Source organism: Streptomyces sp. NPDC006516, from assembly GCF_040611875.1.
In the GTDB taxonomy this organism is placed as follows: Bacteria; Actinomycetota; Actinomycetes; order Streptomycetales; family Streptomycetaceae; genus Streptomyces.
Map to the genome: position 1 here is coordinate 1 of NZ_JBEXPD010000001.1, position 57,671 is coordinate 57,671.

At 71.6% G+C, this 57,671-nt stretch carries 37 protein-coding genes and 2 rRNA genes (1 of these 39 running past the window's edge); 22 read left to right on the top strand and 17 right to left on the bottom strand.

Annotation, left to right across the window (positions count from 1 at the left end; all coding sequences use genetic code 11):
• Nucleotides 1-73 (top strand): 23S ribosomal RNA (locus ABZY45_RS00005); the annotation flags it as partial.
• A 79-nt stretch (nt 74-152) separates the two neighbouring features.
• A 5S ribosomal RNA gene (gene rrf / locus ABZY45_RS00010) occupies nt 153-269 on the top strand.
• A gap of 228 nt (nt 270-497) precedes the next feature.
• Here the strand turns inward: rrf and ABZY45_RS00015 are convergent.
• Genes ABZY45_RS00015 through ABZY45_RS00035 form a run of 5 tightly spaced genes read right to left on the bottom strand, consistent with a single transcriptional unit; the run spans nt 498 to nt 5,981 of the window.
• A complete protein-coding gene (locus ABZY45_RS00015; protein WP_356734424.1) occupies nt 498-1,811 on the bottom strand; it encodes a DUF58 domain-containing protein in 1,314 nt (437 codons plus the stop codon).
• Between the two features lie 10 nt (nt 1,812-1,821).
• Complete coding sequence (locus ABZY45_RS00020) at nt 1,822-2,841, bottom strand: MoxR family ATPase (RefSeq protein ID WP_356734426.1); 1,020 nt, start codon at nt 2,839-2,841, stop codon at nt 1,822-1,824.
• Nucleotides 2,838-4,070 (bottom strand): DUF4350 domain-containing protein, encoded by a 1,233-nt coding sequence (locus tag ABZY45_RS00025; protein WP_356734428.1) that lies wholly within the window; start codon nt 4,068-4,070, stop codon nt 2,838-2,840. Before ABZY45_RS00025 ends, ABZY45_RS00020 begins: the two co-directional genes overlap by 4 nt.
• The gene (locus ABZY45_RS00030) at nt 4,067-4,759 is read right to left on the bottom strand and encodes a DUF4129 domain-containing protein (RefSeq protein WP_356734430.1); all 693 of its coding nucleotides are present in this window, start codon (nt 4,757-4,759) and stop codon (nt 4,067-4,069) included. Before ABZY45_RS00030 ends, ABZY45_RS00025 begins: the two co-directional genes overlap by 4 nt.
• A gap of 4 nt (nt 4,760-4,763) precedes the next feature.
• Entirely contained in the window at nt 4,764-5,981 is a 1,218-nt protein-coding gene (locus ABZY45_RS00035; RefSeq protein WP_356734432.1) for a glycerophosphoryl diester phosphodiesterase membrane domain-containing protein, read from the bottom strand.
• Nucleotides 5,982-6,121: 140 nt separating this feature from the next.
• Here ABZY45_RS00035 and mtnA point away from each other — a divergent pair, with 140 nt between their 5' ends.
• The 7 genes from mtnA (at nt 6,122) to ABZY45_RS00070 (ending at nt 14,732) form a co-directional block, all read left to right on the top strand.
• Nucleotides 6,122-7,267 carry an S-methyl-5-thioribose-1-phosphate isomerase gene (gene mtnA / locus ABZY45_RS00040; RefSeq protein WP_356734434.1) on the top strand — a complete coding sequence of 382 codons (1,146 nt, stop codon included), beginning with the start codon at nt 6,122-6,124 and terminating at the stop codon, nt 7,265-7,267.
• A 4-nt stretch (nt 7,268-7,271) separates the two neighbouring features.
• The gene (gene mtrA / locus ABZY45_RS00045; RefSeq protein ID WP_187281934.1) at nt 7,272-7,961 is read left to right on the top strand and encodes a two-component system response regulator MtrA; all 690 of its coding nucleotides are present in this window, start codon (nt 7,272-7,274) and stop codon (nt 7,959-7,961) included.
• Between the two features lies 1 nt (nt 7,962).
• Nucleotides 7,963-9,990: an MtrAB system histidine kinase MtrB gene (mtrB, locus tag ABZY45_RS00050; RefSeq protein WP_356734437.1), complete on the top strand. Its 2,028-nt coding sequence runs from the start codon at nt 7,963-7,965 to the stop codon at nt 9,988-9,990.
• Complete coding sequence (locus ABZY45_RS00055) at nt 9,980-11,845, top strand: LpqB family beta-propeller domain-containing protein (protein WP_356734439.1); 1,866 nt, start codon at nt 9,980-9,982, stop codon at nt 11,843-11,845. The genes mtrB and ABZY45_RS00055 overlap by 11 nt, the downstream gene beginning before the upstream one ends.
• A gap of 180 nt (nt 11,846-12,025) precedes the next feature.
• On the top strand, nt 12,026-12,766 hold the full coding sequence (locus tag ABZY45_RS00060) for a ComF family protein (RefSeq protein WP_356734441.1): 741 nt from the start codon (nt 12,026-12,028) through the stop codon (nt 12,764-12,766).
• 328 nt (nt 12,767-13,094) lie between these two features.
• Nucleotides 13,095-13,784 carry a ribosome-associated translation inhibitor RaiA gene (gene raiA, locus ABZY45_RS00065; RefSeq protein ID WP_356734443.1) on the top strand — a complete coding sequence of 230 codons (690 nt, stop codon included), beginning with the start codon at nt 13,095-13,097 and terminating at the stop codon, nt 13,782-13,784.
• 195 nt (nt 13,785-13,979) lie between these two features.
• Nucleotides 13,980-14,732 carry a response regulator transcription factor gene (locus tag ABZY45_RS00070; RefSeq protein ID WP_356734445.1) on the top strand — a complete coding sequence of 251 codons (753 nt, stop codon included), beginning with the start codon at nt 13,980-13,982 and terminating at the stop codon, nt 14,730-14,732.
• Between the two features lie 34 nt (nt 14,733-14,766).
• Here ABZY45_RS00070 and ABZY45_RS00075 read toward each other — a convergent pair whose 3' ends face one another.
• On the bottom strand, nt 14,767-15,942 hold the full coding sequence (locus tag ABZY45_RS00075; RefSeq protein ID WP_356734447.1) for a crosslink repair DNA glycosylase YcaQ family protein: 1,176 nt from the start codon (nt 15,940-15,942) through the stop codon (nt 14,767-14,769).
• Nucleotides 15,943-15,952: 10 nt separating this feature from the next.
• The gene (locus tag ABZY45_RS00080) at nt 15,953-16,543 is read right to left on the bottom strand and encodes a GNAT family N-acetyltransferase (protein WP_356734449.1); all 591 of its coding nucleotides are present in this window, start codon (nt 16,541-16,543) and stop codon (nt 15,953-15,955) included.
• 240 nt (nt 16,544-16,783) lie between these two features.
• Between ABZY45_RS00080 and secA the strand changes: the two genes are divergently transcribed.
• Nucleotides 16,784-19,603, top strand: coding sequence for a preprotein translocase subunit SecA (gene secA / locus ABZY45_RS00085; RefSeq protein ID WP_356734451.1), 2,820 nt, complete (start codon nt 16,784-16,786; stop codon nt 19,601-19,603).
• A 299-nt stretch (nt 19,604-19,902) separates the two neighbouring features.
• On the opposite strand, the gene ABZY45_RS00090 is transcribed toward secA, so the two are convergent.
• Nucleotides 19,903-20,319, bottom strand: coding sequence for an Rv3235 family protein (locus ABZY45_RS00090; RefSeq protein WP_356734453.1), 417 nt, complete (start codon nt 20,317-20,319; stop codon nt 19,903-19,905).
• Between the two features lie 278 nt (nt 20,320-20,597).
• On the opposite strand from ABZY45_RS00090, the gene ABZY45_RS00095 reads away from it, so the two are divergent.
• From ABZY45_RS00095 to ABZY45_RS00105, 3 genes are all read left to right on the top strand, one after another.
• Nucleotides 20,598-21,104 carry a hypothetical protein gene (locus ABZY45_RS00095; protein ID WP_356734455.1) on the top strand — a complete coding sequence of 169 codons (507 nt, stop codon included), beginning with the start codon at nt 20,598-20,600 and terminating at the stop codon, nt 21,102-21,104.
• 71 nt (nt 21,105-21,175) lie between these two features.
• Nucleotides 21,176-21,847: an HAD family hydrolase gene (locus ABZY45_RS00100; RefSeq protein WP_356734457.1), complete on the top strand. Its 672-nt coding sequence runs from the start codon at nt 21,176-21,178 to the stop codon at nt 21,845-21,847.
• A 501-nt stretch (nt 21,848-22,348) separates the two neighbouring features.
• On the top strand, nt 22,349-27,400 hold the full coding sequence (locus ABZY45_RS00105; RefSeq protein WP_356734459.1) for an NAD-glutamate dehydrogenase: 5,052 nt from the start codon (nt 22,349-22,351) through the stop codon (nt 27,398-27,400).
• 113 nt (nt 27,401-27,513) lie between these two features.
• Here the strand turns inward: ABZY45_RS00105 and ABZY45_RS00110 are convergent, their stop codons facing one another.
• Nucleotides 27,514-28,314, bottom strand: a complete 801-nt coding sequence (locus ABZY45_RS00110; protein WP_356734461.1) for an ABC transporter ATP-binding protein — start codon at nt 28,312-28,314, stop codon at nt 27,514-27,516.
• Nucleotides 28,307-29,248: an ABC transporter permease gene (locus ABZY45_RS00115; RefSeq protein WP_356734463.1), complete on the bottom strand. Its 942-nt coding sequence runs from the start codon at nt 29,246-29,248 to the stop codon at nt 28,307-28,309. Before ABZY45_RS00115 ends, ABZY45_RS00110 begins: the two co-directional genes overlap by 8 nt.
• A 141-nt stretch (nt 29,249-29,389) precedes the next feature.
• On the opposite strand from ABZY45_RS00115, the gene ABZY45_RS00120 reads away from it, so the two are divergent.
• Nucleotides 29,390-29,995 carry a TetR/AcrR family transcriptional regulator gene (locus ABZY45_RS00120; RefSeq protein WP_356734465.1) on the top strand — a complete coding sequence of 202 codons (606 nt, stop codon included), beginning with the start codon at nt 29,390-29,392 and terminating at the stop codon, nt 29,993-29,995.
• A gap of 92 nt (nt 29,996-30,087) precedes the next feature.
• Here the strand turns inward: ABZY45_RS00120 and ABZY45_RS00125 are convergent, their stop codons facing one another.
• A complete protein-coding gene (locus ABZY45_RS00125) occupies nt 30,088-30,474 on the bottom strand; it encodes a VOC family protein (RefSeq protein WP_356734467.1) in 387 nt (128 codons plus the stop codon).
• Nucleotides 30,475-30,612: 138 nt separating this feature from the next.
• Nucleotides 30,613-34,101 (bottom strand): CDP-glycerol glycerophosphotransferase family protein, encoded by a 3,489-nt coding sequence (locus ABZY45_RS00130; protein WP_356734469.1) that lies wholly within the window; start codon nt 34,099-34,101, stop codon nt 30,613-30,615.
• Between the two features lie 100 nt (nt 34,102-34,201).
• On the opposite strand from ABZY45_RS00130, the gene ABZY45_RS00135 reads away from it, so the two are divergent.
• From ABZY45_RS00135 to ABZY45_RS00160, 6 genes are all read left to right on the top strand, one after another.
• Entirely contained in the window at nt 34,202-36,235 is a 2,034-nt protein-coding gene (locus tag ABZY45_RS00135) for a CDP-glycerol glycerophosphotransferase family protein (protein WP_356734471.1), read from the top strand.
• A 92-nt stretch (nt 36,236-36,327) separates the two neighbouring features.
• Complete coding sequence (locus ABZY45_RS00140) at nt 36,328-37,038, top strand: methyltransferase domain-containing protein (protein ID WP_356734473.1); 711 nt, start codon at nt 36,328-36,330, stop codon at nt 37,036-37,038.
• 11 nt (nt 37,039-37,049) lie between these two features.
• A complete protein-coding gene (locus ABZY45_RS00145) occupies nt 37,050-37,913 on the top strand; it encodes a TylF/MycF/NovP-related O-methyltransferase (RefSeq protein ID WP_356734475.1) in 864 nt (287 codons plus the stop codon).
• A gap of 101 nt (nt 37,914-38,014) precedes the next feature.
• The gene (locus ABZY45_RS00150; protein ID WP_356734477.1) at nt 38,015-41,467 is read left to right on the top strand and encodes a CDP-glycerol glycerophosphotransferase family protein; all 3,453 of its coding nucleotides are present in this window, start codon (nt 38,015-38,017) and stop codon (nt 41,465-41,467) included.
• Complete coding sequence (locus tag ABZY45_RS00155; protein WP_356734479.1) at nt 41,464-44,310, top strand: CDP-glycerol glycerophosphotransferase family protein; 2,847 nt, start codon at nt 41,464-41,466, stop codon at nt 44,308-44,310. The genes ABZY45_RS00150 and ABZY45_RS00155 overlap by 4 nt, the downstream gene beginning before the upstream one ends.
• On the top strand, nt 44,307-45,455 hold the full coding sequence (locus ABZY45_RS00160; protein WP_356734481.1) for a glycosyltransferase: 1,149 nt from the start codon (nt 44,307-44,309) through the stop codon (nt 45,453-45,455). Before ABZY45_RS00155 ends, ABZY45_RS00160 begins: the two co-directional genes overlap by 4 nt.
• Before the next feature lie 73 nt (nt 45,456-45,528).
• Here the strand turns inward: ABZY45_RS00160 and ABZY45_RS00165 are convergent, their stop codons facing one another.
• The 5 genes from ABZY45_RS00165 to ABZY45_RS00185 all read right to left on the bottom strand — a co-directional run bounded on the left by ABZY45_RS00165 (nt 45,529) and on the right by ABZY45_RS00185 (nt 55,087).
• Complete coding sequence (locus ABZY45_RS00165; RefSeq protein WP_356734483.1) at nt 45,529-47,763, bottom strand: CDP-glycerol glycerophosphotransferase family protein; 2,235 nt, start codon at nt 47,761-47,763, stop codon at nt 45,529-45,531.
• A gap of 168 nt (nt 47,764-47,931) precedes the next feature.
• Nucleotides 47,932-48,813 (bottom strand): carbohydrate ABC transporter permease, encoded by an 882-nt coding sequence (locus ABZY45_RS00170; RefSeq protein WP_356734485.1) that lies wholly within the window; start codon nt 48,811-48,813, stop codon nt 47,932-47,934.
• Nucleotides 48,810-50,183 carry a sugar ABC transporter permease gene (locus tag ABZY45_RS00175; protein ID WP_356734487.1) on the bottom strand — a complete coding sequence of 458 codons (1,374 nt, stop codon included), beginning with the start codon at nt 50,181-50,183 and terminating at the stop codon, nt 48,810-48,812. The genes ABZY45_RS00170 and ABZY45_RS00175 overlap by 4 nt, the downstream gene beginning before the upstream one ends.
• A 4-nt stretch (nt 50,184-50,187) precedes the next feature.
• Nucleotides 50,188-51,555, bottom strand: a complete 1,368-nt coding sequence (locus ABZY45_RS00180; protein WP_356734489.1) for an extracellular solute-binding protein — start codon at nt 51,553-51,555, stop codon at nt 50,188-50,190.
• Between the two features lie 220 nt (nt 51,556-51,775).
• Complete coding sequence (locus tag ABZY45_RS00185; protein WP_356734491.1) at nt 51,776-55,087, bottom strand: FHA domain-containing protein; 3,312 nt, start codon at nt 55,085-55,087, stop codon at nt 51,776-51,778.
• Nucleotides 55,088-55,517: 430 nt separating this feature from the next.
• Between ABZY45_RS00185 and ABZY45_RS00190 the strand changes: the two genes are divergently transcribed.
• Together ABZY45_RS00190 and ABZY45_RS00195 are read left to right on the top strand one after the other, a co-directional pair.
• Nucleotides 55,518-57,161, top strand: coding sequence for a serine/threonine-protein kinase (locus tag ABZY45_RS00190; RefSeq protein WP_356734493.1), 1,644 nt, complete (start codon nt 55,518-55,520; stop codon nt 57,159-57,161).
• A gap of 146 nt (nt 57,162-57,307) precedes the next feature.
• Nucleotides 57,308-57,671: the 5' portion of a serine/threonine-protein kinase gene (locus tag ABZY45_RS00195; protein WP_356734495.1), read on the top strand. 875 nt of this gene lie beyond the right edge of the window; only the first 364 of its 1,239 coding nucleotides appear in the window; its start codon is at nt 57,308-57,310; the stop codon falls past the right edge of the window.

Genomic DNA, 57,671 nt, shown 5'->3' on the forward strand with positions numbered 1-57,671 from the left:
GTTGATAGGCCAGATGTGGAAGCCCGGTAACGGGTGGAGCTGACTGGTACTAATAGGCCGAGGGCTTGTCCTCAGTTGCTCGCGTCCACTGTGTTAGTTCTGAAATAACGAACGGCCGTGTTTTGTTCCGGTGTTGGTTAATTTCATAGTGTTTCGGTGGTCATTGCGTTAGGGAAACGCCCGGTTACATTCCGAACCCGGAAGCTAAGCCTTTCAGCGCCGATGGTACTGCAGGGGGGACCCTGTGGGAGAGTAGGACGCCGCCGAACAATTATTCCGGGAAAGCCCCGTGCCCTTGTGGCACGGGGCTTTTCTGCGTTCCAGAGGCAATCGCAGCCAGAACCACTATCCCGTGGGGGCAGGCAGCGTCACCCGTCAGCAGGCCCCATGGGTGCGGCAGGTGCGGTACACCTGCCGCATTCAGGTGGAGCGCGGCTTGTACGGATTCGATGCGCTGGGCGTGCCGGACGGAACAGTTTCTGTCGGCGCAGAGATCTTTACAGTCGGCCGGCGGCTTTCAGCGCGAGGTACGCGTCAGCCAAAGCGGGTGCGAGGGCATCCGGGCCGGCATCGACGACCGTGACTCCGTGCCGCCGGAGCTGGTCCGCCGTCCGGCGTCGCTGAGCCTGTGTCTGTTCTCCTGCCGCGGCCTCGTAGGCGGCCTCCACCGTCCCCCGTCCTTCCGTCATCGCTTCTACATGCGGATCGGCGACTGCGGCCACCAGGACCGTGTGGCGCTGGGTGAGCTGAGGGAGCACCGGGAGGAGGCCCTCCTCGATGGGTGCGGCGTCCAAGCTCGTGAGCAGGACGATGAGAGACCGCCGGGGGGCACTTGCCAGGGCGGCCGTACTGAGGCCACGGGCGTCGGTCTCGACGAGTTCCGGTTCGAGGGTGGCCAGGGCGCCGACCACACTCGACAGGACGTCCCCGCCCGCGGCTTTGCCCTGGACCCGAGCTCGGACACGCCGGTCGTAGGCGAGCAGGTTCACACGATCGCCGGCACGCGCGGCGAGAGCGGTCAGGAGCAGTGTCGCGTCCATGGCGGCGTCGAGCCGAGGCACGTCGCCCACCCGGCCTGCCGAGGTCCGTCCGGTGTCGAGAACGATGAGGATGTGCCGGTCACGCTCGGGGCGCCAGGTGCGGACGGCGACCGCGGAGTGCCGGGCAGTCGCTCGCCAGTCGATGGAACGGGTGTCGTCTCCCGGCACGTAGGCCCGCAGGCTGTCGAATTCGGTGCCCTCCCCGCGGGTGAGCACGCTGGTCCGGCCGTCCAGTTCACGGAGGCGGGCGAGCCGGGAGGGCAGGTGCTTGCGGCTGGTGAACGGAGGGAGCACCCGGACCGTCCAGGGCACCCGGTGGTATCCCTGACGGGCCGCGAGCCCGAGGGGCCCGAACGACCGGACGGTGACGCGGTCGGCCTCGCGGTCTCCACGCCGCGAGGGGCGGAGCACCGTGGTGAGACGCCGCCGCTCGCCGGCGGGAACAGCGAATCGGTGCCGTGACGATGCCTGCTCCGCCTCCGAGGCCCAGCTGCTGGGTGGCCAGGCGTCCCGGAGGTGGGCGCGCAGTTTTCGGCGGGATGGGTTGGTCACGGTGAGTTGCAGGGTCGCGGTTTCACCGAGTCGAACGGATGTGTCACCGTTTCGGGTGAACTGCAGCCTTCGCACTGGCGCGGCCATGGCGTAGTCGCACAGAATTGCCAGTGACAGCGGGGCGTTGACCGCGAGCAGGCCCGTCCAGCTCGGGGCCGCGATGCCTACGGGGAGTGACCCCAAGGCCGCCAGCAGTGCCGCTCTTCCGGTGAGGGCCATGGTCACCGCCTCACCGGGGGACGGCGACGTGGGCGAGGAGAGCGGTGATGACGGAATCGGCGGTGACGCCCTCCATCTCAGCTTCCGGCCTCAGCTGTACGCGGTGGCGAAGTGTGGGCAGAGCGAGCGCTTTCACGTCGTCCGGGATGACGTAGTCCCGGCCGGTGAGCCAGGCCCATGCACGCGCGGTGGAGAGAAGAGCGGTGGCTCCTCGGGGGGAGGCGCCGAGGATGAGTGAGGGGGATTCACGCGTGGCACGGCAGATATCCACCACATAGGCAGCGATTTCCGGGGAGACCGAGGTCTTGGCGACGGCGGCGCGTGCTGCTTCGAGGTCGGCGGGGCCTGCGACGGCCCGTATGCCGGCTGCCTTGAGATCGCGCGGGTTGAACCCGTCCGCGTGGCGGGTGAGCACGTTGATCTCGTCCTCGCGTGAGGGAAGAGGCACGGTCAGCTTGAGCAGGAACCGGTCCAGTTGGGCTTCGGGCAGAGGGTATGTGCCCTCGTACTCGACCGGGTTCTGGGTGGCAGCGACCAGGAAGGGGTCAGGCAGCGGACGAGGGGTCCCGTCGATGGTGACCTGTCGTTCCTCCATGGCCTCCAAGAGGGAGGACTGCGTCTTCGGCGGGGTGCGGTTGATCTCGTCCGCGAGCAGGAGATTGGTGAAGACCGGGCCGGGCTGGAAGGAGAACTCGGAGGTTCGGGCGTCATAGACGAGGGAGCCCGTGACGTCGCTGGGCATCAGATCGGGGGTGAACTGGACGCGCTTGGTGTCCAGTTCGAGGGAGGCGGCCAGAGCGCGGACCAGAAGGGTCTTCGCGACTCCGGGTACGCCTTCGAGGAGGACATGTCCCCGGCACAGGAGTGCGACGACCATTCCTGTGACGGCGGGGTCCTGGCCGACCACGGCCTTCGCGATCTCGGAACGCAGAGCTTCCAGGGATGCGCGGGCACTGTCGGATTCCACAGGTGCCGCGAAGGTCCCTGTGCTTGCCGCAGGCTCGGCGGTCTCCGGGGTCGGGGCGCTCATGAAGTGCGTACCTCTCTTTCGAGGGCGTCGAGTTGGTCGGTCAGGAGGAGCAGGGCGGCGTCGTCGGCAGGAGCCGGGCCGAAGAGGAGGGAGCGGAGACCGACGTCCGGTGCTCGCAGGCGTGCGGCGACGGCAGGCACGAGGGCGTCGGGGGAATCGGCGTCGCGGGGGGAGACCCCGACGAGGGGGGAGATGCGGGAGCGGGCGGCGGAGCGCAGGACTGCCGCGGCGCGGTCGCGGGCGCCGGCCTTGCGGTAGAGGCGGGCGCGCCCCTCGGTGGATTCGGATGCCCGGACGGCCACCGGTAGCCGTTCGGTGACCAGAGGGCCGAGGCGCCGTGCGCGCCAGACGGCGGCCAGGAGGGCTGCGACCCCGAGTTGGAGGGTGCCCCAGAGCCAGCCGGAAGGGATCAGGCCGAGGAAGTCGCCTTCGCCTGAGGCTTCGTTGTCGTCGTTCTCGCCGTCCATGCCGGTGCCGCCTTGGGCGGCGGAAGGATCATCGAGCGAAGGGAGGTACCAGACGAGATGAGGGCGGGACCCGAGGAGTTGCAGTGCCAGGGACGCGTTGCCCTGCTGATCGAGGCGGCTGTTGTAGAGGACATCGGGGGATCCGAGCAGTACGGTGTCGCCGGTTTCCGCCTGGCCTCGCATGACAAGGAGGGTGGCGAGTCCGTCGTCCGGGTAGCAGGCGATGGCGTCCGGGGCATCCGTCGTGTAGCGGATGCCGCCCATGTCCGTGCTTCCCGCAGCGCGGGCGGCGGGGAGGTCGCAGCGCGGGAGACGTGCGGTCACCGGGCCGGACGCTTCCGCGTGTGCGCCTGGGGCGAGCCGAGGGACGGAGGCCCCGCCCGGGGCGACGAGGACGGTACGGCCCGTGGTGCCCCCGGTCGCCGCGTGGAGGCGGTGCTGCTGGTACGGGGTGAGCACGTTGGGCCCGGTCACGAGCAGGGTGGTGTCGGGGCCGGCGGCGCGGGCAGCCTCGTCGAGCGTGGTGACTACGTCGACGGATATGCCCTGGTCGTCGAGGAGTTCGGCGAGGGCCCGGCTGCCGTAGGGGTCCGGGGAGCGAGGATCGAGCCGGCCGTGCTGCCCACCGGAGCGGAGCACGGCGACGGTCAGGCCCGCGACGACGAGGATGAGTACGGCGAGCAGCAGTCCCCGTGTGCGTTGCCAGATCTGGTGCGGCGTGCGCGACGCCGACGTGGCGGGGGCGGGCGTGGCAGCGGTCATACGGCGGCCTCCCGCGACGTGCCCACGGCCGTCAGTGGCTTGGCGGCCTCGAGGTCCAGATCGAGTGTGCGCAGGGTCAGGTACGCGCTCTCGTCGGCGGCACGGCCGCCGTACGTGACGTCGTCGAAGACCCGGGCCGCCTTGATGAGCCGGCCGGCGTGTACGGGCAGCACCCTGCCCGCGTCGGCGGCCGCCTCGTCCGCGGTCCGGCCGGGGCGTGGGTCGAGTACGGCCCTGTCCTCCAGCGAACGCACGAGGGCCCGCATCCGCTCCTGGACTGCTTCGTTCCAGCGGTGGGCCTCGGCGTGTGCGGCGGCCGCCGTGCGGTGCGCCGCGGCGCTGCGGGCAGTGCCGCCGAAGAGGGTTTCCGGCGTACGGACTGTTCGCTGCGGTGTACCGAGCCGCCACCACAGGGCGGCGCCCAGGCCTATGACGACCAGGGCGATGACGACGAGACCGAGCGGGCCGCCGGGGGCGGCTCCTGCGGCGCCGTCCAGGAGTGCGCCGACCCAGTCCCAGAAGCGGTCGAGGGCGCGTTCGAGAAGGTTCGGATCGTGCTCGTGGTACATCGGGTCGGACAGTTCGTCCTCGGCTGCTTCACGCGCGGGTACGCGTGGGATGTCCACGGGTATGTCCTCGCTCGCCCCGTCGAGCCGTGCTGCCAAGATGCTGCCCCCCGCCCCCTTCACCGCATCAACTCCTGGGGGTGTCGTCGTAGCCGGGCACTCCGGCGGCACGGGCGAGGTCCAGGTCGAGTGCCTCGCGGCGGATGCGCTGGTCGACGTAGAGCAGGGCCATCACTCCCGCGGTGAAGGGATAGGCAAGCGTCGAGATGATCACCTCGCCGATGCCCGTGACGATGAGGAAGGGCCAGCCGAAGTCGGTCGCGCTGCTGTTGAGGAATTCGCTCAGGCCTTCGCTGTCGACGGTCACAGCGATGATGCCGAAGGGAATGGTGATGATCAAGGTGACGATGATGACCAGCACATAGGTGAGCGCGAGGATGCCGAAGGTCCGCCACCAGCTGCCCTTGACCAGCTTCGCGGACCGGCGCAGTGCGGTGAGGACGGGCTGCCGTTCCAGCATCAGCGCGGGCGCCGCCAGGGTGAACCGGACCATGAGCCAGAGGACGACGGCGCAGGCGGCGACGAAGCCGAGGAAGGTCAGCGCGAGCCCGCCGGCGCCGCTGCCCAGGAGCAGGCCTGGAACGAGGCCCGCCGCCATGATTCCGGCGCTCATGAGGCTCAGCAGGAGCGTCAGTCCGAGCAGGGGGAGGAGCCGGGGACGGGCTTCGGCCCAGGCTTCGCGGAAGGTGACGCCACGGCCGATCACGGAGCGGCTGATCACCACGGTGAGGACCGAGGTGGTGATGAGCGTGGCGATCATCGCGATGAGGGTGCCGGGGGCGCTGGTGATCAGCTGCGACTGCGCGGAGTCGGTGGCCTGACGCAGGGCTTCGGCACCGACGGCGTTGGGGTCGACGGACTTCGGCGCGGGCAGAAGGTAGCGCTGCACGAGAATGACCACGATCTCGGCGATCACGGAGACCGTGAGGCTGACGCCGAGCACCGTGCGCCAGTGGGTGCGCATCGTGGACACCGCGCCGTCGAGGATCTCGCCGACCCCCAGCGGGCGGAGCGGGATCACGCCTGGCTTCGCGGCCGGGGGCGGACCGCCCCACCCAGGTCCCCCCTGCTGCGGCATTCCGCCCCAGCCCGGTGCGGGCGGGGGTGCGCCAGGGCCCTGCCCGGGGGCGCTGGGTGGCGACCACTGCCCCGGAGGGGGCTGTGCGGGAGACCACTGCCCGGCGGGGTCCGTTCCGTCTACGGGCGAGGAGGGGCGGGGGATGCCCGTCTCCTGGCCGTCGGAGGGGGCGGATCCGGGCGAAGCCCAGCCCGGAGAGTCGTTCATCGTCGCTCCTTCACGATCCTGTCCGCTCATCGGGGCGGCAGGTTGGCTGCCATCGTGCCACGCGCCGGTCCGGTGCGGGTGGGGCCCTGTATCTCCTTCTTGCCGTCGTGTGCGGGCGGTTCAGCGGGCAGACTGGGCAGATGGCTGATCAGGACACACGAACACCCGTGGGCATCGAGCCCCCGGCCCTCTCCGTACTCCGCTGGGTCGAGCCTCCGGAAGGCCCCGCGGTGTTGCTCCTCGACCAGACGCGACTGCCCTCGGAAGAGGTCGAGGTCATATGCGCCGACGTGCCCGCGCTGGTACGGGCCATCCGGACGCTGGCCGTGCGGGGAGCGCCGCTGCTGGGTATCGCCGGGGGTTACGGAGTGGCACTGGCGGCTGCCCGGGGCGAGGACGCGGCAGGGGCCGCGGAGCTTCTGGAGCAGGCGCGGCCCACCGCGGTGAACCTCGGGTACGGGGCGCGGCGGGTGGAGCGCGCGCACCGGGAGGCCGTCGAGAGCGGGGCCGCTCCCGAGGCGGCTGCCGCGGCGGCGCTGGCCGAGGCTCGGGCGCTGCACCAGCAGGACGCGGCGGCCAGCGGGCGGATGGCGCAGTACGGACTGGATCTGCTGGCGGAGCTTCTGCCGGATGGCGGGCACCGTCTGCTGACCCACTGCAACACCGGCGCGCTCGTGTCCGGAGGTGGGGGGACGGCCTTCGCCGTGGCGCTGGAGACGCATCGGGCGGGCAAGCTGCACCATCTGTGGGTGGACGAGACCCGCCCTCTCCTCCAGGGCGCACGGCTGACGGCGTACGAGGCCGCGCGGAACGGCATGCCGTACAGCTTGCTCACGGACAGTGCGGCGGGTTCGCTGTTCGCGGCGGGGGAGGTGGATGCCGTACTCATCGGGGCCGACCGCATCGCTGCGGACGGCTCGGTGGCCAACAAGGTGGGGAGCTATCCGCTGGCGGTACTCGCGCGGTATCACCATGTGCCGTTCATCGTCGTCGCTCCGACGACCACCGTCGATGCAAAAACGGTGGATGGTACATCGATCGTCATCGAGCAGCGCTCCGCTTCCGAAGTGACGGAGGTCACATTCAGGCCAGGTGTGACGTCCGGTGGCGAGGGAAGCGCGACGGCCGTTGCGCCCCCCGGAGCCCAGGCGTACAACCCCGCATTCGACATCACGCCGCCCGAACTGGTCACGGCGATCGTCACGGAGGAGGGCGTCATTTCCCCGGTCACGGGGGTCGGACTGGCAGAGCTGTGTGCCAGGTCATCGCAGATAACGATTAGCTAATGGGATGATGTCGTTTATGAAGGGACGCGTCCTTGTCGTCGACGACGACACCGCACTGGCCGAGATGCTCGGGATTGTGCTGCGTGGAGAAGGTTTCGAGCCGTCGTTCGTAGCGGACGGCGACAAGGCACTGGCTGCATTTCGTGAGGCCAAGCCGGACCTGGTGCTGCTGGACCTGATGCTGCCCGGACGGGACGGCATCGAGGTCTGCAGGCTGATCAGGGCCGAGTCCGGTGTGCCGATCGTCATGCTCACTGCCAAGAGCGACACGGTGGATGTGGTGGTGGGCCTGGAATCAGGGGCCGACGACTACATCGTCAAGCCGTTCAAACCGAAGGAGTTGGTCGCCCGGATCAGGGCACGTCTGCGGAGGTCGGAGGAGCCCGCGCCCGAACAGCTGGCGATCGGGGACCTGGTCATCGACGTGGCCGGTCACTCGGTGAAGCGGGAGGGCCAGTCCATCGCCCTCACCCCGCTGGAGTTCGATCTGCTGGTCGCGCTCGCCCGTAAGCCGTGGCAGGTCTTCACCCGTGAGGTGCTGCTGGAGCAGGTGTGGGGTTACCGTCACGCCGCCGACACCCGTCTGGTGAACGTGCACGTCCAGAGGCTCCGCTCGAAGGTCGAGAAGGACCCCGAGCGCCCGGAGATCGTCGTCACCGTGCGCGGCGTCGGTTACAAGGCCGGACCGAGCTGACATGACCCTGGGCAGCGCTGCTCCGCCACCCGGGGGTTCCGGGGCCCGTACGGAGCGGGCTGCCGGTCCGGTACGGAGTTCTCCTCGATTCGGCAGGGTCCTGCGGGGCGGCCGGTTGCTTCGCGACCGGACGCCCGGCGGCCCCGTGCCCCGTCTGCTGATGCGGTGGATCCGCGGGCCTCTCCTGCCCGCGGTCCGGCTGTGGCGGCGCAATCTGCAGCTCCGCGTCGTCGCGGGCACGCTGTTGATGTCGATCGGCGTGGTGCTGCTGCTGGGCTTCGTCGTGATCGGGCAGGTCCGTAACGGCCTGCTCGAAGCGAAGGGCAAGGCTGCCCAGACGCAGGCTGCCGGTGGCTTCGCCGCTGCCCAGGCGAACGCCAACGCGCCTCTGGTCCCCGGGGACCAGAGCGAGGAGGGCGCCGACGGCATGACGGCCAACACCTCCTGGCGTACCGAGCTGGTCGACCAGCTCGCCAGCGGCGGCACGAATGCCTTCAACGTGGTGGCTCTCAGCGCCGACTCCGCCGACCGCGGCGTCACCAGCCGCGCCCCTCGCGGTTCCGGCAGCGTCGAGGCGTCCAGCGTTCCGCAGAGGCTGCGTGACGACGTCGGCAAGGGGCAGGGGGCGTACCAGACGTACTCGCTGATCCGGTACTCGTACGGGAAGGATCCGGAGCCCGGCCTCGTCGTGGGCAAGCGGCTCTACGACGTCGACCACAATCCGTACGAGCTGTACTACCTCTTCCCGCTCACGCAGGAGGAGAAGTCCCTCACGCTGGTCACGACGACGCTGGCCACGGCCGGCCTGTTCGTGGTCGTGCTCCTCGGCGCCATCGCCTGGTTCGTGGTGCGGCAGGTCGTCACACCCGTGCGGATGGCGGCGGGGATCGCCGAGCGGCTCTCCGCGGGCCGTCTCCAGGAGCGGATGAAGGTCACCGGCGAGGACGACATCGCCCGCCTCGGTGAGGCCTTCAACAAGATGGCGCAGAATCTGCAGCTGAAGATCCAGCAGCTGGAGGAGCTCTCCCGCATGCAGCGGCGTTTCGTCTCCGACGTCAGCCATGAGCTGCGGACCCCGTTGACGACGGTGCGGATGGCCGCCGACGTCATCCACGAGGCCCGCGTCGACTTCGACCCCGTGACCGCCCGGTCCGCGGAACTCCTGGGCGATCAGCTCGACCGGTTCGAGTCCCTCCTGTCCGACCTTCTGGAGATCAGCAGGTTCGACGCGGGAGCCGCGGCTCTGGAGGCCGAGCCGATAGACCTGCGCACGGTCGTCCATCGTGTGATCGGCGGTGCCGAGCCGCTGGCGGAGCGCAAGGGCTCCCGGATCCTGGTGGTCGGTGACGAACAGCCCGTCGTCGCGGAGGCCGATACGCGCCGCGTCGAGCGTGTCCTGCGCAACCTGGTCGTCAACGCCGTCGAGCACGGGGAGGGCCGGGACGTCGTCGTGCGGATGGGCGTCGCCCAGGGCGCCGTGGCCGTGGCCGTCAGGGACTACGGGGTGGGTCTCAAGCCTGGCGAGGCGACCCGCGTCTTCAACCGCTTCTGGCGGGCGGACCCGGCACGTGCCCGCACGACCGGTGGGACCGGCCTCGGCCTGTCGATCGCCGTCGAGGACGCCCGGCTGCACGGCGGCTGGCTGCAGGCATGGGGCGAGCCCGGTGGCGGTTCGCAGTTCCGGCTGACTCTGCCGCGCACGGCCGACGAGCCGCTGCGCGGGTCGCCGATACCGCTGGAGCCCGAGGACTCCCGGCGTAACCGGGAGGACCGGGAGCGCGCGGAGGCCGCGCCGGCGGCGGCCGATCACCGGCTGATGACCGTACCGACCCAGGCCGGTTCCACGGCACGGTCGCAGCTGCCCGCACACGGGACGGCGGCGCCGCGCAGGCCGGCATCGGTGGACCCGGCCGCCCTGCCGGGCAACGGAGCACGCGTGGTGTCCCGCCCTGCCGGGGAACGGCTGGGCGGGAGCATCGACACGGAAACGAAGGATCCGGAGCAGGGGGACACGGCACGTGGACACTGACCGTCGTCGGGGCGGCCACGGCCGGGCGGTGCGGCTCTCCGCGCTGCTGGGCTGCGGGGCCGTGGTGCTCGCGGGGTGTGGAGCCATGCCGGTCACCGGCGATGTGAAGGCGGTCGACGCCTCACAGCCCGGGGATTCCCAGGTGCAGGTGTACGCGGTGCCGCCCAGGGAAGGCGCGACGCCCAGCGAGGTCGTCGACGGATTCCTGGAGTCGATGACCAGTGACGACCCGGACTTCCGTACGACCCGCAAGTACCTCACCGCGGAGGCCTCCCGCACCTGGCAGCCGAGCGAGGGCACGACGGTCCTCTCGAAGGCGCCCAACCGCACCGGGCCGACCATCCACGACAAGGTACGCAGTTCCACCGAGACCACCTACGAGCTGAACGGCGAGCAGGTGGCGTCGGTCGACGCGCAGAGTTCCTACCGGCCGCTGGTGCCGTCGGAGTACGCGCAGACGCTGCATCTGATCCGGGAGAAGGGGACGGACGGCAAGCAGGAGTGGCGCATCGACCTCGTGCCGGACGGCCTCGTGCTCGGGCAGTCCGACTTCAAACGGCTCTACAGGTCCGTGAACAAGTACTACTTCGCGACCGGGCGCACGGACACGGAGCCCGCGCTGGTGGCCGACCCCGTGTACGTGCGTAACCGCACCGACCCCGTGACACGCATGGACACGGCCACCCAGACGGTGCGGACGCTGCTGGCGGGGCCGTCGAACTGGCTGCGCCCGGTGGTCGATTCACGTTTCCCGGCGGGCACGGCGCTGAAGAGGGGGGTCACCTCGCTGGCGCCGGACGACCAGAACGTCCTGAAGGTTCCGCTCAACAAGAAGGCGGACAAGGCCGGGCCGGGAGCCTGCCGGATGATGGCCGCCCAGGTGCTCTTCACCTTGCGGGACCTGACGTCCGCGCGGGTCGGACAGGTCGAGTTGCAGGGTGCGCACGGTCCGCTGTGCTCGCTCGGGGCGGACGAGGCCCAGGAGTACGTCTCGGACAAGGTCTCCGGTGCGCCGGACAGCCAGTACTTCGTCGACGACAAGGGGCATGTGCAGCGCATTCCGGGGAGCAGCAAGGGCGGCGGTGATCCGGAGCCGGTGATCGGCCCGTTCGGTGACGGCACGGTGGCCATGAGTGCCGTCGGCGTGGCCCGGGACGAACAGCTGGCCGCCGCGGTCTCGGAGAACCAGCAGCAGCTCTACGTGTCCTCCCTCGTCGAGGAGAGCGAGCCGGCCGCGCCCGTGGTGACCAGCAACGCGCCGAAGCCCGCGGACCGGCTGTCGGCACCGAGCTGGGACGGGAACGGTGACCTGTGGGTCGCCGACCGCGATCCGGCGGAGCCCCGGCTGCTGCGCCTGGCCGACGGGGCCGGAAAGCCGCAGGAGGTCGCGGTCCCCGGTCTCGACGGCGGGCGGATCGAGGCGTTGCGGATGTCGGCGGACGGGGTGCGGATCGCCCTGCGTGTGTCCAAGGACGGGCACACGACGCTGCACATCGGGCGGGTCGAGCGTCACGGCTCGGGGGAGGACGCACAGGTCTCCGTGGAGGACCTGCGCCGCGCGGCACCGCAACTCGCGGACGTGACGGCCATTTCCTGGTCCGGTCGCAGCCGCCTGGTGGTCGTCGGCAAGGAGGAGGGCGGAGTCCAGCAGGTGCGTTACGTACAGGCCGACGGTTCCACCTCGTCCTCCGCCGTCCTGCCGGGCGTGAACCAGGTGACCGCGGTCGCCGCGTCGGACGACGAGCAGTTGCCGCTGATGGCCGACACGGAGAGCGACGGCATAGTGAAGCTGTCGCCGGGTGACAACTGGCAGACGGTCCTCAAGGAGGGCGACTCGCTGGTCTACCCGGGCTGACCGGGAAGCTGCCGGTCCACGTCCACCCGAGCGGAGCAGGGCTCCCTCGGCGTGGCCCGCCCGACCGTATCGCGGGCCGCTGCGGGCCGGGCCTGAGGCGGACCCCGCCCCGGGCCCGGGTTTTCCACAGGGTTTTCCACAGGGGTGGCCGGGTGTTGGCGGTCCGGGCACAGTGGGACTGTGCGCGGATGGCGGCGGGAGATTGCCGGTCTGGTCCTGCCCGTGGCCTGCGGTGGCTGCGGCAGGCCACGTACGGAGCTGTGCGAGGAGTGCGCCGCGGCGCTGGCCATGGCGCCGCGCCGGGTGAGACCGGCGCCCGAACCAGCAGGTCTCCCGGTGGTGCACGCGACGGTTCCGTACGGGAACGCGGTACGCGCGATGCTGCTGGCCCACAAGGAGCGAGGTGCGCTCGGCCTCGCCGGAGCACTCGGCGGGGCGCTGGCGGCAGCCGTGCGGGCCGGAACGGGACAGCCGGGCGGCGCGGGCCCCCTGCTGCTGGTTCCCGTTCCCTCGGCGCGACGGGCCACGGCCGCGCGTGGACACGATCCCGCGCGCAGAATCGCGGTCGCGGCCTCGGCCGAGCTGCGGCGCGGCGGGGCGGAGGCCCGGGTGCTGACGGTGCTGCGGCAACGGCGGGCGGTGGCCGACCAGGCGGGGTTGGGGGCGCGGGAGCGGCAGGCGAATCTGGCGGGTGCCCTCATGGTGGTGAAAGGCGGCCGGGGTCTGCTCGACGGCGGCCGGGTGGTGCTGGTGGACGACCTGCTGACGACCGGGTCCTCACTCGCGGAAGCGGCACGGGCCGTTCGCGCCGCCGGGTACTCCTCGGGCGGCGCGGGGCCTTCCGGGAGCGGTGGGGCCGCCGGGCTCAGAGCCGCTGTCGTCGCAGCATCTCCGTCTGCTTTCGAATTAAACCGGAACTGACAGATAACTTGCATCGTTGCAGGTGATGAGTGGGTAAAGGGCCCTGATCGGAGGTACGCGCGAGTAGCGGGTGCCGACACGGTGGTGGGCAGGCTATGTTCGGTTGTGAGGCACGGTGAATACCGCACCTCGATGAATGCACCACCAGGTTTCGGGCAGGTGACTCACCGGTACGCCAGAAGCTTGGAATTCGGTGGGGTGGAGACCCTGCCGACGGGGGAGGAGGAGGTGAACGTCACCGAGTCCGAGACTCCGGCGACACCGGAGTCTGGTGCAAAAGGGAGATGCTCCGCCGCCGAAGCGGAGCGATCCGGGAACGGAGTTCTGCGTGGACATCGTCGTCAAGGGCCGCAAGACCGAGGTGCCCGAGCGGTTCCGCAAGCACGTGGCCGAGAAGCTGAAGCTGGACAAGATCCAGAAGTTCGACGGCAAGGTGATCAGCCTTGACGTCGAGGTGTCCAAGGAGCCGAATCCCCGTCAGGCCGACCGTGCTGCAAGGGTGGAGATCACGCTCCGCTCGCGTGGGCCGGTCATCCGGGCGGAAGCGGCGGCAGGCGACCCGTACGCAGCGCTGGACCTGGCCACCGACAAGCTGGACGCACGGCTGCGCAAGGAGCACGACAAGCGCTACAGCAGGCGCGGCAACGGCCGGCTGTCGGCGGCGGAAGTGGCGGAGGTCGTGCCCGGCGCCGCCTCGTTCAACGGGGACGGCGAGCTGATCCCCGCGGAGACACCGTCGTCCGTGCCCACCACCAGGATGGGTTCGCTCGAGGTGCAGGGTGAAGGCCCGCTCGTGGTGCGCGAGAAGACGCACGTCGCAGCACCGATGACGCTCGACCAGGCGCTCTACGAGATGGAGCTGGTCGGTCACGACTTCTACCTGTTCGTCGACTCCGAGACCAAGGAGCCCAGTGTCGTCTACCGGCGGCATGCCTACGACTACGGTGTCATCCACCTGAGGACCGACCCGCTCGCCTCGGACGGGGCGGGCGGCGCGGGCGGTGCGCTCGGCGGCTGACGCCCCCATTCACAGTCGACACGCGGTGCCCCTGGAAGCGTCTTTCGCGCCACCAGGGGCATCGCGTGCGACCGCGGGGGCACCGCTTCGGGGGCCAGGCATGAAAGCATGGCGTCCCAGGCCAATCGGTGCTCTGCGCACTGCCGTTGGCGGACAGCTTGTGACCTCGGGCAGTGGCCTTCAGGGGGAGGAACGATGGCGGACACCTTCGGGCCCGTGCGCGGGACGAACGATGCCGACAGCGCTGCCGGTGCGGATTCCGTGGCGGACGACGGAAGTTCCCGCAAGGAACCCATCAGGGTGCTGGTGGTGGACGACCACGCGCTCTTCCGCAGGGGCTTGGAGATCGTCCTCGCCCAGGAGGAGGACATCCAGGTCGTCGGGGAGGCGGGGGACGGGGCCGAGGCGGTCGACAAGGCGGCGGACCTGCTGCCCGACATCGTGCTGATGGACGTACGGATGCCCAAGCGTGGTGGGATCGAGGCGTGCACGTCCATCAAGGAGGTCGCTCCCAGCGCGAAGATCATCATGCTGACGATCAGCGACGAGGAGGCCGACCTCTACGAGGCGATCAAGGCCGGTGCGACCGGTTACCTCCTCAAGGAGATCTCCACCGACGAGGTGGCCACGGCCATTCGCGCGGTGGCGGACGGCCAGTCCCAGATCAGTCCGTCGATGGCTTCCAAACTCCTCACCGAGTTCAAGTCGATGATTCAGCGCACCGACGAACGCCGGCTCGTGCCCGCACCGCGTCTCACCGACCGGGAGCTGGAAGTGCTCAAACTCGTCGCCACGGGCATGAACAACCGGGATATCGCCAAAGAGCTGTTCATTTCCGAGAACACGGTGAAGAACCACGTCCGCAATATCCTGGAGAAGCTCCAGCTGCACTCCCGCATGGAAGCCGTGGTCTATGCCATGCGGGAGAAGATCCTCGAGATCAGGTAGTGCCCACGGAACGGCCCGTCCCGGACGGCAGGCCCTACGCCAGGATGCGGGCGATCTCCGCGGCGAGCGGTGCGCGCAGCTCCGGGGCATCGACCCGCTCCAGCCGCACGTCCGTGCAGCCGACCCAGGACGCGGCTTCGACGAGCGCCTCGGCCATCGGCGCCACGGACTTCCCGCCGTCAAGAGACACCTGGCGGGCGACCAGCGTGGCCCCCTCCCTCGCCGGGTCGACCCGGCCGCGCAACTGCCCGCCCGCCAGCAGGGGCATGGCGAAGTAGCCGTGGACCCGCTTGGGCCGGGGGACGTACGCCTCCAGGCGGTGGGTGAAGCCGAAGATCCGCTCCGTGCGCGCCCGTTCCCAGATCAGGGAGTCGAAGGGCGACAGCAGCGTCGTGCGGTGCCGGCCGCGCGGCTCGGAGGCCAGCGCCTCCGGGTGAGCCCAGGCGGGCTTCGTCCAGCCCCGCACCGACACCGGCACCAGCCCGGAGTCCGCCACGACGGCGTCGAACTGCTCGCCCTTGAGCCGGTGGTAGTCGGCGATGTCCGCCCGGGTGCCGACGCCCAGCGAACGTCCGGCCAGGGCCACCAGCCGTCGCGCGCACTCGGCGTCGTCCAGGTCGTCGTGGAGCAGGGCGTCGGGAATCGCGCGCTCGGCGAGGTCGTAGAGCCGCTTCCACCCGCGCCGCTCCGTGCACACCACCTCGCCGTACATCAGGGCGCGTTCGACGGCGACCTTGGAAGCGGACCAGTCCCACCACTCGCCGCCGTTCTTCGCGCCGCCGAGCTCGGTCGCCGTCAGCGGTCCCTCGCTGCGCAGCTGCTTGATCACCGTCTCGTAGGCCCCGTCGGGCAGGTCGTGGCCCCAGTGCGGCCGGGAGCGGTAGGCGCGGCGGCGGAAGGCGAAGTGCGGCCACTCCTCGACGGGCAGGATGCACGCGGCGTGCGACCAGTACTCGAACGAGCGGCCCCCCGACCAGTACGCCTCCTCCACCGCGCGGCGGCCGAGCGCCCCGAGACGGGCGTACGGCACGAGCTCGTGCGACCTGGCCAGGACCGAGATCGTGTCGAGCTGAACCGCCCCGAGATGGCGCAGCACGCCCGGGACCCCGCCCCGGCGGTCGGGCGCGCCCAGGAGGCCCTGCGCGCGCAGGGCGATGCGGCGTGCCTGGTCGGCGGAGAGTTCCAGAACGGGCTGCGGCACAGACGTCATGTGCCGAACCCTAGGGGGCGCCACTGACATCGGGGGCCGGCAGATACGGCTGGGTGCCGGGCAGTCCCAGGTCGGCCGGGAGCAGTGAGCCGGACCAGGTGTCGCGCCGGACCCCTTTGTTGAGCAGCGCCGCCCGCTGATCGCCCTCCATGCGGAAGCCCGCACGCAGGGCGACGGCCCGTGACGGGACGTTGCCGACCTCGGCCCGCCACTCCAGACGGTCCGTGCCGAGGGCGGTGAAGGCCCAGCGGGCGGCCCCGAGCACCGCTTCCGTCATGAGTCCGACGCCGCGGTGTTCCCGGGCCGTCCAGTAGCCGACCTCGTACGTTCCCGGGGATTCGCGGCGGTTGAGACCGAGCGCGCCGACGAGAGGTCCGCCGTCCCGCAGCAGTACCGCGAAGTTGTACATCGAGTCGTCCTGCCAGCCCGCGGGCGAGAGCTTCCCCGTGAAGAGTTCCGCGTCGGCACGGGTGTACGGGGAGGGCACGACTGTCCAGCGCTGGATCGCCGGATCCTGGCAGGCCGCGTAGGTCGCCTCCGCGTCCTCGGGCCCGAAAGGCCGCAGGAGCAGGCGCTCGGTGGTGACGGTGGTGGGTTCCATGCGGGAATTCTGGTGAGTGAGGGCGTGGGACGCGAGCACTTTTCGGGCTGCCCGGCACCTTCCGTCCCCTCTGTCCGTTGTCCTGGAAGGGTGCGGCGGGGACAACGCGGCAGCAGCCCTCCCGGCGTGGTGGGGTCCTCGCTTACGATGGCCGTTGCGGTGGGGCCCACCTGCCGTGCCCGCGCCAGAGTCCATCACACGACCCAGTGCCAGGCCCGACCGGCAAGGAGACCAGCCTCAGTGTCCGTCTTCAACAAGCTCATGCGTGCAGGCGAAGGCAAGATCCTGCGCAAACTGCACCGCATCGCGGACCAGGTCAGCTCCATCGAAGAGGACTTCGTCAACCTCTCCGACGCCGAGCTGCGGGCGCTCACCGACGAGTACAAGGAACGGTACGCGGACGGCGAGAGCCTGGACGACCTGCTTCCCGAAGCATTCGCGACCGTCCGTGAGGCCGCGAAGCGCGTTCTCGGACAGCGCCACTACGACGTACAGATGATGGGCGGCGCCGCCCTGCATCTCGGCTACGTCGCCGAGATGAAGACCGGTGAGGGCAAGACCCTCGTCGGCACCCTGCCCGCGTATCTCAACGCGCTCTCAGGCAAGGGCGTGCACCTGATCACGGTCAACGACTACCTGGCCGAGCGTGACTCCGAGCTGATGGGCCGGGTGCACAAGTTCCTCGGTCTCGAGGTCGGCTGCATCATCGCCAACATGACCCCGGCGCAGCGCCGTGAGCAGTACGCCTGTGACATCACGTACGGCACCAACAACGAGTTCGGATTCGACTACCTCCGCGACAACATGGCGTGGTCCAAGGACGAGCTCGTCCAGCGTGGCCACAACTTCGCCATCGTCGACGAGGTCGACTCGATCCTCGTCGACGAGGCCCGTACGCCGCTGATCATCTCCGGTCCCGCCGACCAGGCCACCAAGTGGTACGGCGACTTCGCCAAGCTGGTCACGCGTCTCACCAGGGGCGAGGCGGGCAACCCGCTGAAGGGCATCGAGGAGACCGGCGACTACGAGGTCGACGAGAAGAAGCGGACGGTGGCCATCCACGAGCCCGGTGTCTCGAAGGTCGAGGACTGGCTCGGGATCGACAACCTCTACGAGTCGGTGAACACCCCGCTCGTCGGTTACCTCAACAACGCGATCAAGGCCAAGGAACTCTTCAAGAAGGACAAGGACTACGTCGTCATCGACGGCGAAGTCATGATCGTCGACGAGCACACCGGCCGTATCCTCGCGGGCCGCCGTTACAACGAGGGCATGCACCAGGCCATCGAGGCGAAGGAAGGGGTGGACATCAAGGACGAGAACCAGACCCTCGCCACGATCACCCTGCAGAACTTCTTCCGCCTGTACGACAAGCTCTCGGGCATGACCGGTACGGCGATGACCGAGGCCGCAGAGTTCCACCAGATCTACAAGCTGGGCGTCGTGCCGATCCCGACGAACCGGCCGATGGTCCGCGCCGACCAGTCGGACCTGATCTACCGCACCGAGGTCGCGAAGTTCGCCGCGGTCGTCGACGACATCGCCGAGAAGCACGAGAAGGGGCAGCCGATCCTGGTCGGCACGACCTCCGTCGAGAAGTCGGAGTACCTCTCGCAGCAGCTCTCCAAGCGCGGTGTCCAGCACGAGGTCCTCAACGCCAAGCAGCACGACCGTGAGGCGACCATCGTCGCCCAGGCCGGCCGCAAGGGCGCGGTCACGGTCGCCACGAACATGGCCGGCCGAGGCACCGACATCAAGCTCGGCGGGAACCCGGACGATCTCGCCGAGGCGGAGCTGCGCCAGCGCGGTCTCGACCCGGTCGACCACGTCGAGGAATGGGCTGCCGCCCTGCCCGCCGCGCTGGAGAAGGCCGAGCAGGCCGTGAAGGCGGAGTTCGAAGAGGTCAAGGCGCTCGGCGGGCTGTACGTGCTGGGCACGGAGCGCCACGAGTCGCGGCGTATCGACAACCAGCTGCGCGGCCGTTCCGGCCGTCAGGGCGACCCGGGCGAGTCCCGGTTCTACCTGTCGCTGGGCGATGACCTGATGCGGCTCTTCAAGGCGCAGATGGTCGAGCGCGTCATGTCGATGGCCAACGTTCCCGACGACGTGCCGATCGAGAACAAGATGGTCACCCGGGCGATCGCCTCCGCGCAGTCGCAGGTGGAGCAGCAGAACTTCGAGACGCGTAAGAACGTCCTGAAGTACGACGAGGTGCTCAACCGGCAGCGCGAGGTCATCTACGGCGAGCGCCGGCGCGTTCTGGAGGGCGAGGACCTCCAGGACCAGATCCGTCACTTCATGGACGACACGATCGACGACTACATCCGCCAGGAGACGGCGGAGGGCTTCGCCGAGGAGTGGGACCTGGACCGGCTGTGGGGCGCCTTCAAGCAGCTCTACCCGGTGAAGGTGACGGTCGCCGAGCTGGAGGACGCCGCAGGTGACCTCGCCGGGGTCACGGCCGACTTCATCGCCGAGTCGGTGAAGGACGACATCCACGAGCAGTACGAGGAGCGGGAGAAGACGCTCGGCTCGGACATCATGCGCGAGCTGGAGCGTCGCGTGGTGCTCTCCGTCCTGGACCGTAAGTGGCGTGAGCACCTCTACGAGATGGACTACCTCCAGGAGGGCATCGGCCTGCGGGCCATGGCGCAGAAGGACCCGCTGGTCGAGTACCAGCGCGAGGGTTTCGACATGTTCAACGCCATGATGGAGGGCATCAAGGAGGAGTCCGTCGGCTACCTGTTCAACCTGGAGGTCCAGGTCGAGCAGCAGGTCGAGGAGGTCCCGGTGCAGGACGCGGGCGAGCGGACCTCGTTGGACAAGGGCGCGCCGGTGGCCGCCGGGGCCGGGCGTCCGGAGATCCGGGCCAAGGGCCTGGACGCGCCGCAGCGTCCGGACCGGCTGCACTTCTCCGCTCCCACGGTGGACGGGGAGGGCGGGGTCGTCGAGGGCGACTTCTCCAACGGTGACGCCGCGCGCTCCGAGGGCGACGGACTGACGCGTGCGGAGCGCCGCAAGGCGCAGAAGAGCGCCGGCGGCCGGCGCCGCAAGAAGTAGCGAGAGCGCACCCCTGGGGGCGCGTACCCCGCGCCCACCGCCGGGGCGTGCACCCGCGCAGTACGCGGCTCGCGAGACGCATAACCCGCACAGAGGGCCTGGGCCGGACACCACACGGTGTCCGGCCCAGGACCGTCTGTGCGGGTTCTCCGGCTCCTGCGGGCCGGCTGGGGCCCCACGGGCCACCCGCGGGCCCCAGCGGCCCGCAGGAGCCTCGTGGGGCCTGGTGTGCCCCGGCGGCGGCCCCCTCGCAGGCGCCCCATGCGGCCCTGCGCACGGCCCGGGCTCCCCGGGAGGGGTCATCTGGCCGCGGTGAGGCGTTCCCCTCCGAGGTCGATGGCGGCGCAGCGCCAGCGGAGGTCGGGGCCCTGTTCCAGGCGGAAGGCCATGGCCCGGACCTGTTCCCCCGTGGCGATGCTGGCGAATGCCTCGACCACGCCGTCGGCGGGCTGGGTGCCGTGGCAGGTGCGTACGACCGGCCGCCTGCGCCCCGCGCCGAGCGGTGCGTCCGGGGCGAGCTCGGCGAGCTGGTCGTAGGCCTCGCCGATGGTGTGGCCCAGCATCCAGTGCACCGGGCGCTGGCCACTCAGGACGGCGAGCAGGCGTTCCGCGAACCACTGGTGCGGCCGCAGGGGCCTGCGGGGCCGTTGTGCCGGTACGGTGCCCGGCCTGCTGCGGTCGTGCCGTCCGGCCGGCCTCGTCCTGTCGGTGCTCATGTTCGTAGCCCCCGTGGCTGCTGTCCGACGCCCGGCGGTACCGGGCGGTAACTTCTGCTGGGGACCTTCTACGGGGCCGGTCGGCGGCCTCGCAAGCGCGGCAGGGGCGCCGCAGGGCCCCCGACGGGATCACCTATCCAGGTGACGGGCCCCGCGCCGCAAGGGAACGGCGGGGGTGACGGGCGTCGCGCGGTGGACGACGGGGGGTGGATCGGCAACCCCGAAGGGGGACGCCCCACGTATCCTGATGGCGTCATCGACTACGAAAGCGGTCAGCCATGCGTGTGTACGTCCCCCTGACACTCTCCGGTCTTGCCGCGGTGCACGGGGCGGGCGAGATCGGACCGGGGCCGCTCACCGCGTACGCGGTGACGCCGGGGCTGCGCGAGTGGTACGTCTCCGACGACATCGAGGAGCTCGAGTACGCGGCGCTCAACCGGGCGGCCGCCGCCTCCCTGCGGCTGATCGCGGGCAAGCCGGACGAGCCCCGGCGCCGTGTCGTCGTGGCCCTCGACGTGCCGGACGGCGCGGCGGTCGCCGATCCGGACCACATCCTGGACGCCTCGTCCCTCGGTGAGGTGCGGATCGCGGACGCGGTGCCGCTGTCGAAGGCCGCCGCGGTGCACGTCGACTCGGACGACGCCGAGAAGGACGTCGCCGCGGCTGCCGCGGCCCTCGGGGCGGCGGACCTGGGCGACGACGACGCCCGGTTCACCGTGGACGGCGCGGAGGACCACGAACTCCTGTGGTTCGGGATCCAGGAGATCCCCGGCCTCCTCGCCTGAGAACGCGGGGCGCGCAAGCACGGACGCGAGAGCCCGGGGCGTCTGTCGTACCGGGCGAGTATTTTCTCTCCATGGCGACATCGGGGAAGCACCGCACCCACCTGGTCTGGGACTGGAACGGCACACTGCTCGACGACATCGAGGCAGTCCTCGGGGCGACCAACGCCGCGTTCGCGGAGGTCGACCTCGCTCCGCTCACGCTGGAGCAGTACCGCGAGACGTACTGCGTGCCGATACCCAAGTTCTACGAGCGGCTCATGGGCAGGCTGCCCACTCCCGCCGAGTGGGAGCGCATGGACGGCCTCTTCCACCGCCACTACACCGAGCGGCGGGATGGCTGCGGACTGACCGCCGGCGCCGAGGAGGTGCTGGACCGGTGGAAGAGGGCGGGCGGGAGCCACTCGCTGCTGAGCATGTACGGCCATGAGCACCTGGTCCCCGTCGTGCGGGCGTACGGCATCGAGCGTCACTTCGTGCGGGTCGACGGCCGCACGGGGCCCTCGGGCGGCAGCAAGGCGCAGCACATGGCACGCCACTTCGAGGTGCTGGGCGGCATCCCTCCCGAGCGGGCGGTCGTCATCGGTGACGCGGTGGACGACGCCGTGGCGGCGGCGCACGTCGGGGCGCGCGCGGTGCTCTACACCGGCGGCTCGCACAGCAGGAGCAGCCTGGAAGCGGCGGGCGTCCCCGTGGTGGACACGCTGGCCGAAGCGGTGGCCCTGGCAGGGCTGATGGCGGACTGAGCTCAAGGCGTGGGCGACCGAGCTCAGAGCCCCGAGCACGGCGCACCGAGCTCCACGGGCGGTGCGCTGAGTCTGAGCGCGGCCTGAGCGCGGTGCACTGAGCCTGAGCGCGGCGGACGGGACTCCGGGGCGATACGTGGCGCAAGGACCCGATACGCGCCACGGGGACTCCGTGCGATGTCCAGAGTGTCAAAGTTCGGGGCGTTCTTTTGTACATATGCGGCTCATGACGGTTGTGGGTGCGAGAGGGATAGCCTGGGGCCGTGATCAGCGCGATACGCCTCGGGGGCAGCGAAGCCCCCGGCCTGCGCCCGGAGTGCCACAGCGCCCGGGCGATCCGCGATCTCCGCGTCCCGGGCGGTCTGCCGAAAATGGCCGATATGGTCCCGGGAATCTCCCCAGGCGGCATAGCGTCGATCCAGACCGGAAACCCCGCGTCGTGGCGGTACGTCGTCGTTTACACCTACGTCACGCAACGGCGCGCGACAGGAGCCAGAGGACATGCAGACCAAGCTGGACGAAGCCAAGGCCGAGCTGCTCGCACGAGCGGCCCGGGTAGCTGACAACAGTCCGGGCGGTGGTGTCGGTGGCCCGGGAGGCGGCCTCCGGGTACACCTTGCCGAAGCAGGGACCGGAGCCGGGACCGGCAGCGAAGCGGCGGACGGCACCGAGGCCGCCCAGGGTGAGCCGTCGGCCCGGGAGATGCTGCTCGCCTATTTCCAGCGCTACTACCTGCACACCGCTCCGGAGGACATCACCGACCGCGACCCGGTCGACGTCTTCGGCGCCGCTTCGTCGCACTACCGGCTCGCCGAGAGCCGTCCCCAGGGCACCGCGAACGTCCGGGTGCACACCCCGACCGTGGAGGAGAACGGCTGGACGAGCAGCCACTCCGTCGTCGAGGTCGTCACCGACGACATGCCCTTCCTGGTCGACTCGGTCACCAACGAGCTGTCCCGGCAGGGCCGTGGCATCCACCTGGTGATCCACCCGCAGGTCGTGGTCCGCCGCGATGTCACCGGCAAGCTGATCGAGGTGCTTGCCGAGGACCGCCCCCGGCGCGACGGCACCACGGGCGCCAAGGGCCGCAAGGAGGCCAGGGCCGACCTGCCGCACGACGCGCTCGTCGAGTCGTGGATCCACGTCGAGATCGACCGGGAGACGGACCGTGCGGACCTGAAGCAGATCACCGCCGATCTGCTCCGCGTCCTGTCCGACGTACGGGAGACCGTCGAGGACTGGGACAAGATGCGCGACGCCGCGCTGCGGATCGCCGAGGACCTTCCCTCGGAGCCGCTCGACGAGCTGGCCGACGAGGAGGTCGAGGAGGCCCGTGAACTGCTGCGCTGGCTCGCCGCCGACCACTTCACGTTCCTCGGCTACCGCGAGTACGAGCTCCGCGACTCCGACGCGCTGACGGCCGTCCCCGGAACCGGCCTCGGCATCCTGCGCTCCGACCCGAAGCACAGCGAGGACGAGGCCCACCCGGTGAGCCCGTCCTTCGACCGGCTGCCCGCCGACGCCCGGGCCAAGGCCCGTGAGCACAAGCTCCTCATCCTGACGAAGGCCAACAGCAGGGCGACCGTGCACCGCCCCAGCTACCTCGACTACGTCGGCGTGAAGAAGTTCGACGCCGACGGCAACGTCATCGGTGAGCGGCGCTTCCTCGGTCTCTTCTCGTCCGCCGCGTACACCGAGTCGGTGCGCCGGGTGCCCGTGGTGCGGCGCAAGGTCGCCGAGGTGCTGGAAGGGGCGGGCTTCACGCCCAACAGCCACGACGGCCGTGACCTCCTCCAGATCCTGGAGACCTACCCGCGTGACGAGCTGTTCCAGACCCCCGTCGACCAGCTGCGCTCCATCGTCACCTCCGTGCTGTACCTCCAGGAGCGCCGCCGGCTGCGGCTCTACCTCCGCCAGGACGAGTACGGGCGCTACTACTCGGCCCTCGTCTACCTCCCGCGCGACCGCTACACCACCGGGGTGCGGCTCCGCCTGATCGACATCCTCAAGGAGGAACTGGGCGGCACCAGCGTCGACTTCACGGCCTGGAACACGGAGTCGATCCTCTCCCGGCTGCACTTCGTCGTCCGGGTCCCGCCGGGCACCGAGCTCCCGCACCTCACCGACGCCGACGCGGACCGCATCGAGGGGCGCCTCGTCGAGGCCGCCCGCTCCTGGTCCGACGGCTTCCAGGAGGCACTCAACGCGGAGTGCGGCGAGGAGCGCGCCGCCGAACTCATGCGCCGTTACGGGCAGTCCTTCCCCGAGGGCTACAAGGCGGACCACTCACCGCGTGCCGCCGTGGCCGACCTGGTGCACCTCGAAGCGCTCAAGAGCGAGCCCAAGGACTTCGCGCTGAGCCTGTACGAGCCGGTCGGCGCGGGCCCCGCCGAGCGCCGGTTCAAGATCTACCGGACCGGCGAGCAGGTCTCGCTCTCCGCCGTGCTCCCCGCGCTCCAGCGGCTCGGCGTCGAGGTCGTCGACGAGCGGCCGTACGAGCTGCGCTGCGCCGACCGCACGCACGCCTGGATCTACGACTTCGGGCTGCGCCTGCCCAAGAAGGCCACGGGCAACGGCGACTACCTCGCCGACGACGCCCGGGACCGCTTCCAGGAGGCCTTCGCGGCCATCTGGACCGGCGAGGCCGAGAACGACGGCTTCAACTCCCTCGTCCTGGGCGCCGGCCTCGACTGGCGTCAGGCCATGGTGCTGCGCGCCTACGCGAAGTACCTGCGCCAGGCGGGTTCGACCTTCAGCCAGGACTACATGGAGGACACCCTCCGCAACAACGTCCACACCACACGGCTGCTCGTCTCCCTCTTCGAGGCCCGGATGTCCCCGGCCCGGCAGAAGGCCGGTACGGAACTGACCGACGGGCTGCTGGAGGAGCTGGACGGGGCCCTCGACCAGGTCGCTTCACTGGACGAGGACCGGATCCTGCGGTCGTTCCTCACCGTCATCAAGGCCACGCTGCGGACGAACTACTTCCAGCTGGCCGACGACCACGAGCCGCACAACTACGTCTCGATGAAGTTCGACCCGCAGGCCATCCCCGATCTCCCGGCACCGCGCCCGGCGTTCGAGATCTGGGTCTACTCGCCGCGCGTCGAGGGTGTCCACCTGCGCTTCGGGAAGGTCGCGCGTGGCGGGCTGCGCTGGTCGGACCGGCGCGAGGACTTCCGTACGGAGATCCTCGGTCTGGTCAAGGCGCAGATGGTCAAGAACACGGTGATCGTGCCGGTGGGGGCCAAGGGCGGCTTCGTCGCCAAGCAGCTGCCCGACCCGGCTGTGGACCGTGACGCCTGGCTCGCCGAGGGCATCGCCTGCTACAAGATCTTCATCTCGGCGCTGCTCGACATCACCGACAACATGGTGACGGGGGAGGTCGTCCACCCCGCCGAAGTCGTCCGGCACGACGAGGACGACACCTACCTCGTGGTCGCAGCCGACAAGGGGACCGCGAGCTTCTCCGACATCGCCAACGACGTCGCCGTCGCGTACGGCTTCTGGCTGGGCGACGCCTTCGCGTCCGGCGGCTCGGCCGGCTACGACCACAAGGGCATGGGCATCACCGCCCGCGGTGCCTGGGAGTCCGTGAAGCGGCACTTCCGCGAACTGGGCCACGACACCCAGACGGAGGACTTCACCGTCGTCGGCGTCGGCGACATGTCCGGTGACGTGTTCGGCAACGGGATGCTGCTCTCCGAGCACATCAGGCTGGTTGCCGCCTTCGACCACCGGCACATCTTCATCGACCCGGAGCCGGACGCCGCCACCTCGTACGCCGAGCGGCGCCGGCTGTTCGATCTGCCGCGCAGTTCCTGGGCGGACTACAGCACGGACCTGCTGTCCGCCGGTGGTGGCATCCACCCGCGTTCCGCCAAGTCGATCCCGATCAACTCGCACATCCGCGCGGCGCTCGGCATCGAGGCCAAGGTCACGAAGATGACGCCCGCCGAGCTGATGCAGGCCATCCTCAAGGCGCCGGTCGACCTCGTGTGGAACGGCGGCATCGGCACCTACATCAAGTCCTCGGCCGAGTCGAACGCCGACGTCGGTGACAAGGCGAACGACGCGATCCGGGTGAACGGCGCGGACCTGCGGGCCCGTGTCGTCGGTGAGGGCGGCAACCTCGGGGCGACCCAGCTCGGCCGCATCGAGTTCGCGCGGGCGGGCGGCCGGATCAACACCGACGCCATCGACAACAGCGCCGGTGTGGACACCTCCGACCACGAGGTGAACATCAAGATCCTGCTCAACGGTCTCGTCAGGGACGGCGACCTGACGGTGAAGCAGCGCAACAAGGTGCTCGCGGAGATGACCGACGAGGTCGGCCGGCTCGTGCTGCGCAACAACTACGCGCAGAACATCGCGCTCGCCAACGCCTGTGCCCAGGCGCCTTCGCTCCTCCACGCCCACCAGCGCTTCATGCGCAGGCTCGGCCGCGAGGGGCACCTGGACCGGGCGCTGGAGTTCCTGCCGAACGACCGCCAGATCCGCGAGCTGCTGAACCACGGCAAGGGCCTCAGCCAGCCCGAACTGGCCGTGCTGCTCGCCTACACCAAGATCACGGCGGCGGAGGAGCTGATCACCACCAGCCTGCCGGACGACGCGCACCTGCAGAAGCTGGTGCACGCCTACTTCCCCGAGCAACTGAGCAAGCGGTTCCCCGAGGCGGTCGACGGGCACGCGCTGCGCCGCGAGATCATCACGACGGTGCTGGTCAACGACACGGTCAACACCGGTGGCTCGACGTTCCTGCACCGGCTCCGCGAGGAGACCGGGGCGTCGCTGGAGGAGATCGTGCGGGCGCAGTACGCCGCCCGTGAGATCTTCGGCCTGTCGGACGTGTGGGACGCCGTGGAGGCGCTCGACAACACGGTCGCCGCCGATGTGCTGACCCGGATCAGGCTGCACTCGCGCCGGCTCGTAGAGCGCGGCTCGCGCTGGCTGCTCGGCAACCGCCCGCAGCCGGTCGGGATCGCGGAGACCGTCGCGTTCTTCCGCGACGGCGTCGAGCGTGTCTGGAACGAGCTGCCCAAGCTGCTCAAGGGTGCCGACGCCGAGTGGTACGGGTCGATCCTCGACGAGCTCACCTCGGTGGGGGTCCCCGAGGACCTGGCGATCCGGGTGGCCGGATTCTCCTCGGCCTTCCCGGCGCTCGACATCGTGGCGATCGCCGACCGTACGGACAAGGACCCGCTGGCGGTCGCCGAGGTGTACTACGACCTCGCCGACCGGCTGGGGATCACCCAGCTGATGGACCGGATCATCGAGCTGCCGCGGGCCGACCGCTGGCAGTCCATGGCCCGCGCCTCCATCCGCGAGGACCTGTACGCCGCGCACGCCGCGCTCACCTCGGACGTGCTGTCCGTCGGCAACGGGGCGTCGTCGCCGGAGCAGCGGTTCACGGCGTGGGAGGAGAAGAACGCGGCGATCCTGGCGCGCTCGCGCTCCACCCTGGAGGAGATCCGCAGCTCGGAGGCCTTCGACCTGGCGAACCTGTCGGTGGCCATGCGGACCATGCGGACGCTGCTGCGTACGCACGCCTGACCCGCGGAGCGGCCTGACGGGCCGCGACACACAGCCGTCCGCCGGACGGGCCCGACTCGGCCCGTCCGGCGGACGGCTTTCCCGGCTTTCCCGGCAGGTGCCGGTTCACGGGTTCACTTCTTGGGCTTCTTGGGCTTCACGGGCCCGGTGAACTCCTCGTACGCGGCCACGACCTCCTTGGCGGGCCCGTCCATCCGCAGCGTCCCCGCCTCGAGCCAGATCGCCCGGTCGCAGGTCTCGGTGATGGACCTGTTGCTGTGGCTGACGAGGAAGACCGTGCCGGCCTCCTCGCGGAGTTCCATGATCCGGTCCTTGCTGCGCCGCTGGAACTTCGCGTCGCCCGTGGAGAGCGCCTCGTCGATGAGCAGGACGTCGTGGCTCTTCGCGGCAGCGATGGAGAAACGCAGCCTGGCTCCCATGCCGGAGGAGTAGGTGCGCATCGGCAGGGTGATGAAGTCGCCCTTCTCGTTGATACCGGAGAAGTCGACGATGTCCTGGTAGCGCTCGCGGATCTGCTCGCGGGTCATGCCCATGGCCAGGCCGCCGAGCACGACGTTGCGCTCCCCGGTCAGGTCGCTCATCAGGGCCGCGTTGACGCCGAGGAGCGAGGGCTGGCCCTGGGTGTGCACGCGGCCCTTCGACGGGGGCAGCAGGCCCGCGATCGCCTTGAGGAGCGTGGACTTCCCGGATCCGTTGGAGCCGATCAGGCCGATGGCCTCGCCCTTGTACGCGGCGAAGCTCACGCCCTTCACGGCGTGCACCTGGCGTGCGCCCCGCGGCTGGCGGCGCGAGACGATCCGGTTCAGGGCGGAGGTGGCACTCCCGCGCCCGGTGCGGGCGCCGTTGACCGTGTAGGTGATGTGGACGTCGTCGACGACGACGGTGGGCACGCGCGATTCGGGGGTGTCAGCCACGTCCGTACCTCTCCTCTGCCTTCCAGAAGTAGACGAATCCGCCGATGCCGCAGAGGAGCGCCCAGCCGGTCGCGACGGCCCACACGTGCGGGGGCAGTTGCGCGCCGGTGAAGCTGTCGATCAGGGCGTAGCGCATCAGGTCGATGTAGACGGCGGCGGGATTGCATTCGAGGGCCAGCAGGACGAGACGCGGCACCCGGTCGGCGGTGAGCAGGGTGTCGAGGCTCCACATGACGCCGGAGGCGTACATCCAGGTCCGCAGGACGAAGGGCGTCAGCTGGGCGATGTCGGGGGTCTTGGCGGCCAGCCGGGCCATGACCATGGAGACGCCGGTGTTGAACAGGGCCTGCAGGGCGAGCGCCGGGATCGCCAGCAGCCAGGAGGGCCGCGGGTACTGGCCGAACACCAGCAGGATCATGAAGAGCGCGCCGAGGGAGAACATCAGCTGCTGGAGCTGCTGGAGGGCCAGGGCGATGGGGAGGGACGCGCGGGGGAAGTGCAGGGCCCTGACGAGTCCGGTGTTGCCGCTGATCGCCCGGGTGCCGGCGGTGATCGAGCTCGAGGTGAAGGTCCAGATGAAGACGCCGGTGACGAGGAAGGGCACGTAGTCGGGGACTCCGTGCTTGGTGTTCATCAGGACACCGAAGATGAAGTAGTAGACCGTCGCGTTGAGCAGCGGGGTCATGATCTGCCAGATCTGGCCCAGCTTCGCCTGGCTGTACTGCGCGGTCAGCTTGGCCGTGGCGAACGCCGTGATGAAGTGCCTCCGCCCCCAGAGCTGCTTGACGTACGCACCGAGCGTCGGGCGGGCCCCGCTGACGGTCAGTCCGTGGCGCGCGGCGAGAGCGGCCAGCTCGCCTGGTTCGTACACGGGGAGGAGGGCGGGAGATGCGGTGTCCACCGGGGCCGGCGGGGCTGCTGTCTGGCTCACCACGATCGCTTTCGACGGGGGCGGGAGGAACAGGGCGAACAGGCGGGTCTCGATGGGACGGCACCGTATCGTCGCAACGCTGAGACTAGGACGTTTGTACGTCGCAACGCAACCGTTTCGTCGTTACGGTCTATCATTCGGGCCATGACCACCGAACGGCGAACCGGGCGCCGCACCCCGGCAGGTGCCGCGGTGCTGCGCGAGGACGTGACCGACGCGATCCGCGGCGCCGTCTTCGAGGAGCTGGCCGCCGTGGGATTCGCGCGGATGTCGATCGAGGGCATCGCCAGGCGGGCGGGGGTGGGCAAGACCGCCGTCTACCGCCGCTGGAAGTCCAAGCTCCACCTGGTCCTGGACCTGGTCGCCGCCGTGGCCGCCCAGGGCATGCCGGCGCCCGCGACCGGTTCGCTGTACGGCGATGTGCGCGCGGTGCTCGAACTGGCCGCGTACGCCCTGCGGCATCCCGTGGCCTCGCAGGTGATCCCTGATCTGCTGGTCGAGGCGGCCCGTAACCCGGAGATCTCCGGCATGATCAAGGCGGCGCTGCTCGACCAGCAGCAGGGCGTGGCCGCCGTGGTCGTGCGGGCGGCGGTGGAACGGGGGGAGCTGCCGCAGGGCAGTGATCCGGACCGGGCGCTCGACCTGATCGTCGGCCCGCTCTACTGGCGCCTGGTCGTGGTCCGGGGCGATCTGCCGAAGGGGTACCTGGACGACCTCGCGGCCTCGGCCGTCCGGGCGCTCAAGGCCTGACGGGGCGCGGCCGCGAGGGTCGCGACGACGCGCCCGGGGCGGTCCGTGCCGTGTCCCGCCCCGAGCACGCGTGCCGCACGTGCCGTGCGTGACTACCCGCTGTGCACGATCTGGATCAGGTTGCCGCAGGTGTCGTCCAGAACCGCGGTCGTGACAGGACCCGTCTCCACGGGGTCCTGGGCGAAGCGCACCCCGAGCGCGCGCAGCCGCTCGTACTCCGCCGGCACGTCGTCGACGGCGAAGGAAGCGGCCGGGATGCCGTCCCTGACCAGCGCCGTCTTGTACGGCTTCACCGCGGGGTGGCCGTCGGGTTCCAGCAGCAGTTCCGTCCCTTCGGGGTCTTCCGGCGAGACGACCGTCAGCCATCGGGCCGCGCCGAGCGGGATCTCGTGCTTCTTCACGAAGCCCAGCACGTCGGTGTAGAAGCGCAGGGCCTTGTCCTGGTCGTCGACGAACACGCTGGACAGGTGGATCCTCATGAGGTGCTCTCCGGTTGTGGGGTCGGGCCACCGCGCCGCGATGCTCCGGAGCGGTTCGGTGCCCAGGCTGCCTGCCGGGGCGCGATCGTGCCATCGGCCGGACGGTGCCCCTCAGTCTCTTGTTCGGACGAAAGGCCCTCAGCCGTCACCGCCCCGGGCGAGCAGCCGGTCCACGACCCGGCGGGCGGCCCCGCCGTCCGCCGGGCCGCAGTGGTCACGGCGGAAGGCCGCGTACGCCTTTGCGTGCGGCGCCGTGGCCCCGGGCAGGTCACGCAGGGCCTGGGCCACCTCCTCGGTGGTGGCGAGCAGAGGACCGGGAGCGCGGGCCTCGAAGTCCAGGCAGAAGCCGCGCACGGTGTCCCTGTAGTGCTCCAGGTCGTAGGTGTGGAACAGCATCGGACGGCCGGTGTGCGCGAAGTCGAAGGCCAGCCCCGAGTAGTCCGTGACCAGCACGTCCGCGATCAGCAGCAGTTCCGCCGTGTCCGGGTGTGCGGACACGTCGCGCAGGGAGGCGTGCGCCGGCACACTGCCGGTCACCCGGGGGTGCCTGCGGACCAGCACGGTGGTACGCGCGTCGAGCGAGCGGGCCAGCGCCGGCAGGCCGAGCGCGGGATCCCAGCGGTACAGCGGTGCCGAGCCGGGGGGAACGCTGCCCGGCGGGTGCGCGAGATGGTCCCGGTACGTCGGCGCGTACAGCACGACGCGGTGGCCGTCAGGGACGGCCAGCTGCCGGCGTACGCGCTCGGCCGTCCTGTCCCGGTCCGGTGCGTACAGCAGGTCGGTGGCCGGGGAGCCCGCCTCCAGCACCTCGCCGTCGTACCCGAGGGCGCGCCGCAGGTGCGGAGTGGCGAACGTGCCGGGGGAGACCAGCACCGACCACTGGGCGGAGCGGTGCGCCAGCGTGGCGAGGTACTGGTGGTCCGCGTACAGCGAGCCTTCGAGGTCCAGCCCGAACCGGCCGAGCGGAGTGTCGTGCCAGGTCTGGATCACCGTCTGGCCCGGCCTGCGTTCGAACCAGACGGGCAGCGGGCCGGCCGCGACGATGTGACGGGCCCGCGCCAGTGCCTCGTACCAGGCGGTGCCGTGCGCCACGACCGGCACGGCCGTGGACGGGACGCGGCCCGCGTCTCCCGCCGACCCGTCGGTGACCCAGAGCTGCTCCGCACCCGTGCTCCGGCGCACGAGTTCGGCGTGCACGGCGCGCGGTGAGCCTTCTCCCGTGCAGAGCACGGCGTCCCGCAGCGGCAGCTTCCGCTGCGTCGGGTAGTGCGCCGTCCGCAGACGGGCCTGGCGGTACGCGCTCCGCTCGGCATCCCCGAGCGCGGGCGCGCAGTGCAGGGTCAGCCGGTCGCCGTGACGGCGGTCGAGCCGGAACCGCGCCCCGGCGGCGGCCATGGGCAGGCGTGCGGCGAACGCCGCCCCCACGCGTACGGTCCGGCCGTCGAGCAGCACCTCCCACTCGCCCTCGCATGGTGGCTGGGTGAGGACGGCGGCGAACCCGCCCTCCCTGCCCTCGACGGGGACGGACACCGCCTCGCCGAGCGCGCTGTGGCGCAGGACCAGGGGCCCCGCAGCGGTCGCGCGGACGTCGAGGCGCAGCCCGCCGTCCGGAGCGGGCCCTGCGCCCTCCACGAACGGTTCGCCGGTCACCTCCACCACCAGCCGGCCCGCCGGGTCCGCGAAGGCCGGCGGCGGCAGGTCCGGGGCGGCGGCGAGCGGTACGCGGGTGCCGTCGGCGGCCTGGAGCGCCACCAGCCAGCGGTCACCGGCACGCCCGGCCGGCCCGCCGGGCTCCACGGGGCCGGCGGACTTCGTGGCCGCGACCCTGTCGGCGGCGGTCCCGGTGGTCCCGGTGGTCTCGGTGGTCTCGGTGGTCTCGGTGGTCTCGGTGGTCCCGGCGGTCCACGCGGCGAGCGCCGACAGCGGGATCCGGGCACCGAAGGCGGCGGGAGTGGCGAAGCCGGTGGAGCTCACCGGGCAGAGGTGCTCCGCGGCCCCGTCGCGGGTCAGCACGAGAGCCGTGGGCCTGCTCCCGCCGTACAGCCGCCCGGTGAGTTCCAGGGTGCCGGAGGAACCGCCGTCGTGGGCCACCGCCAGCGCGGGCAGGTGGGTCACGGTCAGTTCGAGCCGCCCGTCCCGGTAGCCGAGCACCGCGCGCCGTCCTCCGCCCAGGTCGTGGACGAGCGGTTGCGCCGCACCCGCCTCCACGGCGCGCAGGGCCGCCCGCCGTACGACGCCGTGCCCGGCCACCACCACGCCCACCAGCCAGCGGCCCTGCCCCAGCCGCCCGGGGTCCAGGACCATCTCGAAACCCGCGTGGTCGTAACAGTGCCTCTCCTGGCCGGAGTCCGCGGTGGGCCGGTCCGTCCGTACCGTGCGGACAGGCGCCGCCCGCAGCCGCCGGCCTCCCGCCTCCCGCAGGAGGCCCGCCTTCAGGGACTGCCGGGCCGAGGACGCCGGGAGGTTGCGGATGTACGCGTACCCGCGCAGCCGCAGCTTGCCGTCCTCGCCCCAGGACGACTCCACCGCCCGTGCCACGGCGGGGAGATCGCCGCGGCCCAGGCGCGCCGACACGCCCCGGCCTGCCGTGATCCCGGGGTGCGTGGCGCGCCGCCGACCCGGCGGCCCTTCCACGGTGAATGTGCCCGCGCCGTTGGCCCGTTCGAATTCCAGGACGGCCAGCAGCTCGCCGAGCCTGCGCTCCCGCACCAGCCGCCAGCGGATGCGTGCCTCGGCCGGCAGACCGGTCAGTGCCGCTTCGCCCGCACGGTCCAGGAAGGCGCCCGCGTCCTCCATGAACGCCGACCGGTAGGCGGGGCCGCCCATCGGCAGTCCCTCCAGGAAGTACACGAAGTCGTCCCGCAGGCACGAGGTGTCGTAGCGCAGCCGCTGCTCGGGATCGCGGCCCGCCAGGAACGCGCTGACCTGCTCGCACGCCGCGATACGGTCGCGTACGCCACGGACGTCCGTACGCCGCCGGGTGATCGAACCCTCCCGCACCCGCCAGTGGTAGACGTGCCGGTGCAGCACGTCCACCGATCCGGCGAGATAGTGCGCCGGGATCATGACGGGGGTGTCCTCGTACAGCTTGCCCACCGGGAACGTGAAGGAGTGCCGGTCCCAGAAGGAGCGGCGGAACACCTTGTTCCAGGCCACGCGGTCGGCCAGCAGCCGGGCGTCGCGGGTGATGTGGGTGCGCGGGCGGTCGCCGGTCAGCCAGCGGTACTGCCAGGCCTGCTGCCTGCCCTGGTCGTTCAGGCGCCACACGTTGCCCGTCACCAGGTCGGAGCCGGTCGACTCCAGGGATGCCAGCATCCTTTCGTACGCGTCGGGAACGACGACGTCGTCGCTGTCGGCGAACGCCAGGTACGGGACGCCCGGGGTCGTGTGGGCGATCCCCGTGTTCCGGGCGGCGCTCAGTCCCGCGTTGGACTGGCGGACGCAGCGGAAGCGGTCGTCCCGCGCCGCGAAGTCCCGCGCGATCCGGCTGCTCCCGTCCGTGGAGCCGTCGTCGACGAGCACCACCTCGATGTCGGCGAGGGACTGGCCGGCCAACGACAGGAGGCACTCCTCCAGGTAGTCCTCGACGTTGTGCACGGGGACGACGACGCTGAGGAGTGGCTTCATGTACGGCTCAACCCGGGGAAGCGCCGTGGGTCACGCCGTTGACCCGAACGGGTGAAGACGCGTAGGGCGGGCCGCCCGGTCCGCACTACGCTCGGCTGCCATGCTTCTCAGTGTCGTCGTGACCGCCCACCGTGTTCAGGGGTATCTCAGACAGGCCCTGGAGTCGGTGACGGGGCAGGCGGACGCGGGGGACTGCGAGCTGATCGCCGTCGCCGCACCGGAGGGGGGCCTGGACCTCGACATCGCACGGGAGTTCGCGGCGCGCGATCCCCGGGTGCGGGTGCTGCCGGCGGACCGCCCCTGGGACAGGGGGGCAGCCCGGAACGCGGGTGCGGCGGCGGCGCGGGGGGCCTACCTGCTCTTCCTCGACGGGGACGACCTGCTCCTGCCGGGCGCGGCGGCGGAGATCGCCGCGCACCTGGCCCCGGGTCCGGCGGGTCCACGCGCACCAGGCCTCACCCACCGCCCGCCCGACGTACTGCGCCTGGGGCACGACGAGCTCGACCCGTGGGGTGGTACACAGCCGGGCGACGCCCTCACGTACGCCCGGAACCACATCTTCCGCCGTGCCTTCTGGGAGACCCACGCCCTCCGCTTCACCGAGGGCCCCTATGACGACGTCGTGCCCGTGCACCGCGCGGTGTTCCTCGCGGCGGACACCGGCACGCTCGGCACGCTCGACCGGATCTGCGTGCGCCACAGGCTGCGCCGCACCGGTACGCCCGCCACGGCCCGGGGCCGCGCGCACTTCGCCGTCATCGGGGCGTACGAGCGGCTGACCGCCGAGACCGGCGGTGACCCGCGCGTCGCCGCCGCGCGCACCGCACATCTGACCGCCGTGCTCTCCGACCCCGGCCGGATCGCCCCCGGGGACCGCGCCGCCTTCTTCCGCGCCGCCGGGCTGCCCGGCCGGTACACCGCGTACCGCGCCCGCGACGCCGTCCGCGCCGGGCGCACCCGCGCGCGGAGCGCCGCGCGCGCGGGCCGGAAGTCGCTGCGCGCCCGGGTCATGCGGGCGGCCTACCGCGCCGACCTGCACCGCCCGCTGGACCCCTGCCTCGCCGTCTACGGGGCCTACTGGAACCGTGGTGTCGCCTGCAATCCCGCCGCCGTCTACGCCAAGGCCCGCGAGCTCGTCCCGCACATCCGCGGCGTGTGGGTCGTCTCCTCCCGCCACCTCGACCGGATGCCGCCGGACGTCCCGTACGTCATCGAGGGCTCCCGCGCCTACTGGCGGACCATGGCCACCGCGACGTACCTCGTCAACAACTCCAGCTTCCCGGGCGGCTTCACCAAACGTCCCGGCCAGGTCTACCTCCAGACCCACCACGGGACGCCGCTGAAGACCATGGGCCTGGACCAGCGCCCCTACCCGGCCCTCACGGGCGGCGTCAGCTTCGAACGGATCGTCGCCCACGCCGACCAGTGGGACTTCAGCCTCTCCGCCAACCCGCACAGCACCGAGGTCTGGGACCGGGTCTATCCCTCGTCGTACGAGCACCTGCCCTACGGCTACCCGCGCAACGACCTCCTGTGCGCCGCGACCGGGGAGCGGTCCGCGAAGATCAGGGCGGAGCTCGGCATCGCGCCCGGGGCGACCGTACTGCTGTACGCGCCGACCCACCGCGACTACCGCAGGGGCTTCCTCCCCCGGCTCGACCTGGAGGGCCTCGCCGCCGGACTCGGCCCGGACTGGGTGCTGCTGGTGCGGGCCCACTACTTCTACGGGCGTTCCTCGGGCACGGCGGCCGGGGACCGGGTCATCGACGTCACCGGGCATCGAAGCGTCGAGGAACTCTGCCTGGCCTCCGACGCGTTGATCACCGACTACTCCTCCCTGATGTTCGACTACGCCTGCCTGGACCGCCCCGTCATCACCTACGCGCCCGACTGGGAGGCCTACCGCGCGTCCCGGGGCACCTACTTCGACCTGCTGTCAGGGCGCCCCGGTGAGACCCCGGGGGCGGTCGCCACCACCGAGGCCGGGCTGCGCGAGGTGCTGCGGAGCGGCGCGTGGCGGGCGCCGGAGGCCGAGGCGCTGCGCGCCGCGTTCCGCGCCCGCTTCTGCCCGTACGACGACGGGCGGGCGGCCGAGCGGGTGGTGCGACGGGTCTTCCGCGTGCCGGCGGACTGAACTCCGGGGTCACCCGTACGGGGCCGACCCCTCCGCATCCCGCCGTCGTTGTGCTCAACAGCGCGCGCACACGGCAACGTTGGGAGAAGCTCATGCACCGGTCCGCCTACGAGCAGATGCAGCTCTGCATCGAGGAGTACCTGCCGAAGACCCGCAGGCACCGTGTGGTGGACCTGGGATCGCGGATCTCCGGGAAACAGACCCGCACCCACCGGGGCCTGCTCGCGGACCACGACATCGACTACTTCGGGGTCGACGTCCTCGACGGCCCCAACGTCGACGCCGTCATGACCCGGCCCTACCGGATCCCCGCGAAGTCCCGCAGCGCCGATGTGGTGCTGTCCGGCCAGGCGTTCGAGCACATCCCCTTCTTCTGGGTGTCGATGCTGGAGATCGCCCGGGTGCTCAAGCCCGGGGGCCACGCCTTCATCACCGCTCCCTCGCGCGGCCACGTCCACGACGCGCAGGACTGCTGGCGCTACTACCCCGACGGCTTCCGGGCGATGGCCGCCCACTCGGGGCTCGAACTCCGCGAGGCGTACACGGACTTCCCGCCCTCCAAGGGCATCTGGCACGACTACCGGTCCATCGACGCCAAGGCCGCCTACTGGGGCGACTCCGTCGGCGTCTTCCGCAGGCCGGCGCGCTATCCGCGGCTGACCATGTTCGCGGTGCGGGAGACGGCGGTGTGGTGGGCCAACCGGGTGGGCGGAGTGGAGCGGGTGCCCCTTCCGCGCCCGCTGGACGGCCGGGAGCTGTGCGGACGCCCGGACACCCGTACGGCGCCATCAACGACAGGTTGACGAAAGATGACATGAGCCGCATAACGCGCGTACTGTCCCGCCCCATGGCTTGGCGCAACGCCGTCAACGGCGTCCTTCAGCAACTCACCGGATACCAGCTCAGGCGCGCGACCCTGCCCGCTCCCCGGTCCGCCCCCGCCGCCGTGCCCGCGGCGGCGCCGAAGCCGCCCGCCCGGACGGGCGCGGCGAAGAGGCCGCCCCAGCTCCCCGTGGACTACGACGACGAGGCGAAGGACATCATCCGTGCGGTCAAGCCGTACACGATGACCTCTCCGGAGCGGCTCAACGCCTTCGTGCTCGCCACCCGGCACGTCGTGAAGCACGGCATCCCCGGCGACATCGTCGAGTGCGGTGTGTGGCGCGGCGGTTCCATGCAGGCCTGCGCGAAGACGCTGCTCTCGCTCGGCGCGACCGACCGTGACCTGTACCTCTTCGACACGTACGAGGGCATGACCCCGCCCACCGCCGAGGACCTGCGGCGTGACGGCAGGCCGGCCCGGGAACTGCTGGACGCCCAGGGCAAGGACCGGCCGATCTGGGCCGTGGCCTCGCTGGAGGACGTACAGGCCGGGTTCGAGCAGGTGCCGTACCCGAAGGACCGGGTGCACTACGTGCGGGGCAAGGTGGAGGACACCGTTCCGGAGCAGGCACCGGAGCAGATCTCCATCCTCCGGCTGGACACCGACTGGTACGCCTCGACCAAGCACGAACTCCAGCACCTGTACGGCCGTCTGGTCAGCGGAGGGGTCCTGCTGATCGACGACTACGGCTACTGGCAGGGTTCGCGTCAGGCCGTCGACGAGTTCCTGGAGGAGACCGGGGAACGGCTCCTGCTGCTGCGCATGGACGAGGGCCGTATCGCCGTCAAGCCCTGAGCGATCGGCCCCCGTTGATGAGCCCCGTGCCTCCCCGGCACGGGGCTCGTTCCATACAGAGGAAGCCCGTCAGTCCCTCCGGAAGGATCGTGCGCAGAGCCATGGCACCCCGTCTCACCGTCGTCGTCCCGCTCTACAACGTCGAGGAGTACCTAGGAGAGTGCCTGGACTCGCTCGCCGGACAGACCATGGCCGACCTGGAAGTCGTGATGGTCGACGACGGTTCGACGGACGGCAGCGCCGGCGTGGCGCTGGATTTCTCCCGGCGTGACCCGCGCTTCCGGCTGATCCGGCAGAGGAACGCCGGGCTCGGGGCCGCGCGCAACGCCGGAGCCGGACAGGCCCATCCGGACGCCGAGTTCCTCGCGTTCGTCGACAGCGACGACGTCGTCCCCGAGGCCGCCTTCGCCAGGATGCTCGGTGAACTCGACTCCTCGGGCTCCGACTTCGCGACGGGCAACGTGCTCAGGCTCCGGCCCAACGGCGTCCTCGAACAGTCCCCGATGTTCCGCAGACCGATGGAAAAACCCCGCAGGGGCACCCATGTCACCCGGGACTGGATCCTGCTCGGGGACCGCATCGCCTGCAACAAGGTGTTCCGCAGGTCCTTCTGGGACGAGCACGCCTTCGCCTTCCCCACCGGGGTCCTGTACGAGGACATCGCCGTGGTGCTGCCCGCCCACTTCCTGGCCCGGGGCGTGGACGTCGTCGAGGCGCCCGTCTACCACTGGCGGGACCGCGACGGCTCGATCACGACGAGGCGGGCGGTGGCCCGTGGCATCCGCGACCGGGTCACCGCCGTCTCCACCGTCAGCCGGTTCCTCGCGGACCGGGGGATGACGGAGGCGAAGCGGCGCTACGACGAGCACGCGCTCTCCGGTGACCTGTGGCTCTTCATCGAGGCGCTGCCGGACGGCGACGAGAGCTTCCACGAGGCCTTCCTCACCCATGCCAACGCCTTCGCCGACACGGTCGACCCGGCCGTCCTCGACGCGCTGCCCCTGCACCTGCGCGTCAGGTGGCAGCTCATCCGGGAGCGAAGGACGGCGGAGCTCCTCGCCCTCCTGGCCCACGAGTCCACCGATCGCGACACCTTCCACGTACGGGGGAGGCTGCGCCCGTCGGCCCGCTATCCAGGGATCGAGGCGCCGCTCCCGCGCCGCGTCACCGCCCTGTCGGCCGGGGACCTCCCCGTGCACGCGCACCTCACCGAGGCCGTGTGGCGGGACGGCCTCCTGCACCTCAAGGGGTACGCGTACGTCCGCAACGCCCCGGGCCGGTCGGCCGGGGCCGGCTGGCTGAGGGCCGGCCGCCGCGTGCTGCCGCTCCGGCTGCGGCGGACGGTGACGGACGAGGCGGCGGCCAGGTCGGGCCGCTCGCTGCACCGCTACGAGCGCTCGGGTTTCGAGACCGTCGTGGACCCGCGCCGGCTCGTCGCCCGCAACGCGCCCCCCGGCGCCCGGATTCTCTGGAAGCTGGAATCCGTCGTCGTCGGAGCGGGACGCCCCAGGCGGGGCCCGATGCGGCTGCTCGGCAATCCGGCCGCGCCCGCCGTGCGGTACGTCGACGAGCGCACGCGGGTGGTCCCGCTGCTCTCCGGCAACAAGCTGGAGCTGCGCGCCGAACGGATCGACGCGGTGCTGGCCGGGCACGCTCCCACGGAGACCGGGGACGCCATCCGGATCGCGGTGCGGCTGCTGTGCGGTGAGAGCCCGACGGCACTGCGGATCCAGGAGTGGCGTACGAGGACGGCCCGCGAGTTCCCCCTGACCGCGGACGCGAGCATGGACGGGCGCACCCTGCTGGCCGATGTGCCGCTGTCGGCGTTCGCGGGCGCCGACGGGGACTGGGGTGTCCAACTGGTCGGCGGCGCGCGCAGGCTGACGGTCGCGGCCCGCACGGAGACCGACGCGGGGCGCTATCCGCTGGCCGGCGGCCGTGAGGTGTACGCCGCCCCCAACCCCTCGGGCGACCTGGTGCTCACGGACCGGGCCGTGCGGCCCGTCGTCGCGCGCGCCGCCTGGACGGACGAGACCCGCCTGCTCCTGGAGTGGACCTTCCCCGCCGGGCGCGACCGTGCGGACGAGCTGGTCCTGCGTCACAGCGGCCACCAGGAGGAGACCGCCTTCGCCGTGGAGCGCGTGGGGGAGGAGTTCCGCGCGGAGCTCGCCCCCGGGGCGGTCCCCGGCGCGGGCGGCATCCTCCCGCTCGCCGAGGGCCGGTGGTACCCCTTCCTCCGCGAACCCGGCGAGACCGATCCCGAGCGCTACCTCCCGCTGAGGCTGGCGCCCCAGCTGCACGCCGGACTGCCGCTGCACCGCGAGGCCGGCGGGCGCCGCTTCACCCTGGAGCGGCGCTTCCACGACCGGCTCTGCCTGGAGTCCGGCAGCGCCCTGCCGCCGGCCGACCGCGGGCCGTACGGACAGCGAAGGCTGCGCGCCGCGTACGCCGCCGCGCGCGGTGGGGAGCTTCGGGACGCGGTGCTCTACTCCAGCTTCGACGGACGGCAGTACTCGGACTCGCCCCGGGCCGTCCACGAGGAACTGGCCCGCCGTGACACCGGCGTCGAGCATCTCTGGGTCGTGCGGGACCAGCAGGCCGCCGTACCCGCCGGGGTCCGCGCGGTGGCCCTGCACAGCGCCGAGTGGCACGAGGCCCTCGCCCGCAGCCGGTGGATCGTCACCAACACGCAGTTGCCGTCCTGGTTCGAGCGCGCCGAGGGCCAGTTCGTCGTCCAGACCTGGCACGGCACCCCGCTCAAGCGCATCGGCCGCGACCTGGAGGGCACCGCCTTCGCGGACGCCGCGTACATGGCCTCCATGCCCCGGCGGGCCGCCCAGTGGAGCGTGCTGGTCTCGCCGAACAGCTTCTCCACGCCCGTGCTGCGCCGCGCCTTCGGTCACACCGGCGAGGTACTGGAGTGCGGCTACCCGCGCAATGATGTGCTGTACGCACCCGACCGGTCGAAGATCGCCGCCGCCGTCCGGCAGTCGCTCGCCGTGCCCGACGGCAAGCGGGTCGTCCTGTACGCCCCCACATGGCGCGAGGACCGGCCCAAGCAGAGCGGACGGTACGGCCTCGATCTCCAACTGGACCTGGAACAGGCCCGGGAGGCGCTCGGCGAGGACCACGTGCTGCTGGTGCGCCGTCACTACCTGGTCGGCGGGAGCATCCCGGAGAGCGACTTCGTCCGCGACGTCTCGCGCCACCCCGACGTCGCCGAGCTGATGCTGATCAGCGACGTGCTCGTCACGGACTACTCGTCCCTGATGTTCGACTTCGCGCAGACGGGCCGGCCGATGCTCTTCCACACGTACGACCTGGAGCACTACCGCGACACCCTGCGCGGCTTCTGCTTCGACTTCGAGAACCAGGCGCCCGGCCCGCTGATCACCGGCTCGGCCGGGGTCGTCGAGGCACTGCGCGACCCGGACGCCGCGACCGCCGGGCACCGTGAGGCCTACGCCCGCTTCCGGGAGACCTTCTGCGACCTCGACGACGGGACGGCCGCGGCGCAGGTCGTGGACCGGATGCTCAAGGGGGCCCAGGCATGAGCGAGCCCGACTTCAGCTGTGTGGTCACCGCGACGGCGGGCGGCCCTGATGCCCTGCGGGCGTCCGTGGAATCCGTGCTGGAGCAGAGCCTGCGCTCGGTGGAAGCCCTGGTCACGCTGCCCGCCGAAGCATCGCAGGGGCTGCGGGCGCAGGCGGAGGCGCTCGCGGGGCGCGACCCGGACCGGGTCCGTGTCCTCGCCGGGGACGCGGGGTCGGCCGCGGCCCTGCGCAACGCCGGTCTGGACGCGGCGCGCGGCACGTACGTCCTCGTGCTCGGCGAGGGCGAACGCCTCCATCCGCATGCCTGCCGCAACCTCTGGGAGGCCGGCGCCCGCACCGGCGCCGACCTGGTCGCCGGGCGCTGGAGCCGGCTGACCGGGGAGGACACGAAGGAACGCGAACCCTCCTGGCAGCGCCCGCTGTTCCTCCGCTCCCGGACCGTCGCCCGGTTCACGGACGCCCCCGAACTGGCCGTGCACGACTCCCTGGTCACCGGATTCTGTCTGCGGCGCCAGGCCCTGGAGCGGCACCTGCTGCGCTACGACGAGGACCTCACGCACAGCGAGATCCTCTTCGGGCCGCTGGCGGCTGCCGTCGTCGGCCGGATCGCGCTCGTACGCCGCCGGATCGTCAACGGCCGAGCCGTGCCGGACGCCGGCCGGGACCTGGCGGGACTCGTGGAGGCGCACCGGCGGGTGTGCCATGTGCTGGTGGCGCAGGGGCTGGCCGAGCTGCGCGAGGAGCGGGACCGCGCCTTCCTCCTCGACCACCTCGTGCCCCTGGTACGCGACTGGCCGCGTCTGCCCGCCGCCGAACGCGACAGGATCGCCACGACGGCCGCCCGGGTCCTGCCCGAGTGCGTGGCGGAGCGGGCCCTGATCACCCTTCCGCCCGTCGAACGGGTCGGGGTGCGGCTGCTGGAACGGGGCGACGCGGAGGGGGTGCTCGCCGCGGCCTACGCGCTGCGCAGGCGGGGCACGGTGACCGCGCCGCTCTCCGTCCGCGACGACGGGCGGGTGTACTGGCCAGGTGGCCCCGATCCCGTCCTGGACGTCACCGAACTCGGCCACCAGTACCGCCCGTTCGGCGAGCTGAAGCTCATGAACAGGCTCACCCGCTACGAGGCCGACGGCCGGCGGGTCCTGCTCGCGGGACGGCTCGTCCTGCCCTCGCACACCGGGCCGGACCCGGACGGCCCCCTCACAGCCCATCTGGAGTTCCGCGTACGCGACGGCTCCCGCGCCTTCCGCGCCCCCGTGGACGAACTGCGGGCCGACGCCACCGGCATCGGCTGGTCCACCCACGCCGACCTGACCGGCCTGCTGGGCGCGTTCGGTCCCCGCGACACGGTGTGGGACGTCCGGATGGTGGTGGAGGACGGCCGGACCCGCTCGGTCAGCGACCTCTTCGCCGCCCACGACCTGGTCGGCCCGGCGCACGGCTCCCCGGCCAGGCCCCGGCTGGGCAGGCTGACCGGGGACACCTGGCAGCCCTACATCACCCTCCGGGACCACCTGGCCCTGCGGCTCGAAGCGCGCCGCCGTCCCGCCCGTACGGCCCGGCGTCTGGTCCACTACGCCACCCACTTCCGCCCCGCGCGCCGGGTCAGGCTCCTGGTGAAGGCCCTGGGCAGGCGCCGGGACCGGCTGCGGGCCCGTGGCTTCAAGGCCTCCGTCTACAACAACTGGCTGCTGCGGCTTCCCGTGCGCAAGGGCTCCGTGGTCTTCGAGAGCCACATGGGCACCTGCTACGGCGACAGCCCCCGGGCCGTCCACGAGGAGGTGAGGGCCCGGGGGCTGCCGCTGCGCGTGGTGTGGTCGTACGCCGACTCCCCGGACGGCTTCCCCGAGGACGCCCGGCTCGTGCGCCGCTGGTCGTGGCGGTATCTTTGGGCGCTTGCCCGGGCGGAGTACTGGGTCGACAACCAGGGGTTCCCGCAACACCTGGACAAGCCGTCCGGCACCACCTATCTGCAGACCTGGCACGGCTCGGCGTACAAGCGCATGGGCTTCGACGAGACCCGGGTGCGGTTGCAGAACGCCCCGCAGCGCGAGCGGCTCCAGCGGGCCGTGCACCGCTTCGACCACTTCCTCGTCCGCTCCGAGCACGACGTGGCGACCCTGGCCCGCGCCTACCGGCTGCCTGACGAGGCCCTGCTGCGCACCGGCTACCCGCGTAACGACGCGCTGGTCGCGGCGCGTGTCAGGGACGAGGCCGAGGGCCGGCTGCCGCGCCCGCCGCTCGCGGCCGAGCTGGGGCTGCCCGACCACCGCAAGGTGGTGCTCTACGCGCCGACCTTCCGGGGCGGGCCGGGCAAACGCAAGCGGCGGCGGCTCCTGCTGGACGCTGCACGCTTCGCGGAGCGCTTCGGCGACACCTGCACGCTGCTGGTGCGCGCGCACTACCTGGAGGCGGCGAGCCTGCCCGCCTGCCCGCCCGGGACGGTGGTGGACGTCTCGCGCCACCACGACGTCAGCGAACTGCTGGCCCTCGCCGACGTACTGGTCACCGACTACTCGTCGATCATGTTCGACTACGCCCTCCTGGACCGCCCGATCGTGCTGTTCGCCCCCGACCTCGACGAGTACGCCGCCGAGCGCGGCAGCTACTTCGACCTGCGGGAGAAGGCGCCGGGCCCGGTGACCACGACCGAGGAGGAGCTGTTCGGCGTGCTGGCCCGGCTGAAGAGCGCGGACGTCGCGCACCAGGAGGCGCGCGCGGCCTTCGCCGCGGAGTTCGGCGCCTACGACCGCGGGGACGCGGCACGCGCGGTCGTCGACACCGTCTTCGCCCGCCATCTCGTCCCGTCCCGTACCGCCCGCACCGGGGAGGCCCGCCGATGAGCCGCAGCCGTGACGTATTCATCGTCGCCAACAGCACCGACGAACTCGGTGGTGTGACGGGCTGGATGCACCGGACCGCCCAGCTGTTCCAGGAGGCCGGACACCGGGTGCACACCGTCGGCATCCACGCCGCCGAGCGGAAGATGGCGCTGCCCGACCCGCCCGGCTACCCCGTCACCGCTCTCTACCCGGCTCATCCTCCGACCCCCTGGGCACCGAAAGGTCTGCGGGACCGCTTCCGGATCGCCGAACGGAGGAAGGAGGCGGCCCGCGCCGCCGGGAAACGGCGTGCCGTCGAGCGGCTCTCCGAGATCTTCCGCGCCGCACGGCCAGGCGCGGTGGTGATCGTCAGCCAGGTCTGGGCGATGGAGTGGGTCGGCGAGGCGGACACCCGAGGGCTGCGGGTCGTCGGGATGAGCCACGAGTCCTACGACTACTCGCGGGCGAGCCATCGCTACCGCTGGATCAAGAACCACTACGCGCAGCTCGACCGCTGGCTCGTCCTGACGGAGGAGGACGCGGACATCTGGGCGGGCGACGGGATGAACAACGTCGGCTTCATGCCCAACGCCCTGGCCGCCCTGCCGGAACTGCCCTCCCCGCGCCGAGAGAAGTCGGTCGCGAGCGTCGGCAGGCTCACCGACCAGAAGGGCATCGACATGCTCCTGGACACCTGGGCTCTGGTGGCTCCGCGACGGCCCGACTGGCGCCTGGACATCCACGGCACGGGTGAGGACGAGGCGGAGCTCAGGGCGCAGTGCACCGCGCTGGGGCTGGACGCCTCGGTCGGCTGGCGGGGGCGCACCGACGACGTGCCGGGGGCGCTGGCCGCCTCCTCCGTCTTCGTGCAGTCCTCACGCGGGGAGGGCTTCCCGCTGGCGCTGATGGAGGCGATGGCGAGCGGGCTGCCCTGCGCGGCGTTCGACTGCGCCCCGGGTGTACGGGAGATCGTGCGCGACGGCGAGGACGGTCTCCTCGCGCCCGCCGGTGACATCGGCGCGCTCGCCGACCGGCTGTTGAGGCTCACCGGCAACCCCCGGTTGCGGGACGCCATGGGGGACCGTGCGCGGACCAACGTCCAGCGGTTCTCCGAGGCGGAGATCATGCACCGCTGGGAAGAGCTCTTCGCGTTCCTGGAGCGCTGACGGGCCCTTCCCCGGGGCCGCAGGGGCGCCGGGCGGAGGCCCGCACGGCCCCGGGGCGGCCCGGGCCCGCGCCTCAGCCGGTGGTGTACTCCCGTACCGGCACCTGCCGGGGCACCCCAGTCGGTCCCCGGCCGGTCAGCGGGGCGGGCGCCGGCAGCCCCGAGGTGTCGTTCAGGAAGACCCGGCGCACCACCCGCTCCGCCGCGTGCCCGTCGTCGTACGGACAGAAGCGCGCCCGGAAGGCCGCCCTGCGCTGCGCGGAGCGCGGCCCGCGCCAGTGGTCCGTGGCGAAGATCTCGTGCAGCTCCTCCTGGTCGCGGGCCACCGCTCCGGGCGGGAAGGCGGCCGGATCGAAGTACGTCCCGCGTGCGGCCTCGTACGCCTGCGCGTCCTCCAGGTACAGGACGACCGGGCGGTCGAGGTTGACGTAGTCGAACATCAGCGAGGAGTAGTCCGTGATCAGGCCGTCCGAGGCGAGGCAGAGCTCCTCGACGGACGGGTGGGCGCTGACGTCGATGATCCGTGGATGCGCGGTGTGCCCGGCCGTGGCCCGGGACGTGGCGTCCAGGTAGTGGGAGCGGGTCAGGACCACGAAGTGCGGGCCCAGGACGCGGACGAGCTGCTCCAGGTCCAGGGAGTGCCGCTGGGTGCGCCGGTAGTCGCGGTGCGTCGGGGCGTACAGGAGGGCGGTGCTGCCGGCCGGGACGCCCAGCAGCTCGCGCAGCCTGGCGGTCTCCTCGGGCCCGGTGCGGTGGAAGACGTCGTTGCGTGGGCTGCCGTACTCCAGCGTGGTGTAGCCGGAGGGGTAGGTGCGCTCCCAGACGAGGGTCGAGTGCTGATTGGCGGAGAGCGAGAAGTCCCACTTGTCGACGTTGCGCAGCAACTGCTCGAAGTCCATGGAGCCGGCCGCCGCCGGACGGTGCACGAGGTCCGTGCCCATCGTCTTCAGGGGCGTCCCGTGATGGGTCTGGAGCAGGATCTGCCCCCGTCTCTTGACGAGTCGGCGGTCGAAGTTGACGTTGTTCACGAGGAACTTGGAGCGTGCCAGCGCCGTCCAGTAGGCGGCCGTCCCCGGATGCAGCACACGGGTCGCCTCCGGCACCGTGCCGGCGTCCTCGGGGCGGCAGATCCAGGACGTGCGGAGCCCCGGCACCAGGGCCCTGGCCGCGGCCTCCAGAGCGGCGGGGCTGCAGGTGTAGCCGCGGTGCCAGTAGGCAGCGAACACCGCGTCGCCCGGACGCAGCGGCAGCCGGAGCTGGACGCGGTAGTGCAGCTGGAGCGCCGCACCGCGTGCCGCCCGGTGCAGGGAGGCCGCCGCGCGCCCCAGCCGGCCGCGCAGCCGCTGTGCGGCCCACAGGGCGCGGTAGGTGCGGTGGGCCCCGAGCCGGAAGAGGGCGTGCCGCAGCCGGGCGCGGCGGGGCACGGGGGCGCCGGGGGTGCGGTAGCGGCGGCAGTGGGCGCGGGCGAGGCGGAAGAACTGGGCCCGGGTGCCGCGCGGCAGCCGGCCCCGGGAGGTGTAGAGGGTCGAGAAGTGGTCCAGCATGCGGCGGAACATCACCGGTCGCCAGGAGGCGAGTTCGGGACGCGCGTCGATGAAGGCGAAGACGCGGTCGTACTGGTCGAAGATGTCGAAGTGCCGGTGGGTGGTGGTGGAGAGGATGTTGCCCCGGCGCCGCTGGCGGTAGCCGACGCAGACCTTGTCCAGGACGGCGACCGACCCCGCGGCCATCAGCACCGGGTAGGTCCAGGGCGTGTCCTCGTAGTAGCCGGGGGCGAAGGTGAAGCCCTCGGCCTCGACGAACTCGCGGCGGTAGGCCTTGTTCCAGACGACCATCAGGACCTTGAGCAGCTCGGGGCGGTCCGCGAGCCGGAAGGAGGGCGGGCCGGTCTCGGCGAGGTGGTGGGCGAAGACGTTGCGCACGCTCTCGCCCGACCAGTACGTACGGGCGTAGTCGTAGACCAGGACGTCGGGGCCGCCGGTGGCGTCCAGGCGGTCGGCGACGGCCTGGAGGGCCTCCGGGGTGAGGGTGTCGTCGCCGTCGAGGAACAGCAGGTAGTCTCCGGTCGCCCTGGCCATACCGGCGTTCCGGGCGGGTCCGAGACCGGAGTTGGCGGGCAGGTGGACGACGTTGACCCGGGGGTCACGGACGGCGTACTCATCGGCGATCGGGCCGCAGGCGTCCGGTGAGCAGTCGTTCACCACGATGATCTCGTAGTCCTTGAACGACTGGTTCAGCACGGAGTCGAGACACGCGTGCAGATACGCCTGGACCCGGTACGCGGGCACGATGACACTGAACCGGGGCACAACACATCCAGGGGTTCGCTCGCGGGCGGGCAGGTGGCCCGCAAACGGCCGATGGAGTGACTTGGTTACGCCGGACGTGGCATTCGGGGGAAACACGAGGTAGGGCGGCCCGATCGAGAGTGAAAGGGCCGCCCTGTGTTGACGAACGTATGTACTGAGCGGCTCCGCCTACTTGACGGCGCCCGCCATCACCCCGGAGACGAACTGCCTCTGGAAGGCGAAGAACACCGCCAGCGGAATCACCATCGACAGGAAGGCGCCGGGCGCCAGCACGTCGATGTTGTTACCGAACTGGCGGACCTGCTGCTGCAGCGCCACCGTGATCGGCGGGGAGTCCGAATCCGCGAAGATCAGGGCGACGAGCATGTCGTTCCACACCCAGAGGAACTGGAAGATCCCGAGCGACGCGATCGCGGGACCGCCGAGCGGCATCACCACCCGGGTGAACAGCCGGATCTCGCCCGCACCGTCCAGCCGTGCGGCCTCCAGCAGTTCACGGGGAATCTCGGCGAAGAAGTTCCGCAGCAGGAAGATGGCGAACGGCAGTCCGAACGCCGTGTGGAACATGATCACGCCGAACGTCGTCTCGAAGATCCCGAGGGTGCCGAAGAGCTCGGAGACCGGGATCAGCGCCACCTGTACGGGGACGACCAGCAACCCCACCACCAGCAGGAACCACCAGTCGCGGCCGGGGAACTCCATCCACGCGAAGGCGTACCCGGCGAGCGAGCCGATCACGACCACCAGGACGGTGGTCGGGACGGTGATCATCACCGTGCTGAAGAGGGAATCGGTGATGACCGAGTTCTCCAGCAGCCGCTGGTAGTTGTCGAAGGTGAGCTCCGACGGGGCGGTGAAGATCTTCCACCAGCCGGTCGCCGCGATGTCCTCGGCTCCGCGGAGGGAGGAGAGCAGCAGGCCGATGGTCGGCATCAGCCAGAACAGGCCCACCAGGACGAGGAAGACCCGCATGGCACCGCCACCGGCCCGTGCGGCGATCCGCGAGGCGAGGGACTGATAGGCCCCGGCGGTCTTTGCCGGCGTCGTCATCGGCGTCCCTCCTTCCGAATGCGGCGGATGTTGAACAGCATCACCGGGATCACCAGCAGCAGCAGGAGTACGGCGATGGCGCTGCCGACCCCGAGATCCGCGTCCGTGCCGAACGAGGAGCGGTAGAGCTGGAGGGCCAGGACGTTCGCGTCGTCCTGGGAGGAGCCGGGAGCGATGATGAAGACCAGGTCGAAGATCTTCAGGACGTTGATCATCAGCGTGACCAGCACCACCGCGAGCACGGGTGCCAGCATCGGCACCGTGATCCGGCGGAACACCTGCCACTCGTTCGCGCCGTCCACCCGGGCCGCTTCCAGCAGTTCGCGCGGCAGGCCCGCCAGGCCGGCCGCGATCAGCACCATGGCGAAGCCGGCCCACATCCAGACGTAGCTGCCGATGATCCCGGGCGTCACCAGGGAGGGGCCGAGCCAGTCGACCCCGTTGTACGGCTCACGGAAGTTGTCCGCCGGCAGCCGCAGCTGAGACCCGTCCGCCGAGGCGGGCAGGGTGAACACCCCGTTCGCTCCCGCCGTGGCCGAGGCGACGACCTTGCCGTCCTTGACCGCTTCGACGGTGATGCCTTTGAGCCCGAGCTCCTTGGGATCGACGACGTTCGGCTTGCCTCCGCCGCCCTTGGTGAAGTCCAGCCAGGCCGTTCCCGTGATCCCCTCGCCGGACGCGGTGGGCACCTTCGCCGGCTCCGCGTCGCCCGGCATCTTCGCCGGGACCACGCCGACCAGCGGGAGGCTGACCGGCTCACCGGCCCGCACGGTCTCCTTCGTGACGAAGGAACCCCCGCCGGCCGCCTTCAGCGGGTGGACGGGCAGCGGATGCGCCTTGGGGAAGCCCGAGGACCGGGCGAACGTGTCGTGCACGCCCACCGCCACGGCGTTGGCGACGCCGCGCTCCGGTGCCTGCTCGTACACCAGCCGGAAGATGATGCCCGCGGCCAGCATCGAGATCGCCATCGGCATGAAGACGATCAGCTTGAACGCCGTACCCCATCGGATGCGCTCGGTCAGCACCGCGAAGATCAGGCCCAGCGCGGTGGAGACCGTCGGCGCGAACACGACCCAGATCGCGTTGTTCTTGACCGCGGTCCGGATGGTGTCGTCGGTGAACAGCTCCTTGTAGTTGTCCAGGCCCACGAAGCCGGTGCCCGGCTGGTCGAGGAACGAGCGGTAGACGGAGTAGACGATCGGATAGACGACGAGGGCACCCAGCAGCACCAGGGCGGGCAGCAGGAAGACCGCTGCCACCACCCTGCGGGTGCCGGTCACGCTCTTGAGGGTGCGTGCCGCCGTGCTCGGATCAGGACGCTTGTCGGCGGGGGGCGCGGCTCCCGCGCCCCCCGTTCTCACTGTGGTCATCCCGTCAGCTCGTGTACGCCTTGGCCGCGTCGGACTCCAGCTTCGCCTGGGTCCCCGCGATGTCCTTCGGGTTCTTCAGGAAGTCCTGGAGCGTCTTCCACTCACCCTTGCCGGGCGTCCCGCCGAAGGACTGCGGGGCCTGGTCGGACATGTCGAAGCGGACGTCGTCACCGGCCGCGATCAGTGCCTCGGCGATCTTGCGCTGCACGTCGTTGGGGTACGAGGCCGCGTCCAGCGACTTGTTGGGCGAGATGAAGCCGCCCGCCTCGGCCCAGATCTTCGCCGCGTCGGTCGAGGCGAGCCAGGTCAGCAGCGCCTGGGCACCCTCGCCGTCCTTGAGTGCCACGGCCGCGTCGCCGCCGGTCACCACGGGAGACTCCGCGCCCACCGCCGGGAACGGGAAGACCTTGGCGTCCGTGCCGATCTTCGCCTTCGTCTGGGCGATGTTGATGGCGACGAAGTCACCCTCGAACACCATCGCGCCCTTGGGCTGGTCACCGCCGGTGAACGTCTGGGTGACGGACGCGGGGAACTCGGTCTGCAGCGCGCCGTCGGCCCCGCCGGAGATCAGGCTCGGCTTGCCGAAGAGCTCGGCCAGGGTGGTCAGCGCGTCCTTGACGGACGGGTCCGTCCACTTGATCTCGTGCTTGGCCAGCTGGTCGTACTTCTCCGGCCCGGCCTGCGAGAGGTAGATGTTCTCGAACCAGTCGGTGAGCGTCCAGCCGTCCGCGCCGCCGACCGAGACCGGGGTGACACCGGAGGCGGACACGGTCTCCGCGGTGGCGAGGAAGTCCTTCCAGGTCTTCGGCTCGCTGGCGCCCGCGTTCTCGAACGCCTTGGCGTTGTACCAGATCAGGGACTTGTTGGCGGCCTTGAAGTAGACGCCGTACTGGGTGCCGTCGACCGCGCCGAGGTCCTGCCAGACCTTCGCGTAGTTCTGGCCCAGCTGCGCCCGCGCCTCGTCGCCGACGGGCTTGGCCCACTTCTTGGCCACGGCCTGCTGGATCGCTCCCACCTGCGGGATCATCGCGACGTCCGGCGGCTGGCCGCCCGCTATCTTCGTACCGAGGAAGTTGACGATCGGGTCCTGCGCCGGGACGAAGGTGACGGTTGCCCCCGTGCGCTTCTCGAACTCGTCGAGCACCTTGGTGAAGTTGGCCTGTTCGGGGCCGGTCCAGACCGCCGCCACCGACAGCTTCTGGCCGTCCAGTTTCGGCAGGTTCACCGTCGAGGCGCTGTCCGGGCTCTTGCCTCCGGACTTCTCGCCCGCCTTGTCCTCGCCGTCCCCGTCACCGCCGCAGCCGGTGAGGGCCAGCGCCCCGATCGCCGTGAACACCACTGCGGCTCTACGCATTCGAAGGGTTCTGCGCATCCCTTGCCCCGTCTCTCCTGTGCGCCCATGTGTGCGTACCGGTACCGACGGCAGGACCGTCCGGCGCCGCTCACGTCTCACATCGTGCGGTTCAACTTGTCGTCCGTGCACACAGTCCTACGCCGGGCCAACAGGCGCCGCAATACCGCTATCAGCCTCACCGTAGAGATCGTGATCGGCCCGTGACGTCATGTCAGTACCCGGGCGGGAAAAGGGCAATTCAGGGATTCGAGAGGGTCAGTGGGGGTAGCCGGTCGGCGTTCACGGATCGGGCGGCCCGCTCCAGCGCGCTGGCCAGCAGGGCCAGGTCGGTCGGGCCGTTGCCCAGCTCGCGGACCGGCCGGCGGGTCGGCGGATCGCCCATCCGCTCCCACTCCAGGGGAACGACCGTCGGGCGCAGCGTGGCTGTGCGCGGGATGCGCCCGGTGACCCGGCCACCCTGGAACGGCGTCACCCGGCCGTCCGGATGCCCGAGGCGTCCCCGGCCCGGGGACGCCTCGTCCGGCGACGGGGGCACGACGGGCGGATCGAGCACGATGCGCAGGCGCGCCCCCCGGGCCAGCTCCGTGTCCTCCGTGCGGTCCGGGCGGCCGGAGGTGGCGACCAGATGGACGCCGAGCCGCTCGCCGTCCCTGGCCACGGCCTCCAGCACCCGCACGACGGACCCCGCGGACGGGCGGCCGGGGCTGCCGAGGGCCGGGGCGACCAGGGCGTCGAAGTCGTCGGCCAGGACGACGAGCCTGGGCAGGGGGGAGGGGCCTGGATCCGCGGGCCGGGCCGCGGCGGGCCGCAGTCTCAGGGTGCCGCTGGCGGGCGACTCGATGTCGCCGCGCTGCTCGGCGGCGCCCGGGGGGCGCCTGCCCGTGAGTGTCTGCGACTCCTCGTAGCGGGCGTGCCATGTGGTGAAGTCCAGCCCGCCGAGCAACTCCGCCCGGCGCTTCAGCTCACCGCCCAGCGCCTGGGCGAACTCCCGCATCCGTACGGGGTCGGAGGCCACCAGACGGGTGAAGACGTGCGGCAGCTCCGTGCACGGGCCCAGCCCCTCGCCGCCCGCCCCGTCGATGAGCAGGATGCCGAGCCGGTCGGGCCGGGCGGCGGAGGCCAGGGACGCGGCGACGGCGCGCAGCAGCTCCGTACGGCCGCTTCCCGCCGGTCCCTCGATGAGCAGGTGCGGACCCTCGTCGGCCAGGTCGACCGCGAGAGGGCCCCGGGGCCCGGCGCCGAGCACGATGACGGGCCGGCCCGCGTATCCGGAGGAGGCGGGTGCGGGGGCCGGGGACTCGCCGTCGCGACGCTGCGCACCGATCCTGGGGGCGCCGCTTCCGCCCGCCCGGGGGTAGGCGGAGCGCCCTGAACCGGAGCTGGTCACCCCGGCGGTCCGGTACGGGGTGCGCTCGGATTCGGGGGACTCGCGCTGCCCGCCCACCCGGGGGCCGGTGCTCAGCGTGCGGCCCGAGCTCGTGGTGTCCAGGTCCGCGCCTCCGGCCGGGGCGGTCGCGCGCACCGTGGCGCCCGGCTGGTCCTCCGCCGTGGAGGCCCAGCGGGCCATCAGGGAGGCGGGGGTGGCCCTGGCGAGGCCCAGTTCGTCCAGCAGGCGGGCCGAAGGGGGCAGGGCCGCCGCCATGGGCCGGCCGGGCAGGGTGGCCGAGCCCTCGTCACGCAGCGGGGCGAGTGCGCGTCCGAAACGCTCGGCCCAGGCCGCCGACACGGCGTCCACCGCGGCGACCGTGCCATGGCCCGCGGCCTGGCCGCCCGCCGTGCGCAGCAGCCGCAGGGCGGTCGCCACGTCGCCGCTCAGCATGGCGACCGCACCGCACTCACGGAAGGCGATCGAGGCACGGCACGCGGTGTCGTACGTCGCGGTGACCGGGGACGTCGGGGAGGCCGCCGGGGTCTCGGCCAGGCAGATCAGATGGATGCCGGCAGCCGCTCCGGCACCGGCCAGCGCGGCGGTGGTCTCGCGCAGCGCCGCCGAGCCGGGGTCGCCATCCACGATCACCACCGTGTGCGGCCCCGTGTGGTGGCGGGCGGCCTCGGCCACGGAGGCCCGGTCGGCGCTGGCCCAGCCGGGCCCCAGCGGGCCGTCCTCCATGCGGCGCACCAGCTCCCCGGCGCGGGCGCCCGCCTGCTCGCGGTCGTACGCCAGGAGGAGACGGCAGTCCTGGCCGTGCATGGGGCGCAGATGGGGCAGCCAGCCGAGCCAGGACCACTCGCGGCGGCGGTCCTCCGCGCTGCGGGCCCGGTCCGCGCTGATCAGCACGATCTCCAGGTCGAAGGGGGAGTGCAGCGCCGCGAGCTGCGCGAGCACCGAGCGGGCGAGCCCGGACAGCCGGGCCCGGGGGCCGGCCAGGCCGAGCGAGCCGGCCTCCCGCAGTCCCACCGTGACCGGTACGGCGGGCAGGTCGGCGCGTTCGGTCGTCCCGAGGCGTACGACCAGGGCCTCGGGGTGCGCGGGGTCGCGCTCCCACAGCCGGGGGCCCGGTCCGAGCGCCGTGAGCAGCACGGTGGCGGGGTCGGGCCAGGTCCCGGCCGGGGCCGAGGGGGTGCGGAAGGGTGCGGCGGCGTGGTGGGCGGAGCCGGAGGAGGGGCCGCCGGCCGAGGGCTCCCCGGCGGGCTCCCCTTGCGCGGGCTCGCCCCTGCCGCCGGTCAGGCGCCGCGCCCAGGCGCCTATGCCGCGCCGGGGCGCCTCGCCGGGCGTCAGGTGCGCGCCGCGGCCGTGGGTGACCGGCGGCAGGGGCTCGTCCCCGTGCGCGTCGTGACCGGCCGGGCCGTCGTCGTGGGGAGCGTGGAGGCCGTGGGGTGCGGGGCTGTAGGCGTGGCCGTGCCCCTCTCCTTCGGAGGCGTCCGCAGCCGCGCCCTCGGGAGCATGGGCGCTCCCCGCTTCCGGCCGGGCCACCCGCAGGTGGCCCTCGCCGTCGGGTGTCGTGGTGAGGGTGGGCGTGCGGCTGCCGGGCGCGAGCCGGAGCGTGGACTCGCCGAGCCGCAGCAGGGCGCCGGGCACGAGCCGGACCGGGCGGTCGCGGACCTCTGTGCCGTCGAGCGAGGTGCCGTTGGTGGAGCCCAGGTCGGCGACGGAGACCCGGCCGTCCTCCGAGACCGTGACCGCGCAGTGCAGGCGGGAGACGTCGGGGTCGTCGAGGGGGACGTCGGCCTCGGCCGAGCGGCCGATCCGGATCTGTCCGCCGTGCAGGAGGTGGACCCCGCCGGCGTCCGGTCCCGCGACCACGTGCAGCTGCGCCGGGACCGTGGCGTCGGCCGCCTCGTCCTCACCGGGCACCTGGAGCGAGAGCACCGCCCCGTCCACCAGCGGCGGCTCCCCGAGGGAGCATCGCTGCGGGTCGAGGCGCTCCCGGCCCGCGTACAGCACAGTGGCGCCGCCGCCCAGGGAGCCCTCGGGGCCGGCCACCGCCGTGGCCAGGCCGGAGGCGACGGCCGCGAGAGCGGTCCCCGCGGGGGCGGTGACGAGCACGTCGCAGGCGCGCGCCGGGGTCTGGCCGCTGCGCGGCGCGAGGACGGTCAGCCGGATCTGCATCGCCGTCAGCGGTCCCTTCTGCGCGGGGCGCCCGGCAGGGGAAATGCCCTGTGATTCCCCCCACCCGGCACGGACGCGTCGTCCGGTACAGGTCGTCACGGAGCGTGAGGCTCCCGACCTCACAGTTCCGTGCTGGAGGCATCCTCGCACCTGCCACTGACAACACGCCCGGGGGTGGCCGCTTAGTGATCTTGAATGGCCGAGTGTGGGCGTAAAAGTGCCTGCTTGGTCTTGCCGGGAAGGTCCTGCACACTCGTTCGGCAACCAACTCCTCCGTGTCTGCGTCTTCCCGGTTCCCCCGTGGGCACGGGGGCAACACGACCTGAGGACGACCGGCCGGTGCCCCGTACGGCGGCACTAGAGTGGGCCGGGACATCCTCGGTGGGCCCGGGGGACCGCGAAGCACAACGATCAGCAGGGAGCGCGTGACGTGCGGCCAGTCGGCAGCAAGTACCTGCTCGAGGAGCCGCTCGGACGCGGCGCCACGGGCACCGTCTGGCGAGCCCGCCAGCGGGAGACCGCGGGCGCCGAGGCGGCCGTCGCCGGGCAGCCCGGCGAGACCGTCGCGATCAAGGTGCTGAAGGAGGAGCTCGCCAACGACGCGGATGTCGTGATGCGGTTCCTGCGTGAGCGCTCCGTGCTCCTGCGGCTCACGCACGCGAACATCGTGCGTACCAGGGACCTCGTCGTCGAGGGTGATCTGCTCGCCCTCGTGATGGACCTGATCGACGGCCCCGACCTGCACCGCTATCTGCGTGAGAACGGTCCGTTCACCCCGGTCGCCGCCTCCCTGCTCACCGCCCAGATCGCGGACGCCCTCGCCGCCAGCCACGCCGACGGCGTCGTGCACCGTGACCTGAAGCCCGCCAACGTGCTGCTCGACGAGCGCAACGGCGAGATGCGCCCGATGCTCACCGACTTCGGCATCGCACGTCTCGCGGACTCCCCGGGGCTGACCCGGACCCACGAGTTCGTCGGCACGCCCGCCTATGTGGCGCCCGAGTCCGCCGAGGGCCGTCCGCAGACCTCCGCCGTGGACATCTACGGCGCGGGCATCCTGCTGTACGAGCTGGTCACAGGCCGTCCGCCGTTCGCCGGCGGCACCGCGCTCGAGGTCCTGCACCGGCACCTCAGCGAGGAGCCCCGTCGCCCCAGCACCGTCCCCGAGCCGCTCTGGACGGTCATCGAGCGCTGCCTGCGCAAGGACCCGGACCAGCGGCCCAGCGCCGTGAACCTCGCCCGCGCGCTGCGGACCGTCGGCGCGGGCATCGGCGTGCACGCGAACTCCGCGCAGATCGCCGCGGCCGAGGGCGTGGGTGCCCTGCTCGCGCCTGACCCGGCTCCCGCCGCGGTCCCGGAGACGCCGGGCGCCGCCGACGCGACCCAGGTGCTGCCGAGCAACGCGGGCTCGTACGACCCGGCGGCCCCCACCAGCGTGATGCGGCAGACCCCGGGCGGGGGCGGCCACGCCGACCCGACCGCCGTGATGCCGCCCGTGCCGCCGCGCCCCGACGGGCCCCCGCAGCCCGACGAGCCGCACCCCTGGCAGTCCCAGCTCCGTGCGGCCCGCGACCGCAACGAGCAGACGCAGGTCCAGTACCTCGACCCGAGCCAGGACCCGCTGCGCCGCCGGCCCCAGCGCCAGCAGGCACCGCAGCAGGCCCAGCCCCAGCGCCCGCAGCCTCAGCACCAGCAGTACCCGCCGCAGCAGCAGCCCCAGCGCTACCAGCCGCAGCAGCAGGCCCAGCCCCAGCGCCGGCAGCCCCAGCAGCCGCAGCGCCAGCAGTACGCGCCACCGCAGCAGCCGCCGCCCCAGCAGCCCGCGCCGCGCCAGCCCCGGCAGCGCAGTGCCAATCCGATGCGCATCCCGGGACTCGGCTGCCTCAAGGGGTGCCTGTTCTCCGTCGTGCTGCTGATCGTGGCGGGCTGGCTCATCTGGGAACTGACACCGCTGCAGGACTGGATCGCCCAGGGCAAGGGTTACTGGGAGGCCATCGGGGACGGCATCTCCGAGGTCACCGGTTGGTTCGAGGACCTCGGCGGAAGCAGCTCGGGCGGCACTACCGGCCAGTAACACCGCCGACTCCGTGTCTTTGTCGACTTCTGTGGGTGCAATTCGCCCGCAGAAGTGAAGGTTGGCGCCATCCAGGGCACGCGACACCCCGTTCGCCGCGTAACTTTGTCGACCGGGGGTCAACGCCAGCCGCTGAGGGAGCAGTCTTGGCACGGAATATCGGCAGCCGGTACACCGCCCACCAGATCCTGGGGCGCGGCAGCGCCGGCACGGTGTGGCTCGGCGAGGGGCCCGAGGGCCCCGTCGCCATCAAGCTGCTCCGCGAGGACCTCGCGTCCGACCAGGAGCTCGTGGGCCGCTTCGTGCAGGAACGCACGGCGCTGCTCGGGCTCGACCATCCGCACGTCGTCGCCGTACGCGACCTCGTGGTGGACGGCACCGACCTGGCGCTGGTGATGGATCTCGTGCGCGGCACCGATCTGCGCACCCGTCTCGACCGCGAGCGCCGTCTCGCGCCGGAGGCCGCCGCCGCGATCATCGCCGACGTCGCGGACGGCCTCGCCGCCGCGC

Bases quoted from the DNA above. Each gene is read 5' to 3' on its own strand.
- ABZY45_RS00015 (WP_356734424.1), bottom strand. From the start codon at position 1,811: ATGGCCCTCACCGGAAGAGCGGCACTGCTGGCGGCCTTGGGGTCACTC.
- ABZY45_RS00020 (WP_356734426.1), bottom strand. From the start codon at position 2,841: ATGAGCGCCCCGACCCCGGAGACCGCCGAGCCTGCGGCAAGCACAGGG.
- ABZY45_RS00025 (WP_356734428.1), bottom strand. From the start codon at position 4,070: ATGACCGCTGCCACGCCCGCCCCCGCCACGTCGGCGTCGCGCACGCCG.
- ABZY45_RS00035 (WP_356734432.1), bottom strand. From the start codon at position 5,981: ATGAACGACTCTCCGGGCTGGGCTTCGCCCGGATCCGCCCCCTCCGAC.
- mtnA (WP_356734434.1), top strand. From the start codon at position 6,122: ATGGCTGATCAGGACACACGAACACCCGTGGGCATCGAGCCCCCGGCC.
- mtrA (WP_187281934.1), top strand. From the start codon at position 7,272: ATGATGTCGTTTATGAAGGGACGCGTCCTTGTCGTCGACGACGACACC.
- mtrB (WP_356734437.1), top strand. From the start codon at position 7,963: ATGACCCTGGGCAGCGCTGCTCCGCCACCCGGGGGTTCCGGGGCCCGT.
- ABZY45_RS00070 (WP_356734445.1), top strand. From the start codon at position 13,980: ATGGCGGACACCTTCGGGCCCGTGCGCGGGACGAACGATGCCGACAGC.
- ABZY45_RS00075 (WP_356734447.1), bottom strand. From the start codon at position 15,942: ATGACGTCTGTGCCGCAGCCCGTTCTGGAACTCTCCGCCGACCAGGCA.
- ABZY45_RS00080 (WP_356734449.1), bottom strand. From the start codon at position 16,543: ATGGAACCCACCACCGTCACCACCGAGCGCCTGCTCCTGCGGCCTTTC.
- ABZY45_RS00090 (WP_356734453.1), bottom strand. From the start codon at position 20,319: ATGAGCACCGACAGGACGAGGCCGGCCGGACGGCACGACCGCAGCAGG.
- ABZY45_RS00095 (WP_356734455.1), top strand. From the start codon at position 20,598: ATGCGTGTGTACGTCCCCCTGACACTCTCCGGTCTTGCCGCGGTGCAC.
- ABZY45_RS00100 (WP_356734457.1), top strand. From the start codon at position 21,176: ATGGCGACATCGGGGAAGCACCGCACCCACCTGGTCTGGGACTGGAAC.
- ABZY45_RS00105 (WP_356734459.1), top strand. From the start codon at position 22,349: ATGCAGACCAAGCTGGACGAAGCCAAGGCCGAGCTGCTCGCACGAGCG.
- ABZY45_RS00120 (WP_356734465.1), top strand. From the start codon at position 29,390: ATGACCACCGAACGGCGAACCGGGCGCCGCACCCCGGCAGGTGCCGCG.
- ABZY45_RS00125 (WP_356734467.1), bottom strand. From the start codon at position 30,474: ATGAGGATCCACCTGTCCAGCGTGTTCGTCGACGACCAGGACAAGGCC.
- ABZY45_RS00130 (WP_356734469.1), bottom strand. From the start codon at position 34,101: ATGAAGCCACTCCTCAGCGTCGTCGTCCCCGTGCACAACGTCGAGGAC.
- ABZY45_RS00135 (WP_356734471.1), top strand. From the start codon at position 34,202: ATGCTTCTCAGTGTCGTCGTGACCGCCCACCGTGTTCAGGGGTATCTC.
- ABZY45_RS00140 (WP_356734473.1), top strand. From the start codon at position 36,328: ATGCACCGGTCCGCCTACGAGCAGATGCAGCTCTGCATCGAGGAGTAC.
- ABZY45_RS00145 (WP_356734475.1), top strand. From the start codon at position 37,050: ATGAGCCGCATAACGCGCGTACTGTCCCGCCCCATGGCTTGGCGCAAC.
- ABZY45_RS00150 (WP_356734477.1), top strand. From the start codon at position 38,015: ATGGCACCCCGTCTCACCGTCGTCGTCCCGCTCTACAACGTCGAGGAG.
- ABZY45_RS00155 (WP_356734479.1), top strand. From the start codon at position 41,464: ATGAGCGAGCCCGACTTCAGCTGTGTGGTCACCGCGACGGCGGGCGGC.
- ABZY45_RS00160 (WP_356734481.1), top strand. From the start codon at position 44,307: ATGAGCCGCAGCCGTGACGTATTCATCGTCGCCAACAGCACCGACGAA.
- ABZY45_RS00170 (WP_356734485.1), bottom strand. From the start codon at position 48,813: ATGACGACGCCGGCAAAGACCGCCGGGGCCTATCAGTCCCTCGCCTCG.
- ABZY45_RS00175 (WP_356734487.1), bottom strand. From the start codon at position 50,183: ATGACCACAGTGAGAACGGGGGGCGCGGGAGCCGCGCCCCCCGCCGAC.
- ABZY45_RS00180 (WP_356734489.1), bottom strand. From the start codon at position 51,555: ATGCGCAGAACCCTTCGAATGCGTAGAGCCGCAGTGGTGTTCACGGCG.
- ABZY45_RS00185 (WP_356734491.1), bottom strand. From the start codon at position 55,087: ATGCAGATCCGGCTGACCGTCCTCGCGCCGCGCAGCGGCCAGACCCCG.